At 67.9% G+C, this 57360-nt stretch carries 49 protein-coding genes, 2 tRNA genes and 1 pseudogene (1 of these 52 only partly in view); 24 read left to right on the top strand and 28 right to left on the bottom strand.

All coding sequences use genetic code 11. The features are described from left to right. Both FM069_RS06420 and FM069_RS06415 read right to left on the bottom strand, forming a co-directional pair. Positions 1-919: the 5' portion of a glutathione S-transferase family protein gene (locus tag FM069_RS06420; protein ID WP_143487463.1), read on the bottom strand. The gene continues 14 nt to the left of window position 1, outside the view; 919 of the gene's 933 nt are visible here — the first part of the coding sequence; it begins with the start codon at positions 917-919; the stop codon falls past the left edge of the window. A gap of 32 nt (positions 920-951) precedes the next feature. Next, positions 952-1317 (bottom strand): GIY-YIG nuclease family protein, encoded by a 366-nt coding sequence (locus FM069_RS06415; RefSeq protein WP_407681561.1) that lies wholly within the window; start codon positions 1315-1317, stop codon positions 952-954. Between the two features lie 155 nt (positions 1318-1472). Between FM069_RS06415 and FM069_RS06410 the strand changes: the two genes are divergently transcribed. From FM069_RS06410 to phrB, 3 genes are read left to right on the top strand one after another with little or no spacing between them, the layout of a single operon-like run. Beyond that, the gene (locus tag FM069_RS06410) at positions 1473-2420 is read left to right on the top strand and encodes a 2-thiouracil desulfurase family protein (RefSeq protein WP_143487462.1); all 948 of its coding nucleotides are present in this window, start codon (positions 1473-1475) and stop codon (positions 2418-2420) included. After that, positions 2410-3384 (top strand): MerR family transcriptional regulator, encoded by a 975-nt coding sequence (locus FM069_RS06405; protein ID WP_143487461.1) that lies wholly within the window; start codon positions 2410-2412, stop codon positions 3382-3384. Before FM069_RS06410 ends, FM069_RS06405 begins: the two co-directional genes overlap by 11 nt. After that, positions 3381-4808, top strand: coding sequence for a deoxyribodipyrimidine photo-lyase (phrB, locus tag FM069_RS06400; RefSeq protein WP_143487460.1), 1428 nt, complete (start codon positions 3381-3383; stop codon positions 4806-4808). Before FM069_RS06405 ends, phrB begins: the two co-directional genes overlap by 4 nt. A 67-nt stretch (positions 4809-4875) precedes the next feature. Here phrB and FM069_RS06395 read toward each other — a convergent pair whose 3' ends face one another. The 12 genes from FM069_RS06395 to FM069_RS06340 all read right to left on the bottom strand — a co-directional run bounded on the left by FM069_RS06395 (position 4876) and on the right by FM069_RS06340 (position 20102). Next, on the bottom strand, positions 4876-5397 hold the full coding sequence (locus FM069_RS06395; RefSeq protein WP_143487459.1) for an acyloxyacyl hydrolase: 522 nt from the start codon (positions 5395-5397) through the stop codon (positions 4876-4878). A 91-nt stretch (positions 5398-5488) separates the two neighbouring features. Next, positions 5489-6283, bottom strand: a complete 795-nt coding sequence (gene murI, locus FM069_RS06390; protein ID WP_143487458.1) for a glutamate racemase — start codon at positions 6281-6283, stop codon at positions 5489-5491. After that, the gene (moeB, locus tag FM069_RS06385) at positions 6273-7028 is read right to left on the bottom strand and encodes a molybdopterin-synthase adenylyltransferase MoeB (protein WP_143487457.1); all 756 of its coding nucleotides are present in this window, start codon (positions 7026-7028) and stop codon (positions 6273-6275) included. The genes murI and moeB overlap by 11 nt, the downstream gene beginning before the upstream one ends. 18 nt (positions 7029-7046) lie before the next feature. Continuing rightward, entirely contained in the window at positions 7047-7874 is an 828-nt protein-coding gene (prmC, locus tag FM069_RS06380; protein ID WP_143487456.1) for a peptide chain release factor N(5)-glutamine methyltransferase, read from the bottom strand. 2 nt (positions 7875-7876) lie between these two features. Next, complete coding sequence (prfA, locus tag FM069_RS06375; protein WP_143487455.1) at positions 7877-8959, bottom strand: peptide chain release factor 1; 1083 nt, start codon at positions 8957-8959, stop codon at positions 7877-7879. After that, positions 8956-10230, bottom strand: coding sequence for a glutamyl-tRNA reductase (gene hemA / locus FM069_RS06370; protein ID WP_143487454.1), 1275 nt, complete (start codon positions 10228-10230; stop codon positions 8956-8958). Before hemA ends, prfA begins: the two co-directional genes overlap by 4 nt. Before the next feature lie 95 nt (positions 10231-10325). Continuing rightward, complete coding sequence (locus FM069_RS06365; RefSeq protein ID WP_233281995.1) at positions 10326-12809, bottom strand: TonB-dependent receptor; 2484 nt, start codon at positions 12807-12809, stop codon at positions 10326-10328. Further along, positions 12806-15217 carry a hybrid sensor histidine kinase/response regulator gene (locus FM069_RS06360; protein ID WP_233281994.1) on the bottom strand — a complete coding sequence of 804 codons (2412 nt, stop codon included), beginning with the start codon at positions 15215-15217 and terminating at the stop codon, positions 12806-12808. Before FM069_RS06360 ends, FM069_RS06365 begins: the two co-directional genes overlap by 4 nt. Further along, complete coding sequence (locus FM069_RS06355; RefSeq protein WP_143487453.1) at positions 15214-15999, bottom strand: response regulator transcription factor; 786 nt, start codon at positions 15997-15999, stop codon at positions 15214-15216. Before FM069_RS06355 ends, FM069_RS06360 begins: the two co-directional genes overlap by 4 nt. A gap of 25 nt (positions 16000-16024) precedes the next feature. Next, entirely contained in the window at positions 16025-16648 is a 624-nt protein-coding gene (locus FM069_RS06350) for an exosortase H-associated membrane protein (RefSeq protein WP_143487452.1), read from the bottom strand. Beyond that, positions 16641-17159 (bottom strand): exosortase H, encoded by a 519-nt coding sequence (gene xrtH / locus FM069_RS06345; RefSeq protein ID WP_143487451.1) that lies wholly within the window; start codon positions 17157-17159, stop codon positions 16641-16643. Before xrtH ends, FM069_RS06350 begins: the two co-directional genes overlap by 8 nt. 6 nt (positions 17160-17165) lie before the next feature. Further along, complete coding sequence (locus FM069_RS06340; protein ID WP_178106680.1) at positions 17166-20102, bottom strand: IPTL-CTERM sorting domain-containing protein; 2937 nt, start codon at positions 20100-20102, stop codon at positions 17166-17168. Between the two features lie 895 nt (positions 20103-20997). Between FM069_RS06340 and FM069_RS06335 the strand changes: the two genes are divergently transcribed. The 9 genes from FM069_RS06335 (at position 20998) to FM069_RS06295 (ending at position 28118) form a co-directional block, all read left to right on the top strand. After that, positions 20998-22728 (top strand): tetratricopeptide repeat protein, encoded by a 1731-nt coding sequence (locus FM069_RS06335; protein WP_143487449.1) that lies wholly within the window; start codon positions 20998-21000, stop codon positions 22726-22728. A gap of 4 nt (positions 22729-22732) precedes the next feature. After that, complete coding sequence (gene lolB, locus FM069_RS06330; RefSeq protein ID WP_143487448.1) at positions 22733-23362, top strand: lipoprotein insertase outer membrane protein LolB; 630 nt, start codon at positions 22733-22735, stop codon at positions 23360-23362. Continuing rightward, positions 23359-24231, top strand: a complete 873-nt coding sequence (gene ispE, locus FM069_RS06325; RefSeq protein WP_143487447.1) for a 4-(cytidine 5'-diphospho)-2-C-methyl-D-erythritol kinase — start codon at positions 23359-23361, stop codon at positions 24229-24231. Before lolB ends, ispE begins: the two co-directional genes overlap by 4 nt. Positions 24232-24264: 33 nt before the next feature. Beyond that, positions 24265-24339: transfer RNA gene (locus tag FM069_RS06320), tRNA-Gln, on the top strand. Positions 24340-24433: 94 nt separating this feature from the next. Next, positions 24434-25375, top strand: a complete 942-nt coding sequence (locus FM069_RS06315) for a ribose-phosphate pyrophosphokinase (protein WP_143487446.1) — start codon at positions 24434-24436, stop codon at positions 25373-25375. Positions 25376-25498: 123 nt separating this feature from the next. Continuing rightward, complete coding sequence (locus tag FM069_RS06310) at positions 25499-26116, top strand: 50S ribosomal protein L25/general stress protein Ctc (protein WP_143487445.1); 618 nt, start codon at positions 25499-25501, stop codon at positions 26114-26116. Between the two features lie 30 nt (positions 26117-26146). Continuing rightward, positions 26147-26731, top strand: coding sequence for an aminoacyl-tRNA hydrolase (gene pth / locus FM069_RS06305; RefSeq protein WP_143487444.1), 585 nt, complete (start codon positions 26147-26149; stop codon positions 26729-26731). Positions 26732-26772: 41 nt separating this feature from the next. Then, positions 26773-27873 (top strand): redox-regulated ATPase YchF, encoded by a 1101-nt coding sequence (gene ychF / locus FM069_RS06300; RefSeq protein WP_143487443.1) that lies wholly within the window; start codon positions 26773-26775, stop codon positions 27871-27873. 168 nt (positions 27874-28041) lie between these two features. After that, positions 28042-28118, top strand: a tRNA-Met gene (locus tag FM069_RS06295). A gap of 39 nt (positions 28119-28157) precedes the next feature. On the opposite strand, the gene FM069_RS06290 is transcribed toward FM069_RS06295, so the two are convergent. The 5 genes from FM069_RS06290 to FM069_RS22135 all read right to left on the bottom strand — a co-directional run bounded on the left by FM069_RS06290 (position 28158) and on the right by FM069_RS22135 (position 31814). Beyond that, positions 28158-29159: a phage integrase gene (locus tag FM069_RS06290; RefSeq protein ID WP_143487442.1), complete on the bottom strand. Its 1002-nt coding sequence runs from the start codon at positions 29157-29159 to the stop codon at positions 28158-28160. Beyond that, positions 29156-30433 (bottom strand): hypothetical protein, encoded by a 1278-nt coding sequence (locus FM069_RS06285; protein ID WP_143487441.1) that lies wholly within the window; start codon positions 30431-30433, stop codon positions 29156-29158. The genes FM069_RS06290 and FM069_RS06285 overlap by 4 nt, the downstream gene beginning before the upstream one ends. A 467-nt stretch (positions 30434-30900) precedes the next feature. Continuing rightward, positions 30901-31287 (bottom strand): hypothetical protein, encoded by a 387-nt coding sequence (locus tag FM069_RS21815; protein ID WP_143487440.1) that lies wholly within the window; start codon positions 31285-31287, stop codon positions 30901-30903. Then, the gene (locus FM069_RS06270; protein ID WP_143487439.1) at positions 31280-31540 is read right to left on the bottom strand and encodes a hypothetical protein; all 261 of its coding nucleotides are present in this window, start codon (positions 31538-31540) and stop codon (positions 31280-31282) included. The genes FM069_RS21815 and FM069_RS06270 overlap by 8 nt, the downstream gene beginning before the upstream one ends. Beyond that, the gene (locus tag FM069_RS22135; protein ID WP_143487438.1) at positions 31533-31814 is read right to left on the bottom strand and encodes a MerR family transcriptional regulator; all 282 of its coding nucleotides are present in this window, start codon (positions 31812-31814) and stop codon (positions 31533-31535) included. The genes FM069_RS06270 and FM069_RS22135 overlap by 8 nt, the downstream gene beginning before the upstream one ends. A gap of 62 nt (positions 31815-31876) precedes the next feature. Here FM069_RS22135 and FM069_RS06260 point away from each other — a divergent pair, with 62 nt between their 5' ends. The 6 genes from FM069_RS06260 (at position 31877) to FM069_RS06235 (ending at position 40051) form a co-directional block, all read left to right on the top strand. Next, positions 31877-32230 (top strand): DNA-binding protein, encoded by a 354-nt coding sequence (locus FM069_RS06260; RefSeq protein ID WP_233281993.1) that lies wholly within the window; start codon positions 31877-31879, stop codon positions 32228-32230. A gap of 102 nt (positions 32231-32332) precedes the next feature. Further along, on the top strand, positions 32333-33769 hold the full coding sequence (locus tag FM069_RS06255; RefSeq protein ID WP_143487437.1) for a P-loop ATPase, Sll1717 family: 1437 nt from the start codon (positions 32333-32335) through the stop codon (positions 33767-33769). 464 nt (positions 33770-34233) lie between these two features. Continuing rightward, complete coding sequence (locus tag FM069_RS06250) at positions 34234-34644, top strand: hypothetical protein (protein ID WP_143487436.1); 411 nt, start codon at positions 34234-34236, stop codon at positions 34642-34644. A gap of 44 nt (positions 34645-34688) precedes the next feature. Next, positions 34689-35255 carry a hypothetical protein gene (locus FM069_RS06245; RefSeq protein ID WP_143487435.1) on the top strand — a complete coding sequence of 189 codons (567 nt, stop codon included), beginning with the start codon at positions 34689-34691 and terminating at the stop codon, positions 35253-35255. A gap of 175 nt (positions 35256-35430) precedes the next feature. Beyond that, complete coding sequence (locus tag FM069_RS06240; RefSeq protein WP_143487434.1) at positions 35431-35643, top strand: hypothetical protein; 213 nt, start codon at positions 35431-35433, stop codon at positions 35641-35643. Between the two features lie 49 nt (positions 35644-35692). After that, positions 35693-40051: a DEAD/DEAH box helicase gene (locus FM069_RS06235; protein WP_143487762.1), complete on the top strand. Its 4359-nt coding sequence runs from the start codon at positions 35693-35695 to the stop codon at positions 40049-40051. Here the strand turns inward: FM069_RS06235 and FM069_RS06230 are convergent. Beyond that, positions 40032-40967, bottom strand: a complete 936-nt coding sequence (locus FM069_RS06230; protein WP_233281992.1) for a DMT family transporter — start codon at positions 40965-40967, stop codon at positions 40032-40034. The genes FM069_RS06235 and FM069_RS06230 overlap by 20 nt on opposite strands. A gap of 1 nt (position 40968) precedes the next feature. Further along, positions 40969-41613, bottom strand: a complete 645-nt coding sequence (can, locus tag FM069_RS06225; RefSeq protein WP_143487433.1) for a carbonate dehydratase — start codon at positions 41611-41613, stop codon at positions 40969-40971. 185 nt (positions 41614-41798) lie between these two features. On the opposite strand from can, the gene FM069_RS06220 reads away from it, so the two are divergent. Further along, on the top strand, positions 41799-42215 hold the full coding sequence (locus FM069_RS06220) for a serine kinase/phosphatase (RefSeq protein ID WP_143487432.1): 417 nt from the start codon (positions 41799-41801) through the stop codon (positions 42213-42215). 540 nt (positions 42216-42755) lie between these two features. On the opposite strand, the gene rimI is transcribed toward FM069_RS06220, so the two are convergent. From rimI to FM069_RS06205, 3 genes are all read right to left on the bottom strand, one after another. Beyond that, the gene (gene rimI, locus FM069_RS06215) at positions 42756-43205 is read right to left on the bottom strand and encodes a ribosomal protein S18-alanine N-acetyltransferase (RefSeq protein ID WP_143487431.1); all 450 of its coding nucleotides are present in this window, start codon (positions 43203-43205) and stop codon (positions 42756-42758) included. Then, a complete protein-coding gene (locus FM069_RS06210) occupies positions 43202-44116 on the bottom strand; it encodes an energy transducer TonB (RefSeq protein WP_143487430.1) in 915 nt (304 codons plus the stop codon). Before FM069_RS06210 ends, rimI begins: the two co-directional genes overlap by 4 nt. A gap of 102 nt (positions 44117-44218) precedes the next feature. Beyond that, positions 44219-44827 carry a hypothetical protein gene (locus tag FM069_RS06205; RefSeq protein WP_143487429.1) on the bottom strand — a complete coding sequence of 203 codons (609 nt, stop codon included), beginning with the start codon at positions 44825-44827 and terminating at the stop codon, positions 44219-44221. Between the two features lie 212 nt (positions 44828-45039). Here FM069_RS06205 and mksB point away from each other — a divergent pair, with 212 nt between their 5' ends. The 3 genes from mksB (at position 45040) to mksF (ending at position 50264) form a co-directional block, all read left to right on the top strand. Next, complete coding sequence (gene mksB, locus FM069_RS06200; RefSeq protein ID WP_143487428.1) at positions 45040-46281, top strand: Mks condensin complex protein MksB; 1242 nt, start codon at positions 45040-45042, stop codon at positions 46279-46281. Between the two features lie 480 nt (positions 46282-46761). Next, a complete protein-coding gene (mksE, locus tag FM069_RS06195; protein WP_143487427.1) occupies positions 46762-47454 on the top strand; it encodes an Mks condensin complex protein MksE in 693 nt (230 codons plus the stop codon). Further along, entirely contained in the window at positions 47451-50264 is a 2814-nt protein-coding gene (gene mksF / locus FM069_RS06190) for an Mks condensin complex protein MksF (protein ID WP_143487426.1), read from the top strand. Before mksE ends, mksF begins: the two co-directional genes overlap by 4 nt. 722 nt (positions 50265-50986) lie before the next feature. On the opposite strand, the gene FM069_RS06180 is transcribed toward mksF, so the two are convergent. The 4 genes from FM069_RS06180 to FM069_RS06165 form a co-directional block, all read right to left on the bottom strand. Continuing rightward, entirely contained in the window at positions 50987-53284 is a 2298-nt protein-coding gene (locus tag FM069_RS06180) for a PqiB family protein (protein WP_143487424.1), read from the bottom strand. Beyond that, on the bottom strand, positions 53277-53900 hold the full coding sequence (locus tag FM069_RS06175) for a paraquat-inducible protein A (RefSeq protein WP_143487423.1): 624 nt from the start codon (positions 53898-53900) through the stop codon (positions 53277-53279). The genes FM069_RS06180 and FM069_RS06175 overlap by 8 nt, the downstream gene beginning before the upstream one ends. Continuing rightward, complete coding sequence (locus tag FM069_RS06170; protein ID WP_143487422.1) at positions 53887-54543, bottom strand: paraquat-inducible protein A; 657 nt, start codon at positions 54541-54543, stop codon at positions 53887-53889. Before FM069_RS06170 ends, FM069_RS06175 begins: the two co-directional genes overlap by 14 nt. Before the next feature lie 325 nt (positions 54544-54868). Beyond that, on the bottom strand, positions 54869-55534 hold the full coding sequence (locus FM069_RS06165) for an O-methyltransferase (RefSeq protein WP_143487421.1): 666 nt from the start codon (positions 55532-55534) through the stop codon (positions 54869-54871). 91 nt (positions 55535-55625) lie between these two features. On the opposite strand from FM069_RS06165, the gene FM069_RS06160 reads away from it, so the two are divergent. Beyond that, the gene (locus FM069_RS06160; protein ID WP_143487420.1) at positions 55626-56258 is read left to right on the top strand and encodes a TetR family transcriptional regulator; all 633 of its coding nucleotides are present in this window, start codon (positions 55626-55628) and stop codon (positions 56256-56258) included. A 595-nt stretch (positions 56259-56853) separates the two neighbouring features. Further along, positions 56854-57198: pseudogene (locus FM069_RS21810) on the top strand (DNA topoisomerase IB); the annotation flags it as partial. Positions 57199-57360 lie beyond the last annotated feature (162 nt).

Below are 57360 nucleotides of genomic sequence, written 5' to 3'. Positions count from 1 at the left end.
CCCGGAACCCCAGGCGTGGCACGTGGACGTGAACGACCCCGGCGCGCGGGTCTTCGCGACGCACCACCAGTTCTTCCTCCCCGGCGTACACCAGGTCCCCTTCCACCGGGTCAACGCCATAGTCGGTGGCGGCCACCGCCACCCGCTGGCCCGGCTCGATGCCCGGCAACGCCACGGGGTGCTCCGGCAACGGCGCCGGTGTTGCCTCGCGGGCGATCGCCAGGGCCTCCTCGGCCTCCAGCGGGCTGTGGGCGCCATGGCCGAAGCCCAGCACCCGGCCGAGCCAGGCGGCTACCGCCGGGTAGCCGTCCACCAGCGGCGCAGTGACCGGCGTCCCCTGGAGGAACCACAGGCAGTGGGCCACGGCGAAGTCGGCGACGCTGGGGGCGCCGAACAGGAAATCGCCGTCCTGGCGCTCCAGCTGCCGCGCCAGCCGGCCCATCAAGGTCGGCCATTCGCCCTGGGCCACCTCCAGGGGTACCCGGGTCGCGCTGCCGCCGCTGAACAGCGCCCCGCGGTCCGCCATGAACGCCTTGGCCACCTCCGGCGGCAGCCGGGCGAAGCGCAGCGCGGCGGATTCCGGCTGGAACACCAGACTCACCGCGCGCAGGAACAGCTGGTTGTCGGCCCACTGGGCGAAGGACGCCGCAGTGAAAGCCTGGGCATCCGGGAACAGCGGCGGCGTCGCCTTCTCCGCGTCCAGGCGCCGGGCGATCAGCGCGGTGTCGCAGTAGATGTCCGCGCCCACCTGCAGCACCGGGGTCTTGCGGTAGCCGCCGGTCAGGGCGACCAGGTCCGGCTTGGGCATCAGGGCGGGGATGGTCACCGAACGCCAGGCGAGGCCCTTGAAGCCCAGCATCAGGCGGGCCTTCTCGGCGAACGGCGAGGTGGGGTAGTGGTGCAGGATCAACTCGTGCATGGCGGCTCCGCGGTGAAGGGGAAAACCGCAGCTTACCCCTCGAGCGCGGCGCCGCCCATGGAAGGAGCGGTGGCGGATGACGGCCCATCCACCCGCTGGATGATGGCAGTCGGGTCCAGCAGGCGCTCCTTGGCGGCCTTGCCCAGGCGCTTGATGGCCCGCTCGCGGCGCAAGGCCGCGCCCTTGTCGGCGCAGGCCTCGACGTGGACCAGGGCCTGGGCCGGGCTGGAGCGGAAGAACCGAGCGCCGCGCCCCGCGCAGTGCTGGGCGAAGCGTCGGCGGGGGTCGTCGCTGATGCCACAGTACAACGCCCCGTTGGCCGCCCGCACCAGGTAGACGAACCACGACTTGGCCACCGGCGACGCGGCCGGCTGGGGCTGAGAGGGAATCTCGCTCACCGGGGCGCTCCTGGAAAAAGCGCCGAGCTTAGCATCCCCGCGCCGCCCCGCCGTTCGACAAAAAGCGTTGACCCCTGCCGTTCGCCGTCTATCATGCACAAGGGTTGTACAGATTATTTCCTATGTACAAGTTTTCACGGCACCGCGAGGACACCATGGCCAGCAGACCCCGGATCGGTATCAGCGCCTGCCTGCTGGGCGCCGCAGTCCGCTACAACGGCGGCCACAAGGCGTCGTCCCTGTGCGACCGCCTCGCCGAGCATTTCGAGTTCGTCCCGCTGTGCCCGGAGACCGCCATCGGCCTGGGCATCCCCCGCGCGCCGATCCGCCTGGTGGGCGACCCGGCGGCGCCCCGGGCGGTGGGCAGCCGCGACCCGGGCCTCGACGTCACCGAGGCTCTGGCGGACTACGGCACGCGCATGGCGCAGCGCCTGGACGACCTCAGCGGCTTCATCTTCATGCAGCGCTCGCCCTCCTGCGGCATGCAGCGGGTGAAGGTCTACCGGGACAACGGCTACCCCACCGAGGGCGGTGGCAGCGGAGTGTTCGCCCAGGCCTTCCGCGCGGCGCGGCCGGACCTGCCGATGGAAGAGGAAGGCCGCCTCCACGACCCGGTGCTGCGGGAAAATTTCGTCACCCGGGTGTACGTCTGCGCGGACTGGGACGCCCTGTGCCGCGACGGCCTCAGCCGTGGCGCGATCCTCGACTTCCACGCGCGCCACAAGTACCTGCTGATGGCCAACGACCCGGACAGCTACAAGACCCTCGGCCACCTGCTGGGGGACATCGGCCAGCACGACCCGGCGCAGTTGGGCCCGCGCTATTTCTCCCGGCTGATGGCCGCCCTGGGCAAGTGTGCCACCCGCGGCACCCACAGCAACGTGCTGCAGCACCTCAGCGGCTACCTCAAGCGTGCCCTGGACGGCGGCGACCGCCGCGAGCTGCGCCAGCTCATCGACCAGTACCGCGACGGCGTGGTGCCCCTTGTGGTGCCGCTGACCCTGCTCAAGCACCACCTTCGCCAGCACCCCGACGACTACCTGGCGCGCCAGGTGTACCTGCAGCCCCACCCGGAAACCCTGAGCCTGCGCAATGCCATCTGATCTCGACGATTCGCCTTCCCACGATGCCGCCGACCTGCGCCAGGCCCTCGCCGACGGCTGGCTGCCGATCCGCGAAGTGGCCCGCCGCACCGGGGTCAACCCGGTTACCCTGCGCGCCTGGGAGCGCCGCTACGGCCTGATCGTGCCGCAGCGCACGCCCAAGGGGCACCGCCTGTACCGCGACGAACACGTGGTGCGCATCCGCGACATCCTCGCCTGGCTCGACCGCGGCGTCGCGGTGGGCCAGGTCAAGAACCTGCTGGAGGACCCGCGCCAGGCCGACGAGGTGCGCGCGGCCCCGGTGGACGGCCAGTGGCCGGCCCAGCGCCAGGCGCTGGTCGAGGCCATCGAGGCGCTGGCCGAGCGGACCCTGGACGACCGCTTCAACCAGGCCCTGGCGCTGTACCCGGCCGCCACCCTCTGCGAGCACCTGCTGATGCCGCTGCTGGACGAGCTGGAGCGACGCTGGCAGGACCGCTTCGGCGCCCAGTTGCAGCGGGCGTTCTTCCACAGCTGGCTGCGGGCCAAGCTGGGTGCCCGCCTCTACCACCACAACCAGCACCAGGGCGGTGCGCCGCTGCTGATGCTCAACCTGTCGGACCGCCCCCTGGAGCCCGGCCTGTGGCTGAGCGCCTGGCTGGTGTCCTGCGCCGGCTGTGCGGTGCAGGTGCTGGACGGGCCGGTCCCCGCCGCCGAGTGGGCCCTGGCGGTGGAGCGGATGCGCCCGCGGGCGCTGCTGCTGTACGCCAGCCAGGCCCTGGAAGGGGGTCGCCTGCAGCGGCAGCTGACCCGCCTGGCGACCTCGGTGGACATTCCCCTCGTGCTGGCCGGCCCGGCCGCGCGCATCCACCAAGAAGCGCTGGCCAGCGTTGACGGCCTGGGCCTGGCGGACGACCCGCCGGCCGCCCTCGCCTACCTGCAGCGGACCGGTGCCCTGGAGCCCGATGCCCGGGAGCGGCCATGACCCGGCTGGTCTGGCTGCGCAACGACCTGCGGGTCGCCGACAACCCCGCCCTGCACGCGGCCCTGGATGACGGGCCGGCCGTGGCGCTATTCCTCCACAGCCCGGCCCAGTGGCGCGCCCACGACGAGGCGCCCTGCAAGGTGGACTATCGCCTGCGCACCCTGGCCGCCCTGGCGGGGGACCTGGAGCGGCTGGGCGTGCCGCTGCTGGTGCGCGAGGTGGCGTCCTGGAGCGAGGCGCCGGCGGCGCTGGCGGCGGTCTGCCAGCGCTGGACGGTGACGGCGGTGGAGGCCAACGCGGAGTACGGCGTCGACGAGCAGCGCCGCGACGCGGCGGTGGCCGAAGCCCTGGAGTCGGCCGGGGTCGCCTGGCGCCTGCACCTGGACCAGACGCTGTTGCCCCCGGGTAGCGTGCTGACCCGCGGCGGCGGCTATTTCAAGGTGTTCGGCCAGTTCCGCCGGGTCTGCCTGGAGCGGCTGCGCACCGCCCCGCCGGTGTGCCGGCCGGTGCCGGCCGCACAGCGCCGCCCCGCGATTCCCAGCGACCCGCTGCCCCACACAGCCGAGGGGTTCGCGCCGCCCAACGCCATCCTGCGCGCCGACTGGCCGGCAGGCGAGGCGGCGGCCCGGGAGCGTCTGCAGGCCTTCGCCGACAGCGCCCTGGAGGACTACGACAGCGGCCGCGACCTACCCGCCGAAGACGGCACCAGCCGGCTTTCCGCGCCCCTGGCGGTGGGGGCGGTGTCGGTACGCCAGTGCCTGCACGCGGCCCTGGCGGCCAACGTCGGCGAACTGGACAGCGGCGGCTCGGGCCCGCGGACCTGGATCGACGAATTGCTCTGGCGGGAGTTCTATCGCCACGTCCTGGTGGGCTACCCGCGGGTCTCGATGCACCGGGCGTTCCGCCCGGAGACCGAGGCGCTGCCCTGGCGCCGGGCGCCGGACGAGCTGCTCGCCTGGCAGGAAGGCCGCACCGGCATCCCCCTGGTGGACGCAGCGATGCGCCAACTGGCGGCCACCGGCTGGATGCACAACCGGCTGCGCATGGTGGCGGCGATGTTCCTCAGCAAGAACCTGCTGATCGACTGGCGCGAAGGCGAGCGCCATTTCATGCGCCACCTGATCGACGGCGACCTCGCTTCCAACAATGGCGGCTGGCAGTGGAGCGCCTCCACCGGCACCGACGCGGTGCCCTACTTCCGGATGTTCAACCCGGTCAGCCAGGCCCGTCGTTTCGATGCCCAGGGGCGGTTCCTGCGCACCTGGCTGCCGGAACTGAAGGACTGCCGCGATCCCCACTGGCCCAGCGCGGCGGAACGCCGGGCTGTCGGTTACCCGGCGCCCCTGGTGGACCTCAAGGAAAGCCGGGAACGGGTGCTGGCGGCGTTCCGCGACCTGCCGCGCCGGCCCGCCGGGCAGGCATGAAAAAGCCGGGCAGATGCCCGGCTTTTTCGTATCGCGTGGCCGGCGGGTGCCGGCCGCGTCGCCCCGATCAGATCGAGTGGCTGTAGAACAGCGCGTAGGACTCGATGCCGTCGTTGGGCTCCTTGATACCAGCGTTGGAGTAGTGGGTGGCGCGGAGGCCGACCCGCTGGGTGTCGCCGAACTTCAGGCCCAGGCCGATGCGGTCTTCGAAGTTGAAGGCCGAGCCCAGGTTCTTGTCGCCCACGTGGGTGGCGGAGAACACCGAGACACCGATGCCGGCTTCGATGAAGGGCTTGACGTTCTGGCCGGCGAACTCGTAGACGAAGACCGGTGCGAACGACAGGGAATGCTCGCCGCCAGCCTGGTCGCCGCCTTCCCAGTAGGTGTAGCCCAGGTCCCAGTAGCCGGTGAGGCGACCGGTGGAGGACTCCATCCAGCTCTTGTCCCAATCGAAGCCGGCGCCCAGGCGATAGGTCATGTCGCCCTGGCCGGTTACCCCGACCGCTCCGCCCAGCTCAGCCGCCTGGCTGGTGAGCACGGTGCCCGACGCGATCAACGCTGCCACGGCCAAAGAGAGGAGTTTTTTCATCGTTTGCATCCTTATGTGTGTTTCCAGCATCAGGCTAAAACCTGCCATGACTGACCCACGATACGTGAAAGCGTTCAGAGAAGATAATCCCTCAGGAATCGAGCGCTTCGACGTCCACGGGTTCTCGCCACAATCGGGGCAGAATGGCTCTTAAAACGGGGAGATCGCCGCTGCTCCACAGGCGTGTCGGCGCTGCCGGGCCGGCCGCCCGCTGGCCGCGCTCGGCCAGCAGCGCGGCCAGTCGCCGGGCCACCGCGGCGCCGGTGTCCACCAGGCTGACGCTTTCGGGCACCAGCTCGCGCAGCAGCGGCTTGAGAAAGGGGTAATGGGTGCAGCCGAGGATGATCGTGTCGCAGCCTTCGGCCAGCAGGGGCTCGACGAAGCCGGCCAGCAGCGCGCGGCTCCGCGGGCCGTCCAGGTCGCCCCGCTCCACCTGCTCCACCAGCCCCGGGCAGGGCTGGGTGACCACCCGCACGCCGTGGGCGAACTGGTCCAGCAGTGCGGCGAAGCGGGCGCTCTGCAGGGTTCCGGTGGTGGCTAGCACGCCCACCGTGCCGACCCGGGTGGCGGCCGCCGCCGGCTTCACCGCCGGCTCCATGCCGACGATCGGCCAGTCCGGGTAGCAGGCGCGCAGGTCGGCGACGGCGGCCACCGTCGCGGTGTTGCAGGCCAGCACCAGGGCCTTGGCGCCCCGCTCCCGGAGGAACGCGGCGACGTGGCGGCAGCGCTCGCGGATATAGGCCGGGCTCTTCTCGCCGTAGGGAATGTGACCGCCATCGGCGACGTAGAACAGGCTTTCGGCGGGCAGCTCGCGGCGAATCTCGGCCAGCACCGAGAGGCCGCCGACGCCGGAATCGAAGACCCCGACCGGCGCCTCACTGGCCATGGGCACCCCCGCACACGGCGCAGGCCGGATCGCGCCGCACCTTCAGCTCGCGGAAGCGGCTGCCCAGGGCATCCACCAGCAGCAGGCGGCCCACCAGGGGCTCGCCGAAAGCGGCCAGCAGCTTGAGCGCCTCCAGGGCCTGCAGGCTGCCCACCAGGCCCACCAGCGGGCCGATCACTCCGGCTTCGCTGCAGGTCAGGGCATCGTCGCCGCCCTGGCCGTAGAGGCAGTGGTAGCAGGGGCTGTCGGCGCGACGCGGATCGAAGGTGGCCAGCTGGCCTTCCAGGCGGATCGCCGCGCCGCTCACCAGGGGCACGCGGGCGGCCACGCAGGCGGCGTTGACCGCCTCGCGGGTGGCGAAGTTGTCGGAGCAGTCCAGCACCACGTCCACCGCCGCCACCGCAGTGGCGAGGGTGTCGGCGTCGAGGGCGCCGTGCAGCTGCAGGCGCAGGTCCGGCACCAGGCCGCGCAGGCGCTGCGCCGCCGACTCCACCTTGGGCCGGCCCAGGGCCGCGGTGTCGTGGATCACCTGGCGCTGCAGGTTGCTCAGGTCGACCTGGTCGAAGTCCGCCAGGTGCAGCTCGCCGACCCCGGCAGCGGCCAGGTAGAGGGCCGCCGGCGAGCCCAGCCCGCCGAGGCCGACGATCAGCGCGCGGCCGTCCCGCAGGCGCAGCTGGCCATCGATGTCTACCTGCGGCAGCAGAATCTGCCGGCTGTAGCGCAGCAGGTCCTCGTCAGAGAGCATCACCCGGGCGCTCCGCGCTCAGCGCCACTGGCCGAGGCTGATGCGCTCGTGGCCGCCCAGGTCGCGGCGGCTGGCCACGGCGACGAAGCCCTGGCCTTCCAGCAACTGGCGCACCGCCGGCCCCTGGTCGAAGCCGTGCTCCAGCAGCAGCCAGCCGCCTGCGTCCAGGTGCGTCGGCGCGTCGGCGACGATCCGGCGGATGTCGTCGAGGCCGTCCGGCCCGGCGACCAGGGCGCTGAGGGGCTCGAAACGCACGTCGCCCTCGCCCAGGTGGTAGTCCTCGGCGGCGATGTAGGGGGGGTTGCTGACGATCAGCTCGAAGCGCTCGCCGGCCAGGGCGGAGAACCAGTGGCTGGCGCAGAAGCGGGCGTTGTCCAGGCCCAGCCGCTGGCGGTTGCGCTCGGCCAGGGCCACCGCCTCGGGCACGCGGTCGACGCCGCACACCTGCCAGGCCGGCCGCTCGCTGGCCAGGGCCAGGGCGATGGCGCCGCTGCCGGTCCCCAGGTCGAGGACCCGCGCCGGGGTCGCCGCGGCGCACGCCAAGGCGGCCTCCACCAGCAGCTCGGTGTCGGCCCGGGGGATCAGGGTATGGGGCTCCACCTCCAGGTCGAGGCTCCAGAAGCCCTGGCGGCCGAGGATGTAGGCCACCGGCTCGCCGCGCTGGCGCCGTGCCAGGGACTCGGCGAAGGCCGTGGCCACCTCGCGCGGGGCGATGCGCTCGGGCCAGGTGTGCAGGTAGCTGCGCGGCTTGCCCAGGGCGGCGGCCAGCAGCAGCTCGGCGTCCAGGCGTGCGGTGGGCGATTCCGGCAGGCTCGCGGTGGCGAGCAGGGAGCAGAGGGTGGTCATGGTCAGTCTCCCAGGGCCGCCAGCTGGTCGGCCTGGTACTCCAGCAGCAGGGGTTCGATCACCTGGTCCACCGCGCCGCCGATCACCTCATTGAGGGAATACAGCGTCAGGTTGATGCGGTGGTCGGTGACCCGGCCCTGGGGGAAGTTGTAGGTACGAATGCGCTCGGAACGGTCGCCCGACCCCACCAGCAGGCGGCGGGTGTCGGAGATTTCCTTGTGGGCGGCGGCGTCCCGCTGGTCTTCCAGGCGCGCCGCCAGCCAGGCCATGGCCTTGGCGCGGTTCTTGTGCTGGGAGCGCTCTTCCTGGCATTCGACGACGATCCCCGAAGGGATATGGGTGATGCGGATCGCCGAGTCGGTCTTGTTCACGTGCTGGCCGCCGGCGCCGGAGGAGCGGTAGGTGTCGACCCGCAGGTCCGCCGGGTTGATCTCGATGGCCGCCTGCTCGTCCGGCTCCGGCAACACCGCCACGGTGCAGGCGGAGGTGTGGATGCGGCCCTGGGACTCGGTCTCCGGGACCCGCTGCACGCGGTGGGCGCCGGACTCGAACTTCAGCTTGGCGTAGACGCTGTCGCCCTCGACCCGGGCGATGACTTCCTTGTAGCCGCCATGCTCGCCGGGGCTCTCGGAGAGGATCTCCACCCGCCAGCCCTGGCGCTCGGCGTAGCGCGAATACATGCGGAACAGGTCGCCGGAGAAGATCGCCGCCTCGTCGCCGCCGGTGCCGGCGCGGACCTCGAGGAACACGTTGCGGCCGTCGTTGGGGTCCTTCGGCAGGAGCATGCGCTGCAGGCGCGCCTCCAGCTCCACCAGGCGCTCGCGGGCCTCGCCCACTTCCTCCTCGGCCATGGCCCGCAGGTCCGGGTCGCTGTCCTTGAGCAGCGCCTGGGCGCCCTCCAGGTCCGCCTGCACCTTGCAGCGCTCGCGGTAGGCGAGGATCACCGGCTCCACCTCGGCGTACTCCCGCGAGTAGGCGCGGAAGCGGCCCTGGTCGGCGATCACCTCGGCGTCGCCGAGCAGCGCGGTGAGCTCCTCGTAGCGGTCCTGCAGGATGTCCAGCTTGTTGAGCAACGACGCTTTCATGGCTTGTCCGAGGCGGGGCCCTCGTCGAGGGCGAACAGCTCCTGGGCCACCGCCAGCGCTTCGAAGCGGCCGTCGGCGGAGATCTTCTTCAGCTTCACGCTGGGGGCGTGCAGCAGCTTGTTGGTGAGGCCGCGGGCCAGTTGCGCCAGCACGTCCTCGGCGGCCGCGCCGTTGGCCAGCATGCGCTGGGCGCGGGCCAACTCGTCGTCGCGCAGGCGCTCGGCCTGCTGGCGGTAGGCCCGGAGCACGTCCACCGCGGCCAGCTCCCGCAGGCGCAGCATGAAGTCCTCGGCGCCGGCGCTGACCAGCTCCTCGGCCGCCATGGCCGCGCCCTGGCGGCTCTTGAGGTTCTCCGCGACCACTTCGTGGAGGTCGTCGACGGTGTACAGGTAGACGTCGTCCAGCTCGCCCACCTCGGGCTCGATGTCCCGGGGCACGGCGATGTCCACCATGAACATCGGCTTGTGCCGGCGCATCTTCAGCGCGCGCTCCACCGCGCCCTTGCCGAGGATCGGCAACTGGCTGGCGGTGGAACTGATGACGATGTCGCTGTGGGCCAGTTCCTGGGGGATGTCCGCCAGCAGCACCGCGTGGGCGCCGAACTGCTCGGCCAGCAGGCTGGCCCGCTCCAGGGTGCGGTTGGCCACCACGATGCGCTTGATGCCCTGCTCGTGCAGGTGGCGCGCCACCAGGGTGATGGTCTCGCCGGCGCCGATCAGCAGCGCCTGGCTGCGGTGCAGGTCGGCGAAGATCTGCCGGGCCAGGCTCACCGCGGCGAAGGCCACCGAGACCGGGTTCTCGCCGATGGCAGTGTCGGTGCGCACGCTCTTGGCGGTGCTGAAGGTGGCCTGGAACAGCCGCCCCAGCAGCGGGCCGACGGTACCGGCCTCGCGGGCCACGGCGTAGGCCGACTTCATCTGGCCGAGGATCTGCGGCTCGCCCAGGACCATGGAATCCAGCCCGGAGGCCACCCGCATCATGTGCCGCACCGCCTCGTCGTCCTGGTGCACGTAGGCGCAGGCGCGCAGCTCGTCGGGGCTCAGGCGGTGGTAGTCGGCCAGCCAGCGCAGCACCTCGTCGGCGTCCGGCTCGCTCTGCTCCAGGTACAGCTCGCTGCGGTTGCAGGTGGAGAGGATCGCCGCCTCGCGGCTGGGGGTGAGCCGGCATACCTGCTGCAACGCCTCGACCATCTGCTCGGGGGTGAACGCCACGCGTTCGCGCACATCCACCGACGCGGTCTTGTGGTTGATACCGAGAGCGAGAAAGGCCATTCAGGGTCGCAGGGGGCTACGGAAAACGCGCAATTCTCCTACGTCGTCCGGTGGAGGACAACCACTTGCCTTTATCGCCCCGATGGGCGCGGGGTTCAGTAGCGGGCCCGCAGGCTCACCCCGAGGGTTCGCGGCTCGCCGGGCAGCACCAGGTAGTCGCCGCTGCCCAGGGAGGTGTAGACCGCGTCCACGTAGGCCCGGTCGAACAGGTTGCGCACCCAGCCCTCCACCTCCCAGCCCCGGTCCGCGCGGCGCAGGCCGAGCCGCAGGTCGGTGAGGCCGTAGGCCGGCTGGTAGCTGCCCGCGCCACCCTCCAGGGTGCCGAAGTAACCGCTGCGGAAGCTGTAGTCGACGCCGGCGTAGGCTTCCAGCCCCGCGTCCAGGGGGTGGCGGTAGTCCAGGCCGCTGCTGGCGTTCCACTCCGGAGCGTTGTACAGCCGCTGGCCGGCCAGGTCGCAGGTCCAGGCGCCGCTGCCCGGGGCGCAGGGGGCGTTGGGGAAGTCCCGGTAGCGGGCGTCGCTCCAGGCCACCCCCAGGCGCAGGTCCAGGCGTGGGTGCAGGCGCCAGGCGGAGTCCAGCTCGATGCCCCGCAGGCGCACCTGGCCGACGTTGATCAGGTTGTCCCGCAGGGGCGGGTCGAAGGGCCCCTCCGGCGGGCTGTAGGTGAGAGCCTGGTAGTCGTCCACGTCGGTCTGGTACACGGCCAGGTCGAGCCGCGCGCGATCGTCCCAGAAACGGGTCTTCAGGCCCGCCTCCAGGGAGGTGGCGCGCTCGTCGCCGAAGGTCGGCGAGACCCAGCTGCCCACCACGTCCAGGTTGATCCCGCCGGCCTTGTAGCCCCGCGACCCATTGACATAGCCGAGCACCGTGTCGGTGAAGCGATAGCTCAGCCCCAGCAGGCCGGACACATTGCCCTCCTCCAGCCGGTCGCGGCGGTCGTAACGCCCGCCCAGGGCCACGTCCCGCAGGATCGGCCCGGCGATCTGCGACAGCAGGTCGTCCCCCAGGGGCGCCAGGCCGGTGACCCGGCGGGAGATCCCGCCCTGCTTGCGCTCGCGGGTGTAGCGCAGGCCCAGGTCCACGGCCAGCCGCGGCAGCGGCCGCCAGGTGAGCTGGCCGAAGGCGGCGCGGCTGTCGCCCACCTGCTCGCCGTCGAAGGTCTGCACGCCGCCACTGAGCAGCCCGGCGGGAACCGCGTCCCGGGGCACCCCCAGTTGGCGGAACAATTCCACGTCGCCGAGGAACCAGGCGGCGGCATCGTCGCCGAAGTTCACCTGCACGCCGCGGTTGAGGTGCTGGCGCAGGTAATAGAGGCCGACGACGTAGTCCACGTCCTCGCCGGCATGGCCGTTCAGGCGGAATTCCTGGCTGACCTGGTGCTGGTCCAGGTCGGTAGCCGCCCGCGAGGCGATGTCCAGGGCCTGGCCGTCACCATCGCGGCCGTCGCGGTAGGCCCAGTCGCGGTAGGCGCTGAGGCTGGTGAAGCGCAGGTCGTCGCCGAGGTCGAGGTTCAGCTCCAGGGACACGGCGTCCTGGCGGGTCCGGGTGCGGACCGGGGTGTTGAGGGCGACCCGCCGCCGTTGCGGGTCGCTGTCCAGCAGGCGATAGCCCATGTACTCGGCGCGCGCCAGGGTCTGGGGGCCGTAGTGGCTGGCCATCAGCGCATTGCCGTCGTCGTCCTCGACACCGTGCTCGCCGATCAGCCGGGCGCTGAAGGCGTCGGTCGGGGTCCACAGCAACTGGCCGCGCCAGCCCTCGCTGTCGACACCGTTGAGGGTGGAGCCGTCGTAGCGGTTGTCGACCCAGCCATCGCGGGTGCGCTGGAAGGCGCTCAGGCGGCCCGCCAGCACACCGTCCAGCAATGGCCCGGAGACACTGCCGCGGTACTGGTGGAGGCCGTAGTCGCCCTGCTGGGTCTCCCCTTCCGCCTCGAAATAGGGGGTCGGCTGGCGGGTCACCACGTTCAGTGCGCCGGCGCTGGTGTTGCGGCCGAACAGGGTGCCCTGGGGGCCCCGCAGCACCTCGATGCGCTCCACGTCCAGCAGGTCGGAGAAGGCCATGCCCTGGCGCCCCAGGTAGACCCCGTCGACGAACACCCCGACGCTGCCGTCGAGGCCGTCGTTGTAGGCGGTGGCGCCGAAACCGCGCAGGCCGAAGCCGGCGTAGCGCGGCCCGTGGCCGGAAACCACCAGGCCCGGCACCTGGCGCTGGACGTCCTGCAGGCGGTGACGGCCACCCTGGTCGAGCGCCTCGCCGTCCACCACGGTCAGGGCCATGGGCACCGCGTCGGCACGTTCCTCCCGGCGCCGCGCGGTGACCGTGGTGTCCTCCAGGGTCAGCCGGCCGGCCGTCTCGTCATCCGACGTGCCGACGCCCGACGTAGCGACGCGCGACGTGCCGACGCCCGACGTAGCAACGCGCGACGCGATGGCGCCCGGGAGGGTGACGTCCGTCGCGCGGCCGCGCGTAGGCTCAGGGTCGCGAGCCCGCTCCTCCGCGGCCTGCGCCGCGCCCAGCAGCGACAGCCCGGCCAGCAGCGGGACGACGCGCCAGCCCCGGCCCCGCTCCAGCCCCTTCACGGTGCGCCACCCGCCGTCGCGACCAGGCTCGGCGACGCGGCCCGCAGGGTCCGGCCGATGCAGGCGAGCAGCTCGCCGCTGCTGGCCGGCTTGAGCAGCACGGCATCGAACGCCAGGGTCTCCGGCAGGGACGCCGGCCGCTGTGGCGGCGCGGCCGAATAGAGCACCGCAGGCAGGCCCGGCCAGCGGGCGCGGACCTGCGCCAGCAGGGCCCAGCCGTCCATGCATGGCATGGCCTGGTCGGTGACCACGAGGTCCACCGGCGTCGCCTCCAGCACGGCCAGGGCCTGCTCGCCGTCGCCGGCGCGCTCCACGTCGAAGCCGTAGCCGGTGAGCAGGTCCCCCAGCCAGTCCAGGTTCTGCGCCACGTCGTCCACCAGCAGCACGCGCCGGCCGGCGCCGTCTACCTGGGCAGCGGGATCGTCTGCCATGGCGAAATCCAGGTCCTCTTCCTCGGCCCGCTCCAGCAGCAGGTGGAAGGCGAAGCGGCTGCCGCCACCGGGGCGCGCCTCCACGTCCAGGCGGCTGCCCATGTGGGCCAGCAATTGGCTGACGATGGACAGGCCGAGGCCGCTGCCGTCCCGCTGGCCGACGTTGCGCCCGCGGCGGAACGGTTGCATCAGCGCCTCGCGCTCCCCCGGCTCGATGCCGATGCCGGTGTCCAGTACGGCGAAGCCCAGCTCCACCTGGTGCGGCAGGGCGGTGTCCCGGGCGGCGACCTCGAAGGTGATGCAGCCGTCGCTGGTGAACTTGGCGGCGTTGGCCAGCAGGTTCACCAGCACCTGGCGCAGGCGGCGGAAGTCGGCCTGCACCAGGGCTGGCAGGTCGGCAGCGAAGCGGCTCTCGAAGCGGTTGCCGTTACGCGCGGCGAGAAAGCCCGCCTCGTCCTCGATCTCCCGCAGGAAGCCGTAGAGGTAGCCAGGGGCGAGCACCAGCTCCATCTGCCCCAGCTCGCTGCGAGAGAACTCCAGCAGCTCGTCGATCAGTTCCAGCTGCTGGCGGGCATTACGCTCGATGCGCCGGGGGTAGTCGCGGCTCGGCGCGCCCTGCAGCAGGCGCGCGTAGTCGATGATGCTCACCAGGGGCGAGCGCAGGTCGTGGCTGATCCGCGCCATCAGCGCGCTGCGCGCCTGCAGGGAATCCCGCAACTGCTCGGTGCGCAGCGCCACGGTGTTCTCCAGGCGCTCGTGCTCGGCCTGGCGCTGCCGCTCCAGGTCGTCCAGGGCGCGCTTCTCGCGGGTCCGGCTGCGGCTGAACTCCATCACCAGGGTGCAAACCAGCAGCAGCACGCCGGGCAGCGTCGACAGCAGGCTGTAGCGCTCCTGGCGGGCCTGGAACGGTGCCTCCTCCAGGTGCAGCACGTGGCGCAGGAGGAACTGCAGGAGGAACAGCGCCACCACCGCCCAGGCCAGCCAGCTCAGGCGCAGCCGGCGCCGCCAGCCGGCCCACAGGGTCAGCGGCAGCAGCAGGTAGATGAACAGCCCCAGCATCACCAGGATGCCGCGCCGCCCCTGGACGTGGTCCACCAGCAGGCCCCACAGGTGGAGGCCGGCGAACGCCAGGGGCAGCAGGCCGTATAGCCCGCTCCAGGGGCGCGGCAGGTGGCGGACCCGGAACAGCTCCCGCACGTAGCCGCAGAAGAACACGAAGCACACCGAACTCAACAGCGCGATGACTTCCCGGGTCCAGGGCATCAAGGCCGGCCAGAACACCAGGTAGCCGCCGAGCACGCAGGTCAGGGCGATGTAGGTGAGCACCGCGCCGGCATGCAGGCCCAGCAGGCGCGAGCGCACCATGCCGCCCACCACCAGGCTGAACGGCACCACCAGCAGCACGATGCCCAGGGAGATGCCGTCCACCATCTGGACCCGCTGGCGCTCCCGCAGCAGGCCCAGGGGCGACCACAACTGCGGGTCCAGGGCCAGCAGGGTGTGGCTCTCGACCCGCACCAGCACCTCGGCGCCCTGCCCCGCCTCCAGGGCCAGGGGGAACAGCGGCAGGCGCTCGGCGATCGGCCAGGCCTCCAGGGGATGGGCGCTGCCGGCGCGCTGCACGGACCAGCCGCCCCCGCCCTGGCGGGTGAACACCCGCAGGTCCTCCAGGCGCGGCTGACCGATGCTCAGCCAGAGGGTGCAGGGTGTCGGAGCCGGGTTGTCCACCTGCAGGCGCAGCCAGAACACCGAGCGGGACAGGTCCCACTCCAGGGAGCCCTCGGCCGGGCGGAAGCGCTGCGCCGGCAAGGTCGCGACCTGGTCGACGCCCAGCTGGCCGTCCGGGTCCTCCAGCACCTCCAGGTAGGGCGCCAGGGCCAGGCGCTCGGTGGCGCAGTCCGCCACCGCCGCAGCCAGGGCGCCGCGCGCCAGCAGCAGGGTGAGCAGCACGTACAGCAGTCGCAGCGCCAACCTCATGGGCGGGAACGGGGGCCTTCGTCGAGACCGCCGACCTGCTGGCGGAACTGGCTGGGGGTCACGCCCAGGCGCTCGCGGAACGCGGTGGTGAAGTTGCAGGCGCTGCGGAAGCCCACCAGGTCGGCGACGTCCTGGATGCTCATGGCGCTGTCCTGCAGCAGGGTCTGCGCCCGGCGCAGGCGCGCCTCGCGGATGTAGGCGAACACCGTGGTACCCAGGTGCTCGCGGAAGATCGCCGACAGGCGCTTGTCGTGTGTGCCCACCTGGCGGGCGATCTCCGCCAGCCCGGGCACGTCCGCCAAGTGCTGCTCAATCAGGCGCATGGCCGCCCGCAGGATCACCTGGTCCGGCTCCAGGCGCTCCACCGGCTCGTCGCTGACGGCGGCGGGCTGTTCGCGCCAGACCCGCTGCAGGTGGATGCGGATGCGCGCCAGCACCTCCTCCGGCACGCAGGGCTTGACCACGTAGTCCACGCCGCCGAGGGTCAGCCCTTCCAGGCGGTCGTCGATGTCCGAGGCAGAGGTGAGGAAGACCACCGGCACCCGCTGGGTGGCGGGGGCCTCGCGCAGCAGCCGGCAGAGGGTGAAGCCACTCATCTGCGGCATGTGCACGTCGAGCAGGATCAGGTCGGGGCGCAGCGCCAGGGCGCGCTGGTAGCCCTGGTGGGCCTCGCTGGCCAGGGACAGGCGGAAGCCGTGGGCGCGCAGGAGGGTGACCAGCGCACGCAGCTCTTCAGGGGCATCGTCGATGATCAGGATCAGCGGCGAGTCGGTGAACGACATGGCTATCCCGCCGGGCGGCTCGGGTTCAGGGAGCGCCGACGATACCATCGCCGGCGCCGGCCGTGTGTGATGCGTCCAGCAAAGCCTGACCATGCAGTCCGGCCCACAACGCCAGGGGCGCCACCGCCGGCAGCACCAGGGTGCCGAACTGGTAGCCCAGGGCGATCAGGTCGAGCCCCCATTGGCCCGGCCGCAGCCCGGCGGCCACCGCCGGGTCGAGGTCGAAGAACAGCGCCTTGGCGAAGCCCAGGGCGACGCCGAACACCACCACCGCCAGCAGCGCGCCCGCCGCCAGCAGGGTGGCCAGGCGCCGGCCGGGCAGCCGCGGCAGGCCCAGCAGCAGGGCGAAGAACAGCGGGATGCCGTAGCCGTGGATCATCGGCCGGCCCTCCAGGACCAGCTCGGCCAGGCGCCCGGGCGGCACCGTCAGGCTGCCGTACTGGCCGCCGCCCAGGCGCACCACCGCGTGGACCAGGGCGCCGTCGGCGTCCAGCTTGAAGATCAAGCCGTCGCTGAGCAGGCGCAGCGGCGTGTGCAACAGGCCCGCCACCAGGTTCGCCACGAGGGGCGACAGCAGGTACCAGGCGACGAACAGCAGCGGCAGCCAGAGCAGCACCCGCCGCAGGGAACGCGTGAAGCCGTCAGGCATGGGCCACCTCCGTCGGGCGCGGCGCCAGCTGCCCGATCCGGCCCAGGTAACGCAGCCAGAGCAGGAACACCACGAACACGTCCAGCAGGATCAGCACCTGCCAGATGTACAGGTGCGCCCAGTCGAAGGCACGCAGGCTCCATTGGCCCAGGTAGAACAGGCTGATGATGCGCAGCAGGTTGAGCAAGTGCAGGGAGACCAGGCCGACCAGCAGCCCCCAGGCCTTTTCCCGCCAGCCGGCGGGAAAGGCGAGGATCGCGGACAGCAGGATGATCGACGCTTCGATGCCGTTGCAGCCGGCCTGGATCGACATGCCGAAACCGGACGGCACGTCGAACAGGTGGATGCCCCGGGACACCGCGCCGGCATCCGCCAGGCGCACCAGGGCGATGCTGGCGAACGCCAGCATCTCGGTGAAGGGCGCCACCAGCCAGCGCTGCACCGGCTCGGTGAGCTCCAGGGTGAACAGCACCAGCTGGAGCAGGCCGAAGCCGATGAAGAAGCGCTTCACCGCGGGTTACCCCGGCATCCCGGGACGACGCCCGGCCATGCCGTAGACGCCCAGGGCCATCAGCACGGAGAGCAGGATCAGCGCCCACTCCGACAGGGTCGGCGCGCCCTTCGGATCGACGATCACCGGGGTCTGTGCGCTGCCGCTGTTGTTGCCCGGGTTCGGGTCGTTCTCCGCGCTGACCGTGGCGACGTTGGTCAGGGACTGACTGGCGAAGCTGCCGGCCAGGCGGGTGGTGACGGTGAACGACTCGCTGCCGCCGCTGGCCAGGTCGCTGACGGTGCAGCGCACGGTGCGGCTGGCCAGCACGTAGGTGCAGGCCGGCGAGGCGGACACGTAGGTCAGGCCGCTGGGCAGCACGTCGCTGACCACCGCGTTGCGGCTGCGCTCCGGACCGGCGTTGTCCACGCGGATGCTGTAGCTCACCTCGTCACCCGGCAGCAGGGCGTTGGAGCTGCTGCTCTTGGCCAGGCTCAGGTCGGCGCGGGTGTCGCGCACCTCCACCTTCACCGTCGCGGTGGCGCAGTTGTCCGGGTCCTGGGTCTCGCAGATCCGGTAGTCGAAGGTGTAGGTGCCCGGGTCGGTGCCGGCGGCGACGGTGACGTTGCCGGTGCCCGGGTCCAGGGTGATGCCGGCCGGCGGCGTGGCGGTGAGGGTCACGCCGGGGGTCGCGGGGGTGCCGCCGCCGACGCTGTCGTTGCCGAACACGTTGCCCACCACCTGGGTGGTCTCGCTGGTCACCGGACCGTAAGTGTCGTCGCCGGCGCTGATCACCGCGGCCTCCACCACGAAGCTGACCGTGGCGCTGTCGCAGTTGTCCGGGTCGCCCACCTCGCAGAGGGTGTACGGGAAGCTGTAGGCGCCGGGCGGCGTGCCGGGCGCGACGTTCACTGCGCCGGTGGCCGGGTCGACAGTGATGCCGGCCGGCGGGGTGACGCTAAGCACCACGTTGCCGGTGTTCACCGCGCCGCCGTTGAGGCTGTCGTTGCCGTACAGGTTGACCACGCTGGGGTTGCCCTGGCTGCTGATCACCGGCACCGGGTTGCTGTCGTCGTTGGCGACGATCTCCGAGGCCTGGACGGTCAGGCTGACGGTGGCGTCGTCGCAGTTGGCGGGGCTGGCCTGCTCGCAGATGCGGTAGACGAAGCTGTAGGGCCCCGGATTGGTGCCCGGTGCGACGCTGACCACGCCGGTGGCGGGGTCGAAGCCGATGCCGGTCGGCAGGGTGCCCACCAGGCTGGCGGTGACGCGGCTGGCATCCACCACCTGGTCGTTGAGGCGGTCGTTGGCGAACACGCTGCCCAGGTTGGCATTGCCGGCGCTGCTGATCACCGGGGTGGCGTACGGGTCGTCCACCGCGTCGATCCGCGAGGTCACCGGCGAGGTCTCCACGGTGGCGGTGCCGCCGCGGGGATCGGGCCCGGGGTTGGTCTGCTCGGAGTAGCTCACCGAAGCGGTGTTGCCGATGCTCTGGTTGGCCAGTTGCGGATCGGTCACCCGCACCTTGAAGCGCACCCGCGCGGCCTCGCCCGGGACGATCAGGCCGCCGGCGCTGCCGGTGGCGCCGCTGCCGACGCGGAAACTCACCGCGCGGCCGGCGGCATCGTAGTCCGCCAGGTCATCACCGCTGGCGTCGGTCTGCCCGCCGGTGGGGGCGCCGCCGACGTTGCTCACCACCTCCAGGGAACCGGGTACCAGCTCGGTGCCGGCCGGCAGCGGGTCGCGGACCGCCACGCCGGTGGCGCCGTCGGTGCCGGTGTTGCTGAAGGCGATCTCGTAGACGATCTCGTCGCCGAAGACCACCTGGCTGCCGCCGCTGGCGTTGCTGTAGGTCTTGGTCAGCGAGGACACCAGGTTCGGCTCGAACAGCTCGGTGGCGAAGGTCACCGCGTGGGGGAAGTAGGCGTCGCCGGAGGTGGAGAAGCTCAGGTTCGCCTGGGTGGCGTTGTTGGCCAGGATGCCGGACGCATCGACGTAGTCGATGTCGATGGCCATCTGGTTGACGTAGTCCGGGTTCTTCGCGCTGAGGCGGGTGCCCAGCCGCGAGATGCTGCTGTTCCAGAAGTTGGTGGCCGGGTTCTGCGCATCGGTCAGGGTCTGGCCGTTCAGGCGGAAGGCATCCCCGGCGATGTCGTTGTCGCCTTCCCAGACCAGGGCGCCCATGTAGGTGGTGAAGCTGGCGCTGGCCGGGGTGCGCAGGCCGGTGACGTCGATGCTGGCCGTGATGTTGTCGCTGACCACGCCGTCGTTGTTGTCCAGCTTGCCGTCGAACACCATCAGGCGGCGGTACGGCTCGTTCTCGTCGCGGTAGACCACGATGAGGCTCCAGCCGCCGTAGTGACCGAGGCTGGAGCCGTTGCCGCTGACAGCGGTCAGGCCGCCGGCGAAGTAATCGCCGCTGCCGGCGCTGCGCACCAGTTGGGTGACGTCGGCGAACGCGGTGTACGGACGCGCGTCGCTACTCCCCTGGGTAGTGAACGTGTTGATGTCCACGGGGCGCGCCACCACGTCCTGGTAGTCCGTGGCGCCGGGCACCCGCAGGTGCAGCGTGCCGCGGGCGGCATTGCTGGGCGCGGCGCGGCCGCCCCAGTAGAGGCCGGCGGACAGCACCTCGGCACCGGCCGGCAGGGTCAGGTTGGCGCTGGACGAGTTGGTGAAGCCGGCGCCCGGGTCGACGTTGACGTAGACCATCGTCCGGTTGGCGTTGCCGCCGGCCACCGCGCCCGCCTGCTCGGAGGCGCAGGAACCGCCCTGGCAGGTGAGCAGGGTGTTGCCGACCATGGTGATATCGCCGCGGTCGTTGAAGGTCTCACGCGCGGTGAAGGCCGCTTCCGCCGCCGGTAGCAGGCTGCCGGTGAGCAGCAGCGAGAGCATCGCCTGTCGCCAGCGGCTGCGTTTCGGCGCGGTGCTCCCGCCAGGTCCGGGCACGATGAGGTGGGTCATGACATCTCCTTGTGGTCGGCGGCGCCTCCATGGGGCGCCACGCGTGTTGGAAGGGGTCGAACGGCGCATCGCCCCGGGCCTGTGGGCACGTAGTGGGCGGCGCGAACGCGCACGGAGCCGCGGCCTTCTTGGCGGGGCCGTTGCGGATGACGCGGGACGTTCGGTGCCGGCGAAGGCCGGCATGGGCGAGGCGCGGGATGGGGGTCGAGGGCAGGCCGGGCGACGAGGGACGCAACCGCGTTCCGCGCATGCGCGACCCCGGCAGGTACCAGGCCATTCGCGACCGCCAGGCAGTGCCTGCACGAATTTGGCGCAGACTCTAGGAAGCCGCCCCGACCCCAACAAGGCCGGCGCGGCGGAATCAGCTTCCCATCGGGAGGGCGAATCGGCGGGCGGGAAAAGCCCGGTGCCGCCGGTTATCCAGGGGCCGATGCACGCGGCCGCCTGGGTCCGCCCTGCCGGGCCGCGAGGTGCACACGGGCACCTTTGCCGGAGCGGGCGCCTCCTACCCGTTCAGCGGGCGTCGACGACGAAAACTTTCGCGAAACGTTGTCGGCTGGTTCGCGTTTCGAGACATACGCCGGACTCGCTCGAGAGCGGCCATTCCCGAGGTGACGTCATCCTGGAAAGGACTGAAAGAGGCCGGAGCAGGACCGGCTTTGCCCGCCAACATGAACCGGAGCGCCCATTTTCCAAGGGCGCTACCGCGGCGATGGCCCGGTGCCCGGCGGCATTGATCGCACCAATTCGCCGCGATGCCGTCCAAGGCTCGGGACCTGCGCCGCCAGGACGCCGCCACGACACGGCAGCGCGGGCCTGCGAGCCACTGCCCACGGGCATCCGGCTTGTGTCATGATGCCGCAACCGCAGGTTAGTCACTCCTCCTCTCTTCCTTATGAACAAATCCCTCGCGTTGCTGACCGCCGCCCTGTTCCTCGCCGGCTGCCAGAATCTCTCCCCACGCACGGAAGGCGATACGCCGCCAGCGACGGAGACCCCGCCGGCCCAGGTCGATCAGCAGCCCCAGGTCTATGGCTCGTTCAGCCAGGAGACGCTCTACGAGCTGCTCGCCGCGGAACTGGCCGGGCAACGCAACCGCTTCGACATCGCCCTGGGCAACTACGTCCGCCAGGCCCACGAGACCCAGGACCCGGCGGTGGCCGAACGGGCCTTCCGCATCGCCGAGTACCTCGGCGCCGACGACGCGGCGCTGGACACCGCGCTGGTCTGGGCCAAGACCGCCAACGGCAACCTCGATGCCCAGCGCGCCGCCGCCGTGCAGCTGGCCCGCGCAGGTCGCTACGACGAAGCCATGCAGTACATGGAGAGGGCCCTGCAGGGCCAGGGCGCGACCCACTTCGATTTCCTCGCGCTGTCCGCCGCCGAGACCGACGCCGACACCCGCGCCGGTCTGCTGCAGAGTTTCGATCGCCTGCTCAAGAAATACCCGGACAACAGCCAGCTGGTATTCGGCAAGGCCGTGCTGCTGCAACAGGATGGCCGCCCCAACGAGGCGCTGACCCTGCTGGAAAGCCTGCCCAACGCCAACAAGGACGTCGCCCCGCTGCTGCTGCGGGCGCGCCTGTTGCAGAGCCTGGGCCGCACCGACGACGCCCTGCCCTTGCTGCAGAAAGGCATCAAGCAGCACCCCGACGACAAACGCCTGCGCCTGACCTATGCGCGCATGCTGGTGGAGCAGGATCGCCTGAACGAGGCGAAGTCGGAATTCTCCGGCCTGGTCCAGCAGTTCCCGGACGACGACGACCTGCGCTTCTCCCTGGCCCTGGTGTGCCTGGAAGGCGAAGCCTGGGACGAGGCGGAGGTCTACCTGCAGCAACTGGTGGAGCGCGGCAGCCACGTGGACGCCGCCCACTTCAACCTGGGGCGCGCCTACGAAGAACAGCACGACATCGAGAGCGCGCTGATCGAGTACGACCTGGTGGGCGCCGGCAACGACTATCTGCCGGCGCAGATGCGCGTCACCGAGCTGCTGCTGGCGGCCGGCCGCACCGACGAGGCCCGCGCCCGCCTGGCCAAGGCCCGGGACAGTCAGCCTGATTACGCCATCCAGCTGTACCTGATCGAGGCCGAGAGCTTCGCCAACCAGAACCAGGGCGAACGCGCCTGGAGCGTCATCCAGCAGGCCCTCCAGCAGTTCCCCGACGACACCAACCTGCTCTACACCCGCGCCATGCTGGCGGAGAAGCGCGGCGACCTGGCGCAACTGGAGCGCGACCTGCGCCAGGTGATCGCCCGCGACCCGGAAAACGCCATGGCGCTCAACGCCCTGGGCTACACCCTCGCCGACCGCACCACCCGCTACGGCGAGGCCAAGGCCCTGGTGGAGAAGGCCTACCAGATCAAGCCGGACGACCCGGCGATCCTCGACAGCCTGGGCTGGGTGAACTTCCGCCTGGGCAACCTGGCCGAGGCTGAGCGACTGCTGCGCATCGCCCTGCTGCGCTACCCCGACGCCGAGGTCGCCGCCCACCTTGGCGAGGCCCTCTGGGCCCAGGGCAAGCAGCGCGAAGCCCGCGATGTCTGGGCCGACGCCCTGAAGAAGCAGCCCGACAACGCCATCCTGCGCGCCACCATCAAGCGCCTCACCGGTTCCGAGAAGCCCTGATTCCATGACCGTGTTTTCCCGCATCCGCACCGCCAGCGTCCTTCTCGCCCTCACGGTACTGGCCGGCTGCGCCGGCTTCGGCAGCCGCGAAGCCGTGGAGGGCCAGGGCGACCCCGCCCAGTGGAAGGCCCACAAGGCCCAGGTCGCCGGCATCGACGGTTGGCAGATCAATGGCAAGGTAGGCATCCGCGCGCCCAAGGACTCCGGCAGCGGCACACTGTTCTGGCTGCAGCGCCAGGACTACTACGACATCCGCCTCTCCGGCCCCCTGGGACGCGGCGCGGCGCGCCTGACCGGCCACCCCGGCAGCGCAGCGCTGGAAGTCGCCAACCAGGGCCGCTACGAGGCCGCCACGCCGGAAGCCCTGCTGGAAGAACAACTGGGCTGGCGCCTGCCGGTCTCCCACCTGCTCTGGTGGATCCGCGGCCTGCCGGCTCCGGACAGCAAGAGCCGCCTGACCCTCGGCGCCGACAGTCGCCTCGCTCACCTGGAACAGGATGGCTGGCAGGTGGACTACCTGGCCTACACCGACCAGGGCGGCGAGCACCTGCCGGAACGCATCAAGCTCCACGGCCACGAACTCGACGTCACCGTAGTGATCAAGGACTGGCAACCGCGCCGGCTCGGCCGATGACAGCGGTACCCCCTGCGCTCGCCGAGGCCCAGCTGGTGCTGCCGGCGCCGGCCAAGCTCAACCTGATGCTGCACATCCTCGGCCGTCGCGCCGATGGTTACCACGAGCTGCAGACCCTGTTCCAGTTCGTCGACCATGGCGACGAACTGGGTTTCTCCGTGCGCCGGGACGGCGACATCCGCCTGCAGAGCCACCTGCACGGGGTGGCCCACGACGACAACCTCATCGTCCGCGCTGCGCGCCTGCTGCAGGCCGAGAGCGGCTGCACCCTGGGCGCCGACATCTGGCTTGAAAAACGCCTGCCCCTGGGCGGCGGTATCGGTGGTGGCAGCTCCGACGCCGCCACCACCCTGCTAGGCCTGGATCGCCTGTGGAATCTCCAGCTGGGCGAAGAACGCCTGGCGGCCCTGGGCCTGCGCCTGGGTGCGGACGTACCGGTATTCGTGCGTGGCCGCGCGGCGTTCGCCGAGGGCGTCGGCGAGCGGCTGCTGCCGGTCGAACCGGAAGAACCCTGGTACCTGGTGGCCGCGCCGCAAGTGTCTGTCAGTACAGCGGAAATTTTCCGCGACCCGGAGTTGACACGAAACACGCCCGCCATTACAGTGCGCACCGTTCTCGAGCGAGGCGGTCGTAATGACTGTCAGCTGGTAGTCGAGAAGCGTTACCCAGAAGTTCGTAACGCTTTGATCTTGCTAAACAAATTTGTTTCAGCTAGATTGACCGGCACTGGAGGTTGCGTGTTTGGGAGCTTCCCAAACCAAGGCGAAGCTGATAAAGTCGCCGCCCAACTTCCAGCCTCCCTGCCAAGTTTCGTGGCCAAAGGCAGCAACATTTCGATGCTGCACCGGAAGCTGAAGAACTTGTCCTGAGACACGAATGCCTGGCATTCGATAGCTACATACAGGGGCGTCGCCAAGCGGTAAGGCAGCAGGTTTTGATCCTGCCATGCGTTGGTTCGAATCCAGCCGCCCCTGCCATATCCTACGAAGCTGTTCAAGATTGCTGCTCAAGCGGCCTTTTTGAACAGCTTTTTAATTCATCGGGTCCACCCTCAGCCGGCAGGTACTGCGCGTGTCCAAGATGATGGTCTTCACGGGGAACGCCAACCCCGATCTGGCGCGTCGCGTCGTACGTCAGCTGCACATCCCCCTCGGTGATGCCTCGGTCGGTAAGTTCTCCGACGGCGAGATCAGCGCCGAGATCAACGAAAACGTCCGCGGCAAGGACGTCTTCCTGATCCAGCCGACCTGCGCCCCGACCAACGACAACCTGATGGAACTGGTGGTGATGGCCGATGCCTTCCGCCGTTCCTCGGCGTCCCGCATCACCGCCGTGATCCCCTACTTCGGCTACGCCCGCCAGGATCGCCGCCCGCGCTCCGCCCGTGTGGCGATCAGCGCCAAGGTGGTGGCCGACATGCTCACCGTGGTGGGCATCAACCGGGTGCTCACCGTCGACCTGCACGCCGACCAGATCCAGGGCTTCTTCGATATCCCCGTGGACAACATCTACGGGTCGCCGGTCCTGGTGGACGATATCGAGGACCAGCGCTTCGAGAATTTGATGATCGTCTCCCCCGACATCGGTGGCGTGGTCCGCGCCCGCGCGGTGGCCAAGTCCCTCGGGGTCGACCTGGCGATCATCGACAAGCGCCGTCCCAAGGCCAACCAGTCCGAAGTGATGCACATCATCGGCGACGTGGAAGGCCGTACCTGCGTCCTGGTGGACGACATGGTGGACACCGCCGGCACCCTCGGCCACGCCGCCAAGGCGCTGAAGGAACATGGCGCCGCCAAGGTCCTGGCCTACTGCACCCACCCGGTGCTGTCCGGCCGCGCCATCGAGAACATCGAGAATTCCGTGCTGGACGAGCTGGTGGTGACCAACACCATCCCGTTGTCCGCCGCGGCCCAGGCCTGCCCGCGCATCCGCCAGCTGGACATCGCGCCGGTGGTGGCCGAAGCGGTTCGCCGCATCAGTAACGAAGAATCGATCAGCGCCATGTTCCGCTGAGGCTTCGGCCTCGGCCCCTGACGCCGACGTAGAGCGCCCCGCCCCGTGCGGGGCTTTTTGCCCAACCGCCCGCGTGCTGGTCGCAAGCGCCCCGGGCGGTTTGGTTATAGTGGAGAACCGAAAATGTCGAATGAATTTGCCCTGAATGCCGAAGCGCGTTCCGACCTGGGGAAAGGTGCGAGCCGCCGCCTGCGTCGTAACGCCAACCTCGTTCCCGCCGTGATCTACGGTGGCGACAAGGCGCCCCAGTCCATCAGCCTGCTGGCCAAAGACCTGGCCAAGCTGCTGGAAAACGAAGCCGCCTTCAGCCACGTGCTGTCCCTGAACGTCGCCGGCGCCAACGAAACCGTGCTGATCAAGGCCCTGCAACGTCACCCGGCCAAGGGTTACGTGCTGCACGCCGACTTCCAGCGGGTGGTCGCGGGCCAGAAGCTGCAAGCCCACGTGCCGCTGCACTTCATGAACCAGGAAACCGCCGCTGGCGTGAAGACCGGTGGTGGCGAGATCTCCCACACCCTGTCCGAAGTCGAAGTCTCCTGCCTGCCGAAAGACCTGCCGGAATTCATCGAAGTCGACATGGCCAAGGTCGAAGTGGGCCAGATCGTCCACCTGTCCGACCTCAAGCTGCCGAAAGGCGTCGAGCTGGTGGCCCTGGCCCACGGTAGCGACCTGGCCGTGGCCAACATCCACATGCCGCGCGTCCAGGCCGAGAGCGAAGACACCGGCACCGCTGCCGAGTAAGCGCCACGCCTGAAAGGAAGGGCCCCCGTCGTGACTGCCGTACAACTGATCGTCGGCCTGGGAAATCCAGGCCCCGAATACGAACAGACCCGGCATAACGCGGGGGCCCTTTTCGTTGAGCGCCTGGCCTCGAGCCAGGGCGTCAACCTGAGCGTCGACCGCAAGTACTTCGGTCTGGTGGGCAAGTTCTCCCATCAAGGCAAGGACGTCCGCCTGCTGATTCCCACCACCTACATGAATCGCAGCGGCCAGTCAGTCGCGGCCCTGGCGGGTTTCTTCCGGATCGCCCCGGACGCCATCCTCGTGGCCCACGACGAACTCGACCTGCCCCCCGGCGTCGCCAAGCTCAAGCAAGGTGGCGGCCATGGCGGCCACAACGGCTTGCGCGACATCATTGCCCAACTGGGCAACCAGAACGGTTTCCATCGCCTGCGCCTGGGCATCGGCCACCCCGGCCACAGCAGCCAGGTGACCGGCTACGTGCTCGGCCGCGCGCCGCGCAGCGAGCAGGACCTGCTGGATGGCAGCATCGACGCCACCCTGGGCGTCCTGCCGCAGATGCTCGCCGGCGACTGGACCAAGGCCATGCAGACCCTGCACAGCCCGCGAGCCTGACCCCCCTTCTCCACCGATTTCACCTCCGCGAGGGATACACCATGGGATTCAACTGCGGCATCGTCGGCCTGCCCAACGTCGGCAAGTCCACCCTGTTCAACGCCCTCACCCAGTCCGGTATCGCGGCGGAAAACTTCCCCTTCTGCACCATCGAGCCCAACAGCGGCATCGTCCCCATGCCCGATGCGCGCCTGGAGGCCCTGGCGGAGATCGTCAAGCCTGAGCGCGTGCTGCCCACCACCATGGAGTTCGTCGACATCGCCGGCCTGGTGGCCGGGGCCTCCAAGGGCGAAGGCCTGGGCAACAAGTTCCTCGCCAACATCCGCGAGACCGACGCCATCGCCCACGTGGTGCGCTGCTTCGAGGACGAGAACGTCATCCACGTGTCCAACTCCGTGGATCCCAAGCGCGACATCGAGGTGATCGACCTCGAACTGATCTTCGCCGACCTGGACAGCTGCGAGAAGCAACTGCAACGGGTCGCCCGCAGCGCCAAGGGCGGCGACAAGGACGCCCTGACCCAGAAAGCCCTGCTGGAGAAGCTGATCCCTCACTTCGAGGCGGGCAAGCCGGCCCGCAGCCTGATGAAGGACATGGACGAGGAGCAGAAGCGCCTGGTTCGCGGCTTCCACCTGCTCACCAGCAAGCCGGTGATGTATATCGCCAACGTCGCCGAGGATGGCTTCGAGAACAACCCGCACCTGGACGTGGTGAAGGCCATCGCCGCCGAAGAAGGCGCCGTGGTGGTCCCGGTGTGCAACAAGATCGAGGCGGAGATTGCCGAGCTGGAGGATGGCGAGGAAAAGGCCATGTTCCTCGAATCCCTCGGCCTGGAAGAGCCCGGCCTGAACCGCGTGATCCGCGCCGGCTACGAACTGCTTAACCTGCAGACCTACTTCACCGCCGGCGTGAAAGAAGTCCGCGCCTGGACCGTCCGCATCGGTGCCACCGCCCCCCAGGCCGCCGCAGTCATCCATACCGACTTCGAGAAAGGCTTCATCCGTGCCGAAGTGGTGGCCTACGACGATTTCATCCAGTACAAGGGCGAGAACGGCGCCAAGGAAGCCGGCAAATGGCGCCTGGAAGGCAAGGACTACATCGTCAAGGACGGCGACGTGATGCACTTCCGCTTCAACGTTTGATCGCTGTATTCGGTAAGGCTCCGATGCGAGCCTTCCCGGCGTTTCATCGAAGGAGTCCGGGACGATCCTGGTGCCGAGCCATCCAGCCTAACCGCTTGATCGCACGCCAGAAATCCGGATCGAAAGGGTTGACAGCCAGCCAGCCACTCCCGATAATGCGCGCCACTTGGCTACGTAGCTCAGCTGGTTAGAGCATAGCATTCATAATGCTGGGGTCCGGGGTTCAAGTCCCTGCGTAGCCACCATACAAAACAAAGGCTTACCGAAAGGTAGGCCTTTTTTGTTTATGGCACTGTCCCACAAGTGTCCCAATCCTGTCTCAGCAAGGCCAGCGGCGAGAGCGTCAGAGCGGTCGCAAAGTGGTCCGGCGCAAGGTGCGCGTAGCGCATCGTCATCTTGATATCCCCGTGTCCCAGTATCCGCTGCAGAGTCAGAACACTACCGCCCTGCATCATGTAGTGGCTGGCAAACGTGTGCCGCAGGATGTGAGTGAGCTGACCCGGGGTATGAATACCCGTTCGCTCATAAGCCTTGCGAAACGCGGAACGGCACGACGAGAACAGGCGGCCCGATCCTGGATATCCACGCTCCAGGATCAATGACCGCAGGTCTTCCGGCACGGGCACCGAGCGCCCCTTCCCGTTCTTGGTCTTCGAGAACCGAACCATTCCGTTAACAAGCTGAGCACGAGTGATGCTTTCAGCTTCGTCCCATCGAGCCCCCGTCGCCAGGCAGAGCTGGGCAACCGGTAGCGTATGGCTGTTAGTCGATACGGCGCACTCCTCGAGCACCCTGCGGCATTCAGGCAGGGTCAGGAAAGACCGCTCTGTATCGTCCACCTTGATCTGCCGCAGGCTCGCGACAGGGTTGGCGTCATGCCACACCCCCAATCGAATCAACTCATTGAATACCGACTTCAGGTAGCGATGCTCATGGTTGACTGTCGAGGGTGAGCAGGTTTTCAGACGCTCCACGCGATAGCGGCTGAAATCCAGCGATGTGAACGAGGATGCAATGGGGTCGCCCAGGGCCTGCACCACCGCGAGCGTTCTGGACAAGCGATACGGGTCTTTCAGCGTACACCCGTGCAGCTCATGCCAGACCTTCACGAGGTCCGACAGCCGCTCCCCAGGGTCACGGCCACGCCGCGCGTACTCGCGCCGCAGATCACCTATCCAGCGCTCAGCTTCGGCCTTGGTGCGGAACCCGCTACGTCGCTTGCGAATGCCTGCCGATCGGTCGAGCCAGAAGTCGGCATCCCAACCCGATGCCCCCTTCGAAATCATACGGCCCTACCCCACCTCACCACGCGTTCTGTCAGAAGCCTCTGAATATGCTTGTAGATGTCCCGCTCAGTCTTTCCCTTGTCGGCGTAGTGATCGCGAATGACCGGCCAGCACTCCCATCCCCGGAGGCTGGCGAACGCCTTTTCCGCGCCGATTCTCTCCCTTGAAATCAGGCTGATGAAGTTACCCAGGAACAGCTCGACGTTCTTGCCGCTGAAGCCCTGAGAGGTCTTAAAGTGCCGCTTGTAATGGGTCTGTCCAACCAGGGATTCCACCGGAACACCGACCCGCACGTCCTGCCGCATGAGCGTCCAGAAGGCGTCGAAAACGCCGCGGCTTGAGCAAAGCCGGAAGGACTCCAGGCCATACTGGAACAGACCGTCCAGATGCGGCGCCAGCTCGGCGAAGGTGCAGCTATCCAGGGTTTGCCCAGCCACGTCGGAGCCGTCGGCGAACTGCTGCACGATGGTGTGATGGAACCGCAGCTCAACACGCCAGACGGGCGCGTCCGGGTCGTAATTCATGGAGTCGGCCGGGTCGAATGGGTTATCCAGTTCGGCCCACCTCGCCTGCCAGTAGTCGAGCTTGTCGACGCTATAAGCCTGAAGGGTCTTGTCGTAGATAGCGAGCTGGATACCTGCTGGCGAGCCGAACAGGAATGACTGACCACGACCATAACTGACAGCCTCGCCGTCATAGTGCATTTGCTTGATGCCAGACAGATCACGACGAGACCGGGCACGGCATAGGAGGCGATCTATCAGGTCGGCCGGGGGCGTCCACCCCTGCACATCCAGGGCGAGATGGACCGCGCACTGGTTAGGCTCGACGTGCTCCAGCGCTTCCATGGCAAAGCGATCCATCCATTCCTGAAGTACGGCCGGCGTGCATGACTGAATCGCGTGCGGGCTCACTTCGATCTTCATATGCGCGCCGATCACGTCGATCTTCACATTGAAGTTTTTCAGCAGGATCACGAAGCCCAGGTCCGCATTCTGGAGCTTGAACTGATAGCCGGAATCACGCCCCACGCGCCCGGCGTGCCATTCATGCCCCGCAAACTCCACGATGCCCGACTGCTCAACCAGCGCCATCACATCCGGGCGGATGCGACCCCGGTAGAGCTGGCGAACCGTATCCACGCGACAGCCCAGGAGGCGAACCCGCGACAGATCGGTCATCGCCGCCGACTTCGGATCAACAAACAGACGGCCGTATTGGGTGGCCTTGGCGGTCAAGCAATCCAGGCGCAGCTGGTCGATAGCCTTCTTCACGAATTTCCCCACTAATGATGCCAAGTGACGCTTTAAAAAACCGTTTATAAGACGTGCTACAGGGACGTCCCCCGCGGAGGCGGCCGCGCCGCCCGCCCCGGCTCGCGAGCCCCGTGCCGTTGCACGCGAGTCCGCGCGGGCCGCGCGCGCCTCGCCCATTCCACCCACACAGCGGCGCTCACGCCGATCGGGCAGCATGATCGGGCGGCGAACAGAGCAATGGCAGGAGAGGTGCGCAGTGGCGGCGCTGCGTTCCAGCCTGCCCAGGCGGCGAGGCAGAGCAGCAGCAAAAACAGATACATGGGACGCTGCGGCGGCCGCATGCAGGGACGGAGCGAGCGGTCAGGCGGGGAAAACACCAAGGGCGCCGCCCTTGTCATCCCGCTCTTGCCGCCGAGGGCTCGGGAGCGCGGGGCAGAAAAGCTGCCCCACTCTCCCGGCTTCAGGCTGTTCATGGGCGCGCAGGGTCAAGGGTGCGCTTCGCCCGTGCTTCCGTTCGCCGGAACGTGGCCGTTCCGACGAGCCGGGAGCGCGGCCCCTGACCCAGGCAGAGAAGGCAGGAGCATGCGGCCCAGTACGTTGCCGGTACTTTGCCGGTCGCGGTACCGCATCGTCCTGATGGTGCGAATGTGCGAGAAGAAGACCTCGTTAGGGTATCTGTCCTGGCCATTCATGTTCAGCGTCAAGAAGTAGGCATCCTCATAGACGCCACTCATGGGCAACACCACGCCGACAATGTGAAGGCACATCCAGTAGCCCTCAGGCTCCTCGTCCCAGGCAAGTTCAACCAGGACGGTCTGCCCTACGTATGCAAAGGCAGCGGCAGCATCAAGCACAATTCCCGTACTAGCCATGGCTGTAGTCCCCTTCGGAGAAGGTGGCTTTGCCATTGAGCAGATCGACGCGAAGCTGGCCTACGTTGACCATACGGAAGTCCGCCAGGGTCACGCTGGGCAGCGTGCCGTTTTCGACCCACTCCACGACTTCATCGACCGGGATGCCGCTTGCAGTGGCAAAGGTGACGATGCTGCACAAGTCACTGATACGGCTTCCCAGGCTGACAACATTGCCGCCTGCGCCCTTCCCTTCGTTGCAAGGCTTACTCATCGGCGTAGTCCCCTTGGGCAAAGATGGTTTTTCCCTTCGCCAGATCAGCGCGAATTTGAGCGAGGTGGACCAGACGCGGGCGGCCCATCTTCACGCTAGGGATGGTCCCGGTCTGCATCCAGGCCACCACCGTATCCACGGACACGCCGTTCATGGCGGCAAAGGTTTCCTTGCTACATGTAAGGGCGTTGCGGCAGTCCAGGTAGATCACCCGCTTGCCGTCGAGATCAAAGCTAACGTCGAAAGGTGGCTGCTCCAGGTGTTGCGTGCTCATTGCCTATCCCTGCCTCTGAAATGCTCATAGACTGTCATTAAGGGGTGTTCCTGAAGACAAATATGTTGTCTTCCGAGGCAACTATACAGACAACTATTTTGGCAGACAAACTGTTTGCCTTCCTCTTAATAGAACCTTTGGGAATGAGAGAAGACAGAATAAGGGCATTAGTGAAATATCTAAGCCCAGCAATGGTTGCTAAGAAGACAGGACTCGACCGGCGCCGCTGGGGTACTGTCGCCCACAATTTGAAGGTGAAGGTGCGTATCGAAGACCTCGATGCCTTGATTGAGGCGTTCCCCGAGTACGAGCTATGGTTATGGAAAGGAGAGGTTGACCCTGGACAGGGCCAAATCAGTCCGGCCTACGCCGAAGCAGACCTAAAATTGGCAGGACAAGAAGCGGGCAGCAGGTAACAGCGGAAGTGGCCCGGCGGTGGTTCTCTAAGAAAAAAACAGGGGCAGTCTGAAAGACTAACGTTTGAAGTCATTCAGACATATAAACTCAATGGAGCTGAAATGAATATTAATCAGATATCGTGGGGAGACGATAGCGCTGAAAAAGACGCCTATCTACTTGAATACTTTGTCACCTCAGAGTCTTTGAAGCGCTTAGCCGAAAAAGAAAAAGGCATTGTTATTGGAAGAAAAGGCTCTGGAAAAAGCGCCTTATTGAAGAAGCTAGACCAAATTTTTCGCGATCAAGACGAAACAACCGTTATAAAAGTTGCCCCAAAATATAACTCAATCCGCACCATCCTCAACAACAAAGATATATCATCAAACTTCGGAACTGAAATTTTTTTCCAGCATACCTGGCTCCGACAAATATATTTAGACCTAATGTGCAACATTGGACATGGCGCAAAGGGCGTGTATGCAAGCGGTAGCTATGAGGTTGCACGAGAAATAGCAAAGCAGCAAGGAAGGACATCAAAAGACATTGTTGAAAACATAGCAGACGTTCTCGCAAAAGTTAAAGCCAAAGTTGGTGACCTAGGTGAATTTGGCTTAGAGCTAGAGAAAGAACTAAGAAATATAGCCGACGTAGAAGCTCTTGAGCACCATATAAACGCACTGATTTCAAATAAAGAAAAAGCTGTTGTTTTAATTGATGACCTTGATCTAGGCTGGGACAATTCAGAAACAGCTAACGACATGCTCCTCGGTCTTCTTTCAGCTGCGAACTACATCGGCGGCATGAATAACAATATTCATCCAGTTATTTTCTTGAGAGAAGATGTTTATTCAATACTTATGGAAAGAACTCAGCACTCAGATAAATATCGAAATGTTGAGCGATTGCGCTGGTCGAAAGGAGACTTAGTAGCAATATTAGAATCCCGAATCAATTTCAATCGAACTAGAGATGGATTAGATGCAGTTCCGAATCCTTTTCTGACGGTATTCCCCCAAACAGTCGGAGTATCTCATACCGACAACTGGATGATAGAAAGAACACTATCTAGGCCAAGGGAATTGATTCAATTATCCAGATACTACTCAGAAGGGGTAGATGGAGATTTACCATCGGACGCCGTACTGAAAGCCTCTGAATCCGAGTATTCAAACTGGAAACTAGATGATCTATGCGCAGAGTACTCAAATCAATACCCAGGCCTAGGCTCTGTTTTTTCCTACTGGAAAACTAGATATCGTAGACATAAGTATCATTTAAAGAAAGCAGAGCTGGAAGAAATCCTTCTTGGCATCATGGGTGAAGTAACTTTAAATCAAGACTGGTTTAGCAAGTTAGTTGACCAAGTCAATGTAGACGGCTTAATGGCTATTCTTTATGAAATAGGATTCTTAGGCGACTTTGTACTTGGCGGCCAAGGCGGAAGCAAAACCTATTACTCATATGAAAGTCGGCACGAACCTGTATTCGATGAAGTGCAGATTCACTCATGCTTTAGAAAAGCGGTGAACACAGTAGAGCGAATCAGATCATTGTAGGGGTGTCCCCAAAAGCACAAAAATCTAGAGCGTGTGAGCTAGATCGATAGTTTAGAATACTAAAGACGCTGAATTCACTGGCTTCCATCATTTTTAACCATGTATACCACTTTTTCATAATGCTGGGGTCCGGGGTTCAAGTCCCTGCGTAGCCACCATACAAATCAAAGGCTTACCGAAAGGTAGGCCTTTTTTGTTTTTGGGCGCTGGCCATTCCCGCCTCGGCGGGTCAGCGGCGAGAGCGTCAGCATGTACTGCCCATCCTCGCAACCCACCAATTACCCTACCGGCTTTCCGCAACAACGCTCCGTCAAAAGGCAGCCAGCCCCTCTTCTCCTTCTCGCCCCCCGATCCCCTGCCGATACGTCATCGAGCGCCGGTACGGTGAATGACGCCATGTCGACTGGGCGCGCAACCGGACTGGCCGGCCCCCGCAGCCCGTGCCGCCGATCCACCGACCTGAGGTGGCGGCCTTCGCCATCCTGCAGGCGTCACGGACGACGCCTCGGGTAATCTGGCAAGGCACGCCGATCCTGAAGGCGATCCTCGGCACCTTGGTGGCGCCCGGCTGGATGGGCCGGCTGATGGCGCGCCAGGCCTATGCCGGCCAACTGGGGGACGAGGCGGACGATGCCCAGCGGCCCGACAATCTCTTAGCACCCTTGGAGGGCCTGCATCGCATCACGGGCGCTTCTCTGACAGGCGCGGGATCACGCCCTCGCCCTGGCGTCGTCCTCTGTGGGCATCTTGGCGGCGTGCTGATCATAGTCGCCCTGCTCGCCGCTGTGGAGTTCGACTACTGGCTGGCCAAGGTGATCCCGGAGCCCTCGTCGAATCGCCAACCGGCGACGCGCAGCGGTCGAAGCTGTGCTTGAGTGAAACGAACGCTTGCAGTTCGCCACTTTATGAGGAGTACGCCGTGGATGATCGAGGCGAAGGTTGCCGTATCGCCTGCCTGGCCTGGGGCTCGCTGCTGTGGAAGCCGGGCCCGCTGCCTTTGGCGTCCGAGTGGCAGCCGGACGGGCCGAACCTGCCCCTGGAGTTCGCCCGGGTCAGCGATGGCGGCGAACTGTCCATCGTGCTCTGCGAGCAGTCGCCCTCGGCGCCCACCTTCTGGGCGCCCTTGCACGTAGAAAACCTGGACGAGGCGCGCGAATTTCTGCGGCAACGGGAGCAGATCGACCCGCGCCACCCGGAACGCATTGGGCACCTGGGCCCGGACGGCGACCGGCGTCATCCCGACATCGCCGCCTGGGCCCGTCAGCACGGCCTGGACGACGTGGTGTGGACGGCGCTGCTGCCGCGCTTCGACAACCAGGAGGGCCGCTTGCTGCTGGAGCACGAGGCGATCGCTTACCTAGAGAGCCTGGAGGGGGAGCGCCGTGACCATGCGGAGTCCTACATCCGCCAGGTACCCAGTTCGTTCCGCACGCCCTACCGGGAGCGTATCGAACGGCACTTCGGCTGGTTCCCACGGCCGGCCTGATCCGCCGGCATCTCGGGCTGCGCGACGAGCGTGGAACGAACGATCCACGATACGAGGACCACGCGGGCGTATTCGCCGGCGCCTCGCGCGAACGCATGCCGGTCGGTCGCGAACCGCAACACCCTCGCCGCAGTCTGAGACTGACCGCGGTTGTCCCGCTGTATCGAGGTTGACCATGAGAGATGATTTCGCCGGCATCCGTGCCGAACGTGACGACTTGCCTGAGTACGTTCCCACTCGCCATGCCGTGCCGACCGCGCGCGGCACTCGCCTCACCCTGCAGATCGCCCTGGGCCTGTGGCTGGGCGGCGTGGCCCTGGGAATCACCTGGCTGGTGGCGCGGCTGGTGCTGGTGAAGACCGGGCTGCTCCTGCTGATCGGCGGCTGATCCGCCCGGCGGCCTTGTGGATGCCCAGGTGCGCCGCCATATTCGCGGCATGACCGATCCCCTCGCCGCCACTCCCCTGCGTGTTCCTGACGCGCTGTTCCACCCGGCGGTCGGCGCCTGGTTCGCCAACGCCTTCCCCGCACCGACCGCCGCCCAGGTGGCGGCCTGGCCGGAGATCAAGGCCGGCCGCCCGACCCTGGTGGCGGCACCCACCGGGTCCGGCAAGACCCTGACCGCCTTCCTCGCCGCCCTGGATGAGCTGGTGCGCGAAGGGGTCGACGCGGGCGGCCTGCCGGACGAGACCCGGGTGGTCTACGTGTCACCCCTGAAAGCCCTGTCCAACGATATCCGCCTGAACCTGGAGCGGCCTCTGGCCGGCATCGCCGTCGAGCTGGAGCGCCAGGGCCTGCCGGCGGTGGAGATCCGCACCGCGGTGCGCACCGGCGACACGCCGCAGAAGGAACGGGCGGCCATGCGCAAGCGGGCGCCGCACATCCTGGTGACCACCCCGGAATCCCTCTACGTGCTGTTGGGCTCGGCCAGCGGCCGGGCGATGTTGGCCACGGTGCGCAGCGTCATCGTCGATGAGATCCACGCCATCGCCGGCGGCAAGCGCGGCAGCCACCTGGCCCTGAGCCTGGCGCGCCTGGATGCACTGTGCGCCGTCGCGCCGGTGCGCATCGGCCTGTCGGCGACCCAGAAACCCATCGACGCGGTGGCGCGGTTCCTGGTGGGGCGCGATGCCCAGGGCACACCAGCGGACTGCGCGGTGGTGGACATCGGCCACGCCCGGCCCCGCGACCTAGCCCTGGAGATGCCGCCGGTGCCGCTGGAAGCGGTGATGGCCAACGACGCCTGGGAGCGGGTCTACGACCGCCTGGCGGAACTGGCCCGGGAACACCGCACCACCCTGGTCTTCGTCAACACCCGGCGAATGGCCGAGCGCGCCGCCCGGCACCTGTCGGAACGCCTGGGCGCCGATGCGGTGGCGGCGCACCACGGCAGCCTGGCCCGGGAACAGCGCCTGGACGCCGAGCAACGCCTGAAGCGTGGCGAGCTGCGGGTGCTGATCGCCACCGCGTCCCTGGAACTGGGGATCGACATCGGCGACGTGGACCTGGTCTGCCAGCTGGGCTCGCCGCGCTCCATCTCCGCCTTCCTGCAGCGGGTCGGGCGTTCCGGCCACCAGGTGGGTGGCACGCCCAAGGGGCGGCTGTTCCCCTCCTCCCGGGACGACCTGATCGAATGCACGGCCCTGCTGGACTGCGTGCGCCGCGGCGAACTGGACACCCTGGCGATCCCCCGGGCGCCGCTGGACGTGCTGGCCCAGCAGATCGTCGCCGAGGTGGCCTGCCAGGAATGGAGCGAAGAGGCCCTGTTCGCCTGCCTGCGCCGCGCCGAGCCCTACGCCGACCTGGCACGGGAAGCCTACGCCGAGGTGCTGCACATGCTCGCCGATGGCTACACCACGCGTCACGGACCGCGCGGCGCCTACCTGCACCGCGACGCGGTCAACGGCGTCCTGCGCGGGCGACGCGGCGGCCGCCTGACCGCCCTGAGCAGCGGCGGCACCATCCCGGAAAGCGGCGACTACAGCGTGCTGCTGGAGCCCCAGGGCCACGGCATCGGCACGGTGAACGAGGATTTCGCCGTGGAAAGCCTGGCCGGCGACGTCTTCCAGTTGGGCAATACCTCCTACCGCATCCTGCGCATCGAGCCCGGCCGGGTGCGCGTCGAGGACGCCCAGGGCCAGCCGCCGAACATCCCGTTCTGGCTCGGTGAGGCCCCCGGGCGCAGCGACGAACTGTCGGCCGGCGTCGCCCGCCTGCGCGCCGAGCTGGATGCGCGGCTGGCCGCGGCCCCGGCGAACGATCCCCTGGGCGGCGCGTTGCGCTGGCTGCTGGACACCCTGGGCCTGGACGACGCCGCCGCGCGGCAGATGGTCGAGTACCTGGCCCGGGCGCGAGCCGCCCTGGGCGCATTGCCGACCCAGGCCCGGCTGGTGATGGAACGCTTCTTCGACGAGTCCGGCGGCACCCAGCTGGTCATCCACTCGCCCTATGGCAGCCGGGTCAACCGCGCCTGGGGCCTGGCCCTGCGCAAGCGCTTCTGCCGCACCTTCAATTTCGAACTGCAGGCGGCGGCCACGGAGGACGCCATCGTGCTGTCCCTGTCCACCAGCCACAGCTTCGCCCTGGAGGACGTCTGGCGTTACCTGCGGGCCGACAGCGCCGAGCACGTGCTGGTCCAGGCGCTGTTGGACGCTCCGCTGTTCGGCGTGCGCTGGCGCTGGAACGCCACCACCGCCCTCGCCTTGCCGCGCATGACCGGCGGCCGCAAGGTGGCGCCGCAGTTGCAGCGGATGAAGAGCGAGGACCTGCTGGCCACGGTATTCCCGGACCAGGTGGCGTGCCTGGAGAACATCGTCGGCGAGCGGGAGGTACCCGACCACCCGCTGGTCCGGCAGACCCTCGACGACTGCCTGCACGAGGCAATGGATTGCGACGCCTGGCTGGCGCTGCTGCGGCGCATGGAAGCCGGCGAGGTGGAGCTGCTGGCTCGCGACCTGCCGGCCCCCTCGCCCCTGGCGGCGGAAGTGCTGGGCGCACGGCCCTACGCCTTCCTCGACGACGCCCCGCTGGAGGAGCGGCGGACCCAGGCCGTGCTGGCGCGGCGCTGGAGCGATCCGGAGTCGGCCGACGACCTGGGCGCCCTGGACACCGAGGCGATCGCCGCGGTGCGTGGCGAGGCCTGGCCCCAGGCCCGTGACCGCGACGAAATGCACGAAGCACTGATGGTGCTCGGGGGCCTGGGCGAGGACGAAGCCTGGTCCCAGCCCGGCTGGCTGGAGTGGCTCGGCCAGTTGGCCGCCGCCGGCCGCGCCACGCGCCTGGCGGTGGCCCAGGACACCGCACTGTGGGTAGCGGCGGAGCGCCTGGCGGCGCTCCAGGCGCTCTACCCGGGCATCGAGCCGACCCCGCCCCTGCGCATCCCGGCGGAGTACGCCGCGCCCTGGAACGAGGACGACGCCTGCGTGGAGCTGCTGCGGGCGCGCCTGTCGGGCTTCGGGCCGCTGCGGCTGGGGGAGATCGCCCGGCCGCTGGCCCTGCCCGCCTCCACCTGCGCCCAGTCCCTGGTGCGCCTGGAGAGCAAGGGCTACGTGCTGCGAGGCCGCTTCACCCCGGGCGTCGAGGACGAGGAATGGTGCGAGCGGCATCTGCTGGCGCGCATCCATCGCTACACGGTGAAGCGCCTGCGCCGGGAAATCGAACCGGTGGAACGGGCCGACTTCATGCGCTTCCTGTTCGACTGGCAGCATCTGTCCGCCGCCAGCCGCCTGCAGGGCGCCGCAGCGCTGCCGGCGGTGCTGGAGCAACTGGAAGGCTTCCAGGCCGCCGCCGGCGCCTGGGAGAGCGAGCTGCTGCCGGCCCGGCTGAAAGGCTACGGGATCACCTGGCTGGACGACCTGTGCCGGTCCGGGCGGATCGTCTGGACCCGCCCCAGTGGTCGCCTGCGGGCCGGCGCCGGGCCGATCCGCTCCACCCCCATCGCCCTGCTGCCCCGCCGCCAGTTGGCCACCTGGCAGACCCTGACCGGCGACGGCACTGCGCCGGAGCTGACGCCCCGGGCCCAGCGGGTGGTGGATGCCCTGGAACGCCAGGGGGCGCTGTTCTTCGACGAACTGCTGGGCGAGGCGCGGCTGCTGCGCGCCGAGCTGGAAGACGCCCTGGGCGAACTGGTGGCGGTGGGCCTGGCGAGCGCCGACGGCTTCGCCGGGTTGCGCGCCTTGATCACCCCGGCCACCGGCCGCGCCCGTCAGACCCGCCGCAGCCGGGGCGGCCCGCTGGTGGGCGGCATGGACGACGCCGGCCGCTGGGCACTGTTGCGGCGGCCGTCCGGCGAACCGCCGCAGAACGCCCCCGGGCGCGGCGCGCGCCTCGACCCCGAGGCCCTGGAGCACGTCGCCCGGGTGCTGCTGCGCCGCTACGGCGTGGTCTGCTGGCGGCTGCTGGAACGCGAGCCGGACAGCCTGCCGCCGTGGCGCGACCTGCTGCGGGTCTACCACCGCCTGGAGGCGCGCGGCGAGATTCGCGGCGGGCGCTTCGTCAACGGCGTGTCCGGCGAGCAGTTCGCGCTGCCGGAAGCCCTCGCACTCTTGCGCGAGGTCCGGCGACGCGCGCCGGACGGCAGCCTGGTGACGGTGTCGGCCCTGGACCCGCTGAACCTGCTGGGCAGCCTGTTGCCGGGGGAGAAGATCCCCGCCGTGCTGGGCAACCGGGTGGCCTTCCGCGATGGCGTGCCGGTGGCCGCCACCCTGGCTGGCAAGCCGACGGTGCTGCCCGGCCAGGGCCTCGACGGTGAACGCTCGGCCGAGGCCCTGCGCGCGCTTACCCGGCCTGGCTGGTGAGCGTCGTGCGCCGTGGCCAGGTCGCCAGCAGCACGCCGGCGAAGATCAGCCCGCCGCCCACCCAGTGATGGGCGCGCAGCCCTTCCCCCAGCAGCGACCAGGCCAGCAACGCGGCGAACACCGGCATCAGGTAGTTGCTCAGGCTCGCCCGGGCCGCGCCCAGGACCCGCACCCCGTGGTTCCAGGCGAGGTAGGCCAGCAGCGAGGCGCAGGTGGCGGTGTAGGCGATGGCGCCGAGGTTGCCGGCCGATGGCGCGAAGGTCGTCCCGCCAGCCCACTCGTACAGGTACAGCGGCAGCAGCATCAGCAGCCCGTAGCTCATCAGTGCCCCCAGCAGCGCCAGGGGCGGCAGCTCGAAGCACGGCGACCAACGGCGCAGCAGCAGGGTGTACAGCGCCCAGTCCAGCACCGCCACCAGCATCAGCAGGTCGCCGGGGTTGAAGGACAGCTGCGCCAGTACTCGCCGGTCGCCACGGCCGATCAGCCAGAGCAGCCCCAGCATCGCCAGCCCCATGCCGAGCCAGCCACGACGGGTCGGCCACTGCCGGAACAACAGCCCGGCGCCCAGGGCGGTGGCCAGGGGCACGCAGGTGTTGAGCAGGGTGATGTTGATGGCCACGGTGCTGTGGGCGGCGCTGTAGAGGAAGGTGTTGTAGCCGGAGATGCCGAAGGCGGCTACCAGCGGCAGGCGCCAGCCGGCCCGGCGCAAGGCATCGCGGCGTTGCCAGAGCGGGCGGATGACGAAGGGCAGCAACAGCGCCAGGGCGAGGCTCCAGCGCCAGAAGGCCAGGGCGAACGGCGGCATCTGGCCCGCCACCGCCCGCGCCACCAGGGCGTTGCCGGCCCAGAACAGGTTGGCCAGCAGCAGCCCGGCCCAGGCTGGCGCCTCGCGCCCGCCGAACGGCGACGGCGCCACGTCAGGGTTGCGCCAGGGGACGCAGGCGGTACTGCGGCGGCACCTGGTCCATGCCGCTGACGGTGACGTTGAGGTTCTTCCACAGGCCGTCCTTGATGCCGTAGATGCAGCCGTGCACCGACAGGCTCTGGCCGCGGTGCCAGGCGTTCTGCACGATGGTGGTGTGGCTGACGTTGGCCACCTGCTGGATCACGTTGAGCTCGCACAGGCGGTCCACCCGCTCGTCTTCGCTGGCGAACTGCGCCAGGTGCTCGCGCTGCTCGTAGTAGAGGTCGCGGATGGTCCGCAGCCAGCCGTCGATCAGGCCGAGCTGGCCGTCGCGCATGGCCGCACGCACGCCGCCGCAGCCATAGTGGCCGGTCACCAGGATGTGCTTCACCTTGAGCACGTCCACCGCGTACTGGATCACCGACAGGCAGTTGAGGTCGGTGTGCAGCACCACGTTGGCCACGTTGCGGTGCACGAACAGGTCGCCGGGGAGCATGCCGACGATCTCGTTGGCCGGCACCCGGGCGTCGGAGCAGCCGATCCACAGGTATTCCGGGACCTGCTGGCGCGCCAGCTTCTCGAAGAAGTCCGGGTCCTCCTGCTTGATCGCCTCGGCCCAACGGGCGTTGTTGTCGAACAGCTGCTGCAGGTCGCTCATGGGTACCGCTCCTCGTCTGGCGCACCGGCCGGTGCTCGGGGTATGACTCCGCGGCCTCCGGATGAGTCACCGCGGCGTTTCCGGACGCCGCTCTCCAGGGGGCCACGACGCTCGGCAGCGCGGGGGAATCTTTCCACCGGCGGGCCAGTCAACCCAACAGAGACCCCTACTGCGAGGTGCCCGTGATGAACAAGCCACTCCCCCCGAAGACGCCGCTGCCCATCGACGACAACGAAGACCGCATGGGCGCCGTGGAACCCCTGGATTTCCCCGATGACGAGAGCCGTGGCCGCATTGGCGACGAACGTCCGCTGAGCGATGTGATGGAAGAATTCCCGCCGCGCCGGCTGCGGGAAGCCGGCCTCACCGGCGGCTCCACCGACGACCACCAGCCCACCGACGACGACCTCAGCCCGGAAACCCTGATCCGCGAGGACGGCGCTCGCTCCCCCCACGAGCACGGTCACGGCAAGCCAGCCGACAAGGACCTGAGCGTGGTGGACGAGGATGCCATCGGCGGAGGCGTCGGCCTGGACGAAGAAGAGCTGGCCCGGGACGACCCGCTGGATTCGGCGCGTTACCGCAAGCCGGACGCATCCTGACCTGTCCGCGGCGGGACGCCAGCGTCTCGTTCGCGACGAGCCCTACGGGCGGCGGCCTTCATCGGTAGCCGCCCGTTCTTTTGTCTGCGCTAGACCGGGAACGGAAGAGCCCGCTCATGCCAGCCACGTACAGGTCGCCCTCGCCCATCTTCACGACTCCATGGGTGGATAGCAGTCGCGCGCATGGGTTGATCTCGTGCGGGCCTTGGTGGGATTGGGCATTTGCTGAGCCATTCATGGCGGGCACCAGGCGAGTACCAGCAACGGTAACCGCTCGCTCTCCAGCGTAGGCACACGGACCGGATGAAGGCTAAACCGGCTCACGCCAGCAGCAGACACTCAATCAATAGGCTTTCTTACTACCGCTGGATCAGAGCAGGGAGCAGGTCGGCGGTCGACCTCGTTGAGCGGCAAGCTAGACGAGGCACACAAGCCCCTGCCTCGATCACCGATCACCGTGCATATACCCCGCTGGCAGAAGGATTCAGCGCAGGCTCGGGGCCGGCAGGGATCGACGGCAGGCTTCGGAGAGGCGCCCGTTCACTCCAGCAGCGTGCAGGCCATCACCAGGGCGTCTTCGCGGCCACCGGCGGCCGGGTAATAGTCGCGGCGGCGGCCGATCTCGTTGAAGCCGTAGCGCTCGTAGAGCCGGTAGGCGTGCTGGTTGCTGGCACGCACTTCGAGGAAGCACTCCCGGGCATTGCGGGCGTAGGCGCGGCGCATCAGGTGCTCCAGCAGGCTCAGGCCGAGGCCGCGGCCCTGGCAATCGGGCCTCACGGTGATGTTCAGCAGGTGGGCCTCGTCGATGATCACCTGGATCACCCCGTGCCCCACCTGCCGCTCGCCCTCGAACATCACCCAGCAGTCGTAGCTCTTCAGACCATCGAGGTACAGGGCACGGCTCCACGGATGGCTGAAGGCCGACTGCTCGATCTCCATCACGCCGTCCAGCAGCGCCTCGCTCATGGGCTGGAAACGCAGGTCGCTCATGCCGGGTCCTTGTCCGCGTCCGGCCCGGCCACCGATTCCATCAGCCAGCGGCGGCGGACGCGGCGCATGGCGTGCCACAGGCTGGCCTTGCGCGCCGGCTCGTCCATCAGGGTCTCCAGGCCCGGCAGCGCCCAGGCGACCCCGAGGCCGTCCACCGGCACCTCGCGGTCATAGGCGTCCGCGTCCGCCTCGCTGGCATAGCGGATCGCCGGCAGCCCCACCAGCCACAGGCAGGCGCAGGGCGCCTCCTCCATGCGCGCGGCGAGGAACCCCTGGACGAAGTCCCGGGCGGCCCCGGGGCCCTGGTCCAGGTTGCCACCGGCGAGCAGCGGCCAGCGCACCGGCTCGCCCAGCAGCTGCGGGCTGTCCGGCAGGCCGGCGGCGCGCAGCAGGTCCTTGAGCAGCAGGTACGCCGGGTCGCGGCTCTGGAAGCCTTCGCCGGTGGGCAGTTCCACCAGCAGCAGGCAAGCGCCGGCCCGCAGCAGTTGCAGGGCGAAGCGCGGCGGCGCCACGCGGACCGGCGCGGCGGCCTGGGGCGTGTCTTCGACGGGCACTTCCACCGGCTTGGGCGCCGACCGCAAGGCATCCAGGGCGGGCCGCGCCGCGGCGGCCGGCGCCGTGCCTGACCGGGTTTCGTCGGCGTGAGCCGCCGTGGATTGGGCCGCCAGGGATCGGGGCTCGACGGGAGCGGCTTCCGCCGGCGGGCTATTCGCCGGCGCGGGCCGGTTCGGCGCGGCCACACCACGCTCGCCGACCGCCCGCGCGGCGGGCGCTGGATGGTCGGCCGCGGCGGGCGGCAGTGCCAGCAGGGCGGGACGCGACGGCGCGGCGAACGGCAGCGCCACCCGCGGCAGCCAGGTGGTCACCTGCATGGCATCGAGGTAGGCGCGGCGACGGGACTCTTCGATCAAGGGGCGACCCTGGGTGGATGGGTTTCGCCGGCGGACCGGCTTCGCAGGCCGGCATTGTGGACGAAAACCGCCGCCCGGGAAAAGGCGCGGCCGGGCACGGCGTCAGCCGCGGCGGAACAACCCGATGAGGTGGTCGGCGATGACGCCCTTGATGGCGTTGATCTCCAGCTGCGAAAGTCGGCTCAGGCGGGATGCCACGATGCGGTGCAGGTGCAGCGAAGGCATGCGCGCCTCGTACTCCCGCAGGTCGCCCTTGGTCAGCACCGGCAGGAAGCTGTCCTCGCGCGCCTGGTAGCGCTGGATCAGCAGCTTGAGGCCCTCCTGGAACGGCAGCTCGCGGGACGCCGCCAGGGGGTGGTCGCCGGGGATCTTCAGGTACAGGCCGTGGTGGCCCAGGGTCTCCCCCGGGAGGATGTGGATGCCGGTGGGCTGCACCGCGTCGGTGGGGATGTTCTGGAAGGTGTCGTGCCAGGCCTGCTCGGCGGGGAGGATGGTGATGCCGCCGTGGTCTTCCTCGGGCACCACCAGGCTGTAGTTGCTGTAGAGCTTCTCCACGTAGCCGGAGTAGATGCAGAGACGGTTCTCGAAGCGCTGCAGGAAGGCGATGGCCTCGCGCCGGTCGGTGATGGCGTCCAGGTCCCAGTCCAGGTCGTTCTGGAGCTGCAGTTCGGCCCAGCGGGCCTCGGCGTAATCGGCTGGATCGGAGGACATGTCGAGACGCCGTGGGAAAGTTGACCGAACACCCAGGCAGGAAGCATGCCAGCGTCCCGACGGGGGTTCAAGGGAAACGGGCCCGCGGGCCGGGTGGGTGGCGGGCGCAAACTGCCGTGTTTGGTCACCCGCGCCGACGGGAAACGCGGCGAACGGGCCCCGGTGCAGTACAATCGCCGGCTCATTTTTTCTGACGATGCGGCCCGGCCCCGATGATCGAACCCAAGCGCGTCCTGCGCGCCCTTGCCGAGCACTGGACCCTGCTCGAACCCCTCTGCGAACGCTTCGATGCCGGCACCCTGAGCCTCGGCGAACTGCGTGGCCAGCTCGCCGCGCAACTGCCCGAAGGCACCGCCACCGACATCACCGCCCTGCTCGACCAGTGGATCCGCCTGGACATCCTGGTGCCGGTGGCCAAGAGCCCGAACCGCTTCGAGCTGAACGCCCAGATCCACGACTTCCTGGCCTACCTGCGCCGTGAGCATCGCCTCGGCTTGTGCCTGGAGATCGAGGCCTACCTGCGCCACCTGGAACGCCTGGCGGGTTACATCCAGGACGCCTTCGAGGTGCGCGACGGCAACGACCTGGCGCGCCAGCTGCGGCTCCTGGACATGCGCGTGCGCGACGTGCTGAAGAAGCTTGCCAACGACGAGCAAGCCCTGGTGGCGGTGGCCGAGCGGGCCAAGACCAGCGACCGGCAGATCCCCCTGCGCCAGCGCTACGCCGAGGTGCTGGCCACCTGGGACGAGTACGTCGAGCCGATGATCCAGCTGGTGGCCGCCGATGGCGCATTCGAGCAAGGTGTGCGGCGCGTCGAGCAGGTGCTGCTGCGCCTGCTGGGGGAACAGCAGCGCCTCGGCCACCTGGTGGACGACGACCTGCTGCTGCGCACCCATGCACGCATCCTGGAGATGCAGACCACCGCCCAGCTGACCCTGCGCCGGGCCCGGGAACTGCTGCTGCCGCTGCGGGAGGAAGCCCGCCGCCACAACGCGGTGACCCGCGGCGCCGCCCTGGCCCTGGCAACCATCCGCAAGAAGGGCCTGGACGCCGTGCCCCAGGCCTCGCTGCCGCTGTTCAGCCGGCCCCAGAGCACCTTCCTCGGCAGCGCCTCCCAGGTGGAGGCCTACGTCTATGCCCTGGCTCGCTTCGAACCGAAGCCAGCGCGCTTCCCCCGGGCCAGTGGCACCCGCACGGGCGAGCCGCCGCGGGCGCCCCGCACCGCCCGGGAAATGCTGGAGCGCTGCGAGCAGGCCCTGCCGCTGCCGGACCTGATGCTCTGGCTGCTGGAGCAGGAGCCGGAGGGCGCCACCGACGAGCTGCTCTACTGGTTCTCCCGCCTGTCCCGGGATGGCCGCTTCCAGCGCGAACGCCTGGAGCGCCGCGACTACCTGACCGCCGAACACCAGGTCAGCCTCAGCTCTTTCGCCCTGCTGGCCAACGCCCATGGGTGAGGCTAATGCAGCATGTGAGGCGGACGGGGCTTCTTGCGTCCCGCTCCGCCACCGCCCGGTGGACGGGAAAAGCGCCGTCCACCCTACACCCGACCAAAACCGTAGGGTGGATGACGCTCTTTTCGTCCACCACCGGCCCCACGTGGTGGCTAGAAACAGCGCCATCCACGCCTCGCCTGACCAAATCCGTAGGGTGGATGACGCCTTCTTCATCCACCAACAGACCCACGCGGTAGCCATAAACAGCGCTATCCACGCCTTGCCTGACCAAATCCGTAGGGTGGATGACGCCTTCTTCATCCACCAACAGACCCACGCGGTAGCCATAAACAGCGCTATCCACGCCTCGCCTGACCAAATCCGTAGGGTGGATGACGCCTTTTTCATCCACCACCGGCCCCACACGGCCAACGGCAACGACGCCGCCCATCACCGAATTCCGGACGCCCTCGCCCGTCCGCATGCCACGCGAGTGACTGCATGAACATCGATCTCAAGGAACTCACCCAGCTCGCGCCGATCTTCCGCGAGCTGTTCAAGGGCTACCACGTCAGCCGCCGCGACCCGGAGCTGTACACCCAGCTGTCGAATCAGCAGGACGTCTACCGCGCCCTGTTCAAGGCGCTGGGCTTCGATCTGGTCTGCGACACCCGTGGCTTCTACTACTTCGTGCCCGAGCAGATGGGCGCCCAGGTGAACAAGACCGCCCAGCGCCTGGCGCTGTTCACCTTCATCCTGGTCGAGCACCTGGCCGACCAGGGCCGCGACCCGCTGGCGGTGCTGGATGGCGGCAGCCTTGGCCGCGACGAGCTGCCGCCGCTGCTGGAGAAGTACCGCGACCTGTTCATCCAGGCCGAGGTGCTGAGCCAGGAAGAACTGGAGGAAAAGATCCTGCGGCGCCTCACCCAGCTCGGCTTCGCCGCCGAGGAGAACGGCGTGTACCGCTTCCTGCCGCCGATGCACCGGTTCCTCGATGTCTGCCTGTCGGTGCAGCAGGACCGGGACCTGGCCGCCACCCTGCACAGCGACCTGCCGCTGCCGGCACCGGTGCTGGCCGAAGAGGACGGCGACGAGGATGACGTGATCCGCCTCGAGACGGACGACGCGCCCGACAGCGAAGAAGATGCCCTGGCGCGCGCCATCGCCGCCGAACGCGAGGAGACCGCCCGATGACCGCGCCACGCTACGGCATCCGCCGTTTCGCCCTGCTCAACACCGCCGGCTACAGCCTCGGCCTGTTCCCCCTGGAAAACCCGCTTTCCGTGTACGGCGCCAACAACCTGGGCAAGAGCGCGTCGATCAACGCCCTGCAGTTCCCGATCCTCGCGCGCATGTCCGACATGAGCTTCGGCAAGTACAGCCTGGAACAGTCGCGGCGCTTCTATTTCGCCTCGGATACCAGCTACATCCTGGTGGAAGTCATGCTGCCCCACGGCCCCCACGTGATCGGCGTGGCCGGCCGCGGCCCCGGTGGCGGCTTCGGCCACCAGTTCTTCGCCTATGCCGGCGAGCTGAACCTGGACCACTACCAGCAGAACGGCACCTGCCTGCGCCAGCGCGAGCTGTTCAACGCCCTGGAGCAGGCCGGCATCAAGGCCTACGAGGTGAAACCCGAGGAGCTGCGGCGCCTGCTGGTGGGCGGGCACACGACGATCCCCCTGGACCTCACCCTGATCCCGCTGCGCTCCACCAGCGAGCAGAGCCTGAAGACCTTCCGCGCGCTGTTCATCAACCTGCTGCACATGCGCGAGATCACCGCCGCCAAGCTCAAGCAGCTGTTCCTCGATGCCTTCGAGCACAGCCTGCGTTCCGGCAGCGTCGACTACATCGCCGCCACCGAGGAGGCGTTCCGCGACGTGCGGCGGATGGAGAGCGACTACCAGGCGCTGGTGGCCGCCGGCCCGCTGGTGGAGGCCCTGGCGGCCGGGGTGACCCAGCGCGAGCTGCTGCGCGGCAAGCTGCACCGCCTTTCGCCACTGCTGGACCAGCTGCTGGGCACCTGGCAGGACTACGCAGGGGCGCGCCGCGAGGAACTGGTGATCCAGGCCGAGCACTACCGCAACGAGCAGGACAACCTGCAGCACGAGCAGCGCGGCGGCACCGCCGAGCTGATGCGCCTGGAACGGGAGATCAGCGACATCCAGCGCTGGCTCGGCGAACTGGCCGTGCTGAAGAACCGCTTCGCCCTGGTGGAGGACGCCCTGGTGCTGGAGCAGCAACTGCTGGCGGCCAAGGATGCCCACGATGAGCTGGCCGGCGCCCTGGCGCAGTCCCGGCAGTTCTCCAGCGAGGACCTGCACGAGCGCCTAAGCGACCTGGAGAAACGCCTGAAGTCGGTGAAGCAGCAGCTGGAGCACGCCGACAACAACAGCTATTCGCGGCTGCGGGAGGAGTTCTCCCAGCAGGACGTGGATCGCCTGATGCGCCTGTTCAACGGCCAGCTGTTCGGCCTGCCCCTCGGGGAAAACGGCATCCAGGCCGAGGGCGACGACTGGGTGCGGGCCGTCGAGGCGGTGCTGGAACGCTTCACCGGCGAGCGTTTCGAAGTGCCGGGGTTGTCCATTGACCTGTCCCACATCGAGCCGCCGGCCCTGCAGGCGCTGGCCGACCGCGCCGCCCTGCGGGACCAGAAGGACCGCCTGGAGCGGGAACTGAAGCAGTTGCGCACCCAGCAGGCGGTGGCCGCCGATCGCGCCGCCAGCAAGGCCCAGGCCGAAGGCCTGTACCAGGCGGTGCTGGACGCCCAGAAGGCCCTGGAGGACTTCCGCCGCAGCCAGACCCTGGCAGCCGAGGAGCCGGCCAAGCTGGAGCAGCTGGCCCGCCACGAGGCGGTGCAGGACGAACTCAAGCGCGCCAGCGACGCCTTCACCGAGCGGGTCCAGCAGCTGTCGGCGAAGCTGCAGCTGGTGGGTCGCCAGCTGGGCGACCTGGAAGCCAAGGAGCGCACCCTGGAGGATGCCCTGCGACGCCGCCAACTGCTCCCGGCGGACCTGCCCTTCGGCACGCCGTTCATGGACCCGGTGGACGACTCCCTGGACAACCTGCTGCCGCTGCTTCACGACTATCAGGACAGCTGGCAGGCGCTGCAACGGGTGGACGGGCAGATCGACGCGCTGTATGCCCAGGTGCGCCTCAAGGGCGTGGCCAAGTTCGACAGCGAGGACGATGTGGAGCGGCGCCTGCAGCTGCTGATCAACGCCTACGCCCATCGCCAGGACGAGGCGCTGACCCTGGCCAAGGCGCGCCGCGCGGCGGTCACCGACATCGCCCGGACCCTGCGCAACATCCGCAGCGACTACGACAACCTGGAACACCAGCTGGCGCTGTTCAACCGCGAGATCAACAAGCGCCAGGTCTCCAACCTGGAAAGCTTCCGCATCGTCCTCGCCCCCAACAAGGACGCGCTCAAGCACATCGACCAGATCATCCACAGCGCCGGCCAGTACGAGGAAGGCGAGACGCTGTCGGTGTTCGACCTGACCCAGTCCGCCGAGCAGGACGCCCGCAACGAGGAGGCCAAGGACTACCTGTCGCGCCTGGTGGCGGCGAACCACAACCAGTTGGGCCTCAAGGACCTGTTCGAGCTGGCCTTCGAGATCACCAAGGTGGGCGGTCAGCCGGTGATCCACACCGACATCGACGGCGCCGCGTCCAACGGCACCACCATGACCATCAAGGCGCTGACCAACATGTACCTGTTGCTGCACCTGATGGATCGCGAGCAGGCCGGCCGCATCCGCCTGCCCTACTACCTGGACGAGGCGGCGGACATCGACGAGCGCAACCAGCAGGCGCTGATCGAGACCAGCCTGCAACTGGGCTTCGTGCCGATCCTCGCCTCGGTGAAGCCCCAGGTGTCGGCCCACGTCGCCATCGACCTGGAGGGCGGCAGCGGCCCCAGCGGCATCTACATCGACGAAGCGGACTGGAAGTACATCCGGCGCCGCGAAACGACCCCAAGCGAAACGCCCGAGCCGGCCTGAGGGCTGGAGGCAGGAGGGGAACGGGGGTCCATATAGGGCTCCCTAGACCGGGTCGACGGGGCCAGATAGCGGCACGGCTGCTCCGTGACCACGCTAGCCAAGCGGGCTCTCGAGACAATCGCTCTGGGATACGGGCGTTCGGCGTTCGGCGTTCGGCGTTCGGCGTTCGGCGTTCGGCGTTCGGCGTTCGGCGTTCGGCGTTCGGCGTTCGGCGTTCGGCGTTCGGCGTTCGGCGTTCGGCGTTCGATCATCCTTGATTCGACTTAAGACACCGTGCAATCAGCCTCTCCAAGATGCGACGGGTCAGCGCGGCAGCCTGGATCGGATCGTTTTTGCGCGGATCGAGGGTCACGCACGGCATGACGCAAGCGCGTCAACCAAGATCGGCGCAAGGGAACGAAGCCGGCGGTTTTCAGGGACGCCGTAGAGCCCCTTAACGCCTGACTCGACATCGATCCCCGGCAGTTCAGGTATCGGGCGCGCCCTCGGGCGTTCCCGTGCAACCCCCTACCAGGAAGTACTCGCTCGCGTTGGCGGGATACGGAGACGCGGCAGGCCGGCCTCGGATGGAAAGCCGGCCCCGGCTCTACACGCCGCGCAGGGGGCGTGCGCAAAATCCGACGATCGCTGCCGACGCCGCCAGCCGATGCCTCAGGAGACTTCACCACCCAGCCCACGCCAGCCCGCGCGGCGGCACCCGGCGGGCATGAGTGCCATCCGGCTCAGGGCTTGTCCAGGGCGATCTTCGGCGCCCATTTCAGCCATTCTTCCTCGGCTTCGTCGAACAGCGCGAAGGTCTGCCCCGGGCGAGCCGGGCCGCCCATGGTGGGGTTGTCCGGGGTGGAGAAGCCGATCCCGCCCTCCAGCAGCGCCTCGAAGGAATCAGTGCGCACCTTGGCTCCCTTGAACAGGCCGAAGTCGATACCAATGCCGCTGGCATTCCAGAACCGCGTGCCGGTGCGCACCAGCGGCGCGTAGCGCGGTTCGATGAGGATGTGCACCAGCACCCGGTCCGAAGTGGGGCCCAGCTCCACCCGGCTCACCTTGCCCACCGGAATCTCCCGATAGGTGATGGCCACGCCCGGCTTGAGGGAACCCTTGCGCGCGGCGCTCAACACCAGGCGCAGGCCTTGCTCGTCGCGGGCCTCCTGGGTGGGCGGCGCCTTCAGGGCGTCGAAGCGGGTCTGCACCTTGCCCGGTCGTGGCGCGGGGCGCACTTCCAGGTACTGGCCACTGACCAGGGTGCCCAGGTTGGCCGTGCGCGCCAGCCCGAGTTCCGGTTTCACCACCCAGAACTCGCTGCCGCTGCGAGCGATACGATCGGCCGCCTCGTAGATGCGCGCCCGCAGTGTCACCGAGCCCAGGTCGCCGCTCAGGCTCACCTGCTCCACCTTGCCCACTTCCAGGCCCTTGAAGCGCACCGCGGTGCCCTCCCGCAGGCCGTCGGCATCGTCCACCCGGATATCCACCAGGGTGCCCTTGGCCAGGGCCTCGTTCTCATCCTTGTACAGGGTGAAGCGGCGGATGCCGGTGATGGGCGGCGCCTTGGGGTTGGGGGTGTAGAAGGAAATACCGCCGGTGAGCAGGGTCTGCAGGGACTCGCTGCGCACTTCCACGCCGGACAGGTTGCCCTTGAGGCTGACCCCGCTGGCGTTCCAGAACCGTGTGGAATCGTTGACCAGATTGGCGAAGGTCGGCTCGATGTGCACGCCCACCACCACCCGCTGCATATCCTGGGACAGCTGGTAGCTCTGCACCGTGCCCACGCGCATCTGCTTATACAGCACGGCGCTGCCCACTTCCAGGGAGCCCAGCTTGTCGGTGGTCAGCACCAGGTGCAGGCCGGGGGCGTCGGTATTCAGCGGCGGCGCCTTGCCGCGGACGGTGAATTCCCGGGCCGGTGCGCCCTCCTTGGCGAAGCGCACGGCGATGTAGTTGCCCTTCACCAGCGCCTCGATGCCGGTGATGCCGGCCAGGGAGATGGACGGCTTGACCGTCCAGAATTCGGTGCCCTCCACCAGCAGGTCCTCGGTGCGCGGGTCCATGGAGAGTTCGGCGGTGGCGCTGGTGAAGCGCTTGTCCATGTCCAGCCGGCGCAGGGTGCCGACCTGCACGCCGTTGTACATCACCGGCGTGTTGCCCGGGTTCAGGCCGCTCACATCGGTCATGTGCAAGCGCACCCGTACGCCACTGTCGGCGGCGTCGAAGCCCTCGTAGAGACGGAAGGGAATCGACGGGTCGGTGGGCGGGCTGTCCTGGCGGTGTTCCGGGGTGGCGAAGGCGATGCCGCCGGCCAGCATGCTGAGCAGGGACTCGGCGCGGATGCGCACCCCCGACAGCCCGGCGGACACGTCCAGGCCGCTCGCGTTCCAGAACCGCGTGTGTTTGCGCACCAAGTGCGCGTAGGGCGCCTCGATGTAGACCTTGATCTCGATGGTGCGCTGGTCGTCCGCCAGTTGATAGTTCTTCACCTGCCCCACCTGGATCTGCCGGTAGTACACCGGGCTGCCCTGCTCCAGGGAGCCGAGCTTCTCCGCCTTCAGGGTCAGGTGCAGGCCGGGCAGGTTATCCGACAGGCCGGGAGGCTCGGGCAGCGCCTTGAAGCGCCGTTCGGGTTCGCCCTTCACCGGGTCCATGGCGATGTAGTTGCCGGAGACCAGGGTCTCCAGGCCGGTCACGCCGGCGATGGACACCCGCGGGCGCACCAGCCAGAAGCGTGTCTGCTGGCTCAGGTAGGGCTCCGCCTCCTTGCGTACGTCGACGGTCGCGACCACCCCCTGGATGTCGTCGCTGACGTGCAGGTCGGTGACCTTGCCTATCTGGATGCCCTTGTACATCACCTGGGTCTTGTCGACCTGGATGCCCTCACCGTTCTCGAAGCTGATCTCGATGGTGGTGCCGGCCTCGCTCAGGGCCTTCCAGCCCAGCCAGCCGCCGATGGCCAGGGCGATCAGCGGCAGGATCCAGATCGCCGACCAGTTGGAGGTCTTGCGGGTAACGGGAGAGGGCAACTCAGGCATGCTCGTTTTCCATATCGGTGTTGTCCCAGATGAGACGGGGATCGAACGTGACGGCGGCGATCATGGTGATCACCACCACCGAGGCGAAGGCCGCGGCGCCGGCATTGGCGCTGACATTGGCCAGGTTGCCGAAGCTCACCACCGCCACCAGGATGGCGATGACGAAGATGTCCAGCATCGACCAGCGACCGATCCATTCGATGAAGCGGTACATGACGATGCGCTGGCGGGCGGACAGCCGCTGGTGGCGCTGGATCGAATACAGCAGCATCGACAGGCCGATCAGCTTGAAGGTGGGCACCAGGATGCTGGCGACGAACACCACCAGGGCCACCGGTACCATGCCCGCCTGCATCAGGTCGAGCACCCCACCCAGAATGGTGGATGGCGAACCCTTGCCCAGGTAGTTCACGGTCATGATGGGCAGTACGTTCGCCGGGATATAGAGGATGGTGGCGGTCAGCAGCAGCGCCCAGGTGCGGACGATGCTATCGGGACGCCGCGGGTGCAGGCGGGAGCCGCAGCGGCTGCATTGCTGGGGCGAGCCGCCCTCCCCCTGGCGGTTCAACTGGTGGCATTCGCCGCAGACCAGGATGCCGGCGTCAAGCGCACGCATCGGCGTCCCCCTCCAGCGCATCCCAGACCTGATGGGAGGACATGGTCACCTCCAGCCAGACCTGGGCCAGCAGCAGGCCGATGAAACAGGCCAGCCCCACGCCCACGTGCAGCTCCGCCATGTCGATCAGCTTGACGATGGCCACCAGGATGCCCATCAGGTACACCTCCAGCATCCCCCACTCCCGCAACCGGTGGTACACGCGGTAGAACAGGATGCCGGTGCGCCGGGCCACGCCGTGGCGGATGCACAGCAGCACCACCAACTGGCACAGCAGCTTCAGCAGCGGAATGACCATGCTGCACAGCAGGACCAGGGCGGCGACGGTTCTCATGCCGGTCTCGTAGAGGCCCACCACGCCGCTCCATACCGTGTCGTGGGTGGTCTGGCCGAGCAAGGTGAGGCGCATGATGGGCAGGAAATTCGCGGGAACGTACAGCAGCAGGGCGGTGATCACCAACGCCAGGGAGCGCCGCACCATGTGGGCCCGGTGCACCACCAGCTCGTAGCCACAGCGGGGGCAGCAGGCCTTCTGCTCCTCGCCCAGGCTCGGGCGGCGCATCAGCAGGTCGCATTCGTGGCAGGCAAGCAGCTCTTCCAGGGGCAACGCCGACAACGGGCGAGACTCGAGCGAATCAGGCATACGGTGGCTCATCTGGGTAAGGGTGCCATTCTAGAGGAAAGCCAAAACGCCATCCTCCCGTTCGACAGCGGTTCAGGAAAAAGTGGCGATGGATTTTTGCCTGGGCTTGCGCGGGGAGGTGCGGGCGGAGGATGTAGCCGGAGCCATTCGGCTTTGCGGGCCTTGCTGGGAGGTCAGGGAAGGACCGGAGCGCAGAGGGTCCGAAATGCCGTGTGGAGTGCTTCGACCTCCGCTTGCATTTGTCTCCGGACGCTGGCTGCCTGGTCGAGCCTTGCAAGCCAGTGCCCGGCAGGTTTGCCGGCCCGCCAGGGGCGGGCCACAGGCCTCAGCGCACCCGCATGGACAACTCGACGTCCTCGTCGAACGGGATGGACAGGTAGCCGTTTTCCGGCGCGCGCACGTAGGCCAGGTACTCGGGACTCTCGTCGGCGTTATCCGCAACGACGAACGCGCCCGGTCTCAGGCGACTCTCGACCCGGGCCAGGATCTCCGGGTACAGCGCCTTGGCACCGTCCAGCAACACCAGGTCGACGGTTTCGGGCAGGTCTGCGGCCAGGGTCTGCAGGGCGTCCCCTTCGCGGAGTTCTACCAGATCGTCGACGCCACCTGCCGCCAGGTTTTCCCGGGCCCGGGCAATCTTCGACGGCTCGAACTCGCTGGTGATCAGCCGACCGCCCCCGTTATCCCGCAGGGCGGCTGCCAGGTGCAGGGTCGAGATGCCGAACGAGGTACCGAACTCCACGATGGATCGCGCTCCGCTGCTGCGCGCCAGCATGTACAGCAGCGTGCCCGTCTCCCGGGAAACCGGGAGGGGCAGGTCCTTCAAGAGCCCATACAGCTCGACGTAGTCGGTCTTGCTGCGCATCAGGCGTACCCGCTCCTCGGAAGAGAACTCGGCAAGGGCAGGGCTCGCGGCCGGCGAGGCCGCCTCGGCGTCCTCGAACAGTCGGTCCAGCAATTGCGCGAGCGGGGTAGTGGTCAACGTGGTCATGGTCATCCTCCGGTAGGGTTGAGCGATCGAACGCACCGGACCAAAATACGACGAATCCTTCAGGTTTCACTATTCGCATTGGTATGCCTCCATGACCTCTTCCCGCTCTCCCTTGATTTCCTCGCGAAAACTGCCCCAGCAGGCCCGCTCGACCCGCCTCGTGGAGGATGTGCTGCAAGCCGCTGTTCAGGTTCTGGCGAAGGAAGGCGCCCAGCGCTTCACCATGGCGCGCGTGGCCGAGAAGGCAGGCGTGAGCGTGGGATCGCTGTACCAGTACTTTCCCAACAAGGCGGCAGTCTTGTTTCGCCTCCAGCATGACGAGTGGCGACAGACCAGCGAACTACTGCGCGGCATCATCGAGGACAGCCGAACGCCGCCGCTCGATCGGCTGCGCTCACTGGTGATTACATTCGTCCATTCGGAATGCGATGAAGCACAGATGCGCACTGCCCTCAGCGACGCCGCCCCCTTCTATCGCAATGCCCCCGAAGCCCAGGAGGCCCGCGAAGCCGCGCAGGATGCGTTCCTGGCTTTCATTCGGGAAGTGCTACCGGCTGCCACCGAATCGACCTGCGGCCTCGCCAGTGAACTGATCCTCACGACGCTGAGCGCCGCAGGAAAACACTTCTCGGAAACACCTCGAACGCCGTCGGAGATCGAAGCGTATTCGAACGCCATGGCCGATATGTTCTGCGCCTATCTGGAGCGTTTGAGGCAGTGTTGAGGGCCTGAGGAGGGAGTGAGCGGGGTCACTTAGGTAATTGGGGGAAAAGCAGTAGCGGTGGCGTAATGGAACCCGCACTGTGCGGACTCCTAGGCCTATATGGAGACTCAAGTTTCGGTTGCCACAAACGCGGCATTTAGTTGGCCCAGATTTGGCTCGGTATCGCGGCGAGTAGTCATTCCCTACGGCGACATGCGAGCACCTTTATAAGCGCTACAGCGCCTCCATATTGGCCCGGCATCAGTGATGCTGCCGTTGCGCCGCAGCCTCCTTGAATCAGAAGTAGCAAGTAAGAACTTTATATAGCTCGTAGTGCGGAGCAGTTTTAAGAAACATGAAGCTGTCGGAAAACAGCTTATGGTTATTGCCATAAACCTAAGAATTTATTTTCGCTCGAGCTATGTAACTGCCACACGTTGCTTAGTCGGCAGCCCTATTCAGGGAATTTGATGACCAACAGTGGAGTTCACTGGGTAGCGCAGCTATCAGACTAACTGCCTACGAAACGGTAAGCCGATGCCCGCAGCGAAGTGACCGAAGAGCCGGCAAAGACCTGCCTGACGAGGCCTCGCCCAAACGGCAGAATTCCCCGCCCCTTACCGCTCAATACTTCACTGCCAAGGACTATCGGACCTGGGCCGGCAGCGCACTGGCCTTGGCTTACCTGCGCGAGGCCCCCTGGGAGGATGAAGCCCAAGCCAAGCGCGAGGTAGTGGAGGTGATCCGCCAGGTCTCGAGCCAGCTGGGCAATACGCCCGCGGTGTGCCGCCGATGCTATGTGCACCCGGCGGTGCTGTCGGCGTACCTGGCGGGTTCGCTGCGGGGCCAGCGCAAGGCGCGTGCACGCAAGGGCCTGCGGGCGGAAGAAGCGGGACTGGTGCGTTTCCTGGAGGGGCGGAGCCGCAGGCGTGAGCGAGGCGTTAGCCCTCCCCCGGCCTAAACCAGCCGCTACTGCTTCGCTTCGGCTTTTTTCGGCCCCAAAAGGCCAAACCCCAACCCGCGTGAGCGGATTGGGGTTTGGGGATAGAAGCTTGACGATGACCTACTCTCACATGGAGAAGCTCCACACTACCATCGGCGAAGAGTCGTTTCACTGCTGAGT

The organism is Pseudomonas mangiferae, from assembly GCF_007109405.1.
In the GTDB taxonomy this organism is placed as follows: domain Bacteria; phylum Pseudomonadota; class Gammaproteobacteria; order Pseudomonadales; family Pseudomonadaceae; genus Pseudomonas_T; species Pseudomonas_T mangiferae.
The sequence above is the reverse complement of the archived record's forward strand: the minus strand, read 5'-3'. Positions and strand labels throughout refer to the sequence as shown.

Bases quoted from the DNA above. Each gene is read 5' to 3' on its own strand.
- FM069_RS06410 (WP_143487462.1), top strand. From the start codon at position 1,473: ATGGCCAGCAGACCCCGGATCGGTATCAGCGCCTGCCTGCTGGGCGCC.
- FM069_RS06405 (WP_143487461.1), top strand. From the start codon at position 2,410: ATGCCATCTGATCTCGACGATTCGCCTTCCCACGATGCCGCCGACCTG.
- phrB (WP_143487460.1), top strand. From the start codon at position 3,381: ATGACCCGGCTGGTCTGGCTGCGCAACGACCTGCGGGTCGCCGACAAC.
- FM069_RS06395 (WP_143487459.1), bottom strand. From the start codon at position 5,397: ATGAAAAAACTCCTCTCTTTGGCCGTGGCAGCGTTGATCGCGTCGGGC.
- murI (WP_143487458.1), bottom strand. From the start codon at position 6,283: ATGGCCAGTGAGGCGCCGGTCGGGGTCTTCGATTCCGGCGTCGGCGGC.
- moeB (WP_143487457.1), bottom strand. From the start codon at position 7,028: ATGCTCTCTGACGAGGACCTGCTGCGCTACAGCCGGCAGATTCTGCTG.
- prmC (WP_143487456.1), bottom strand. From the start codon at position 7,874: ATGACCACCCTCTGCTCCCTGCTCGCCACCGCGAGCCTGCCGGAATCG.
- prfA (WP_143487455.1), bottom strand. From the start codon at position 8,959: ATGAAAGCGTCGTTGCTCAACAAGCTGGACATCCTGCAGGACCGCTAC.
- hemA (WP_143487454.1), bottom strand. From the start codon at position 10,230: ATGGCCTTTCTCGCTCTCGGTATCAACCACAAGACCGCGTCGGTGGAT.
- FM069_RS06360 (WP_233281994.1), bottom strand. From the start codon at position 15,217: ATGAGGTTGGCGCTGCGACTGCTGTACGTGCTGCTCACCCTGCTGCTG.
- FM069_RS06355 (WP_143487453.1), bottom strand. From the start codon at position 15,999: ATGTCGTTCACCGACTCGCCGCTGATCCTGATCATCGACGATGCCCCT.
- FM069_RS06350 (WP_143487452.1), bottom strand. From the start codon at position 16,648: ATGCCTGACGGCTTCACGCGTTCCCTGCGGCGGGTGCTGCTCTGGCTG.
- FM069_RS06340 (WP_178106680.1), bottom strand. From the start codon at position 20,102: ATGACCCACCTCATCGTGCCCGGACCTGGCGGGAGCACCGCGCCGAAA.
- FM069_RS06335 (WP_143487449.1), top strand. From the start codon at position 20,998: ATGAACAAATCCCTCGCGTTGCTGACCGCCGCCCTGTTCCTCGCCGGC.
- lolB (WP_143487448.1), top strand. From the start codon at position 22,733: ATGACCGTGTTTTCCCGCATCCGCACCGCCAGCGTCCTTCTCGCCCTC.
- ispE (WP_143487447.1), top strand. From the start codon at position 23,359: ATGACAGCGGTACCCCCTGCGCTCGCCGAGGCCCAGCTGGTGCTGCCG.
- FM069_RS06310 (WP_143487445.1), top strand. From the start codon at position 25,499: ATGTCGAATGAATTTGCCCTGAATGCCGAAGCGCGTTCCGACCTGGGG.
- ychF (WP_143487443.1), top strand. From the start codon at position 26,773: ATGGGATTCAACTGCGGCATCGTCGGCCTGCCCAACGTCGGCAAGTCC.
- FM069_RS06290 (WP_143487442.1), bottom strand. From the start codon at position 29,159: ATGATTTCGAAGGGGGCATCGGGTTGGGATGCCGACTTCTGGCTCGAC.
- FM069_RS21815 (WP_143487440.1), bottom strand. From the start codon at position 31,287: ATGGCTAGTACGGGAATTGTGCTTGATGCTGCCGCTGCCTTTGCATAC.
- FM069_RS06270 (WP_143487439.1), bottom strand. From the start codon at position 31,540: ATGAGTAAGCCTTGCAACGAAGGGAAGGGCGCAGGCGGCAATGTTGTC.
- FM069_RS22135 (WP_143487438.1), bottom strand. From the start codon at position 31,814: ATGAGCACGCAACACCTGGAGCAGCCACCTTTCGACGTTAGCTTTGAT.
- FM069_RS06260 (WP_233281993.1), top strand. From the start codon at position 31,877: ATGTTGTCTTCCGAGGCAACTATACAGACAACTATTTTGGCAGACAAA.
- FM069_RS06255 (WP_143487437.1), top strand. From the start codon at position 32,333: ATGAATATTAATCAGATATCGTGGGGAGACGATAGCGCTGAAAAAGAC.
- FM069_RS06240 (WP_143487434.1), top strand. From the start codon at position 35,431: ATGAGAGATGATTTCGCCGGCATCCGTGCCGAACGTGACGACTTGCCT.
- FM069_RS06235 (WP_143487762.1), top strand. From the start codon at position 35,693: ATGACCGATCCCCTCGCCGCCACTCCCCTGCGTGTTCCTGACGCGCTG.
- can (WP_143487433.1), bottom strand. From the start codon at position 41,613: ATGAGCGACCTGCAGCAGCTGTTCGACAACAACGCCCGTTGGGCCGAG.
- FM069_RS06220 (WP_143487432.1), top strand. From the start codon at position 41,799: ATGAACAAGCCACTCCCCCCGAAGACGCCGCTGCCCATCGACGACAAC.
- rimI (WP_143487431.1), bottom strand. From the start codon at position 43,205: ATGAGCGACCTGCGTTTCCAGCCCATGAGCGAGGCGCTGCTGGACGGC.
- FM069_RS06205 (WP_143487429.1), bottom strand. From the start codon at position 44,827: ATGTCCTCCGATCCAGCCGATTACGCCGAGGCCCGCTGGGCCGAACTG.
- mksB (WP_143487428.1), top strand. From the start codon at position 45,040: ATGATCGAACCCAAGCGCGTCCTGCGCGCCCTTGCCGAGCACTGGACC.
- mksE (WP_143487427.1), top strand. From the start codon at position 46,762: ATGAACATCGATCTCAAGGAACTCACCCAGCTCGCGCCGATCTTCCGC.
- mksF (WP_143487426.1), top strand. From the start codon at position 47,451: ATGACCGCGCCACGCTACGGCATCCGCCGTTTCGCCCTGCTCAACACC.
- FM069_RS06180 (WP_143487424.1), bottom strand. From the start codon at position 53,284: ATGCCTGAGTTGCCCTCTCCCGTTACCCGCAAGACCTCCAACTGGTCG.
- FM069_RS06175 (WP_143487423.1), bottom strand. From the start codon at position 53,900: ATGCGTGCGCTTGACGCCGGCATCCTGGTCTGCGGCGAATGCCACCAG.
- FM069_RS06170 (WP_143487422.1), bottom strand. From the start codon at position 54,543: ATGCCTGATTCGCTCGAGTCTCGCCCGTTGTCGGCGTTGCCCCTGGAA.
- FM069_RS06165 (WP_143487421.1), bottom strand. From the start codon at position 55,534: ATGACCACGTTGACCACTACCCCGCTCGCGCAATTGCTGGACCGACTG.
- FM069_RS06160 (WP_143487420.1), top strand. From the start codon at position 55,626: ATGACCTCTTCCCGCTCTCCCTTGATTTCCTCGCGAAAACTGCCCCAG.